The sequence below is a fragment of the Providencia sp. wls1922 genome (assembly GCF_009706505.1).
Taxonomy (GTDB): Bacteria; Pseudomonadota; Gammaproteobacteria; order Enterobacterales; family Enterobacteriaceae; genus Providencia; species Providencia lanzhouensis.
In genome coordinates this window covers 1-57,671 of record NZ_WLUG01000099.1, presented here as the reverse complement: position 1 = coordinate 57,671, position 57,671 = coordinate 1, and the positions used below count along the sequence as shown (strand labels likewise).

Annotated in this window: 50 protein-coding genes, 1 tRNA gene and 2 pseudogenes (1 of these 53 running past the window's edge); 16 read left to right on the top strand and 37 right to left on the bottom strand. The window is 39.2% G+C overall.

Translation table 11 applies throughout. The features are described from left to right. A protein-coding gene (locus GKR71_RS13450; RefSeq protein ID WP_154634432.1) for a hypothetical protein crosses the window boundary here: on the top strand, nucleotides 1–116 show its end. Its footprint begins 778 nt before the window's first position; the window shows 116 of its 894 coding nt (coding positions 779–894); the start codon falls outside the window, past its left edge; it ends in the stop codon at nucleotides 114–116. 402 nt (nucleotides 117–518) lie between these two features. Here the strand turns inward: GKR71_RS13450 and GKR71_RS13445 are convergent, their stop codons facing one another. The 8 genes from GKR71_RS13445 to GKR71_RS13405 form a co-directional block, all read right to left on the bottom strand. Continuing rightward, entirely contained in the window at nucleotides 519–1,085 is a 567-nt protein-coding gene (locus tag GKR71_RS13445; RefSeq protein WP_230085083.1) for a cytochrome b/b6 domain-containing protein, read from the bottom strand. 1,165 nt (nucleotides 1,086–2,250) lie between these two features. Continuing rightward, nucleotides 2,251–3,108, bottom strand: coding sequence for a hypothetical protein (locus tag GKR71_RS13435; protein ID WP_154634430.1), 858 nt, complete (start codon nucleotides 3,106–3,108; stop codon nucleotides 2,251–2,253). Between the two features lie 505 nt (nucleotides 3,109–3,613). Further along, the gene (locus tag GKR71_RS13430) at nucleotides 3,614–4,126 is read right to left on the bottom strand and encodes a F18 fimbrial protein FedE (RefSeq protein ID WP_154634429.1); all 513 of its coding nucleotides are present in this window, start codon (nucleotides 4,124–4,126) and stop codon (nucleotides 3,614–3,616) included. Next, nucleotides 4,113–4,802 carry a fimbrial chaperone gene (locus tag GKR71_RS13425; protein WP_196719724.1) on the bottom strand — a complete coding sequence of 230 codons (690 nt, stop codon included), beginning with the start codon at nucleotides 4,800–4,802 and terminating at the stop codon, nucleotides 4,113–4,115. The genes GKR71_RS13430 and GKR71_RS13425 overlap by 14 nt, the downstream gene beginning before the upstream one ends. After that, nucleotides 4,795–7,206, bottom strand: coding sequence for a PefC/AfrB family outer membrane usher protein (gene pefC / locus GKR71_RS13420; RefSeq protein WP_154634436.1), 2,412 nt, complete (start codon nucleotides 7,204–7,206; stop codon nucleotides 4,795–4,797). Before pefC ends, GKR71_RS13425 begins: the two co-directional genes overlap by 8 nt. Nucleotides 7,207–7,317: 111 nt before the next feature. Then, nucleotides 7,318–7,839 carry a fimbrial protein gene (locus tag GKR71_RS13415; protein ID WP_154634428.1) on the bottom strand — a complete coding sequence of 174 codons (522 nt, stop codon included), beginning with the start codon at nucleotides 7,837–7,839 and terminating at the stop codon, nucleotides 7,318–7,320. Between the two features lie 182 nt (nucleotides 7,840–8,021). After that, complete coding sequence (locus GKR71_RS13410) at nucleotides 8,022–8,369, bottom strand: helix-turn-helix domain-containing protein (protein ID WP_154634427.1); 348 nt, start codon at nucleotides 8,367–8,369, stop codon at nucleotides 8,022–8,024. A gap of 1,239 nt (nucleotides 8,370–9,608) precedes the next feature. After that, nucleotides 9,609–9,866: a hypothetical protein gene (locus GKR71_RS13405; RefSeq protein WP_154634426.1), complete on the bottom strand. Its 258-nt coding sequence runs from the start codon at nucleotides 9,864–9,866 to the stop codon at nucleotides 9,609–9,611. 429 nt (nucleotides 9,867–10,295) lie between these two features. On the opposite strand from GKR71_RS13405, the gene GKR71_RS20090 reads away from it, so the two are divergent. Next, the gene (locus GKR71_RS20090; protein WP_230085082.1) at nucleotides 10,296–10,454 is read left to right on the top strand and encodes a hypothetical protein; all 159 of its coding nucleotides are present in this window, start codon (nucleotides 10,296–10,298) and stop codon (nucleotides 10,452–10,454) included. A 35-nt stretch (nucleotides 10,455–10,489) separates the two neighbouring features. Continuing rightward, entirely contained in the window at nucleotides 10,490–10,594 is a 105-nt protein-coding gene (locus GKR71_RS20085; protein WP_230085081.1) for a hypothetical protein, read from the top strand. Between the two features lie 769 nt (nucleotides 10,595–11,363). Here the strand turns inward: GKR71_RS20085 and GKR71_RS20525 are convergent. The 10 genes and pseudogenes from GKR71_RS20525 to GKR71_RS13345 form a co-directional block, all read right to left on the bottom strand. Next, complete coding sequence (locus GKR71_RS20525; protein WP_414153962.1) at nucleotides 11,364–11,666, bottom strand: tetratricopeptide repeat protein; 303 nt, start codon at nucleotides 11,664–11,666, stop codon at nucleotides 11,364–11,366. A 3-nt stretch (nucleotides 11,667–11,669) separates the two neighbouring features. Next, a pseudogene (locus tag GKR71_RS20520) lies at nucleotides 11,670–11,720 on the bottom strand (hypothetical protein); the annotation flags it as partial. A gap of 678 nt (nucleotides 11,721–12,398) precedes the next feature. Further along, nucleotides 12,399–13,778 carry a sugar porter family MFS transporter gene (locus GKR71_RS13380; protein WP_154634424.1) on the bottom strand — a complete coding sequence of 460 codons (1,380 nt, stop codon included), beginning with the start codon at nucleotides 13,776–13,778 and terminating at the stop codon, nucleotides 12,399–12,401. 255 nt (nucleotides 13,779–14,033) lie between these two features. Continuing rightward, a complete protein-coding gene (gene zwf / locus GKR71_RS13375) occupies nucleotides 14,034–15,371 on the bottom strand; it encodes a glucose-6-phosphate dehydrogenase (protein ID WP_230085080.1) in 1,338 nt (445 codons plus the stop codon). Beyond that, nucleotides 15,368–16,408, bottom strand: a complete 1,041-nt coding sequence (gene gnd / locus GKR71_RS13370; RefSeq protein WP_154634423.1) for a phosphogluconate dehydrogenase (NAD(+)-dependent, decarboxylating) — start codon at nucleotides 16,406–16,408, stop codon at nucleotides 15,368–15,370. Before gnd ends, zwf begins: the two co-directional genes overlap by 4 nt. Before the next feature lies 1 nt (nucleotide 16,409). Then, nucleotides 16,410–17,099 carry an ROK family protein gene (locus GKR71_RS13365; RefSeq protein ID WP_154634422.1) on the bottom strand — a complete coding sequence of 230 codons (690 nt, stop codon included), beginning with the start codon at nucleotides 17,097–17,099 and terminating at the stop codon, nucleotides 16,410–16,412. Between the two features lie 1,131 nt (nucleotides 17,100–18,230). Further along, a complete protein-coding gene (locus tag GKR71_RS13360; RefSeq protein ID WP_154634421.1) occupies nucleotides 18,231–20,978 on the bottom strand; it encodes a DUF927 domain-containing protein in 2,748 nt (915 codons plus the stop codon). Beyond that, a complete protein-coding gene (locus GKR71_RS13355; RefSeq protein ID WP_108478884.1) occupies nucleotides 20,975–21,154 on the bottom strand; it encodes a hypothetical protein in 180 nt (59 codons plus the stop codon). The genes GKR71_RS13360 and GKR71_RS13355 overlap by 4 nt, the downstream gene beginning before the upstream one ends. Beyond that, nucleotides 21,147–21,416, bottom strand: a complete 270-nt coding sequence (locus GKR71_RS13350) for a hypothetical protein (RefSeq protein ID WP_154634420.1) — start codon at nucleotides 21,414–21,416, stop codon at nucleotides 21,147–21,149. Before GKR71_RS13350 ends, GKR71_RS13355 begins: the two co-directional genes overlap by 8 nt. Further along, nucleotides 21,413–21,580, bottom strand: a complete 168-nt coding sequence (locus tag GKR71_RS13345; RefSeq protein ID WP_230085084.1) for a host cell division inhibitor Icd-like protein — start codon at nucleotides 21,578–21,580, stop codon at nucleotides 21,413–21,415. Before GKR71_RS13345 ends, GKR71_RS13350 begins: the two co-directional genes overlap by 4 nt. A 142-nt stretch (nucleotides 21,581–21,722) precedes the next feature. Here GKR71_RS13345 and GKR71_RS13340 point away from each other — a divergent pair, with 142 nt between their 5' ends. Further along, complete coding sequence (locus tag GKR71_RS13340; RefSeq protein WP_154634419.1) at nucleotides 21,723–21,896, top strand: YlcI/YnfO family protein; 174 nt, start codon at nucleotides 21,723–21,725, stop codon at nucleotides 21,894–21,896. A gap of 282 nt (nucleotides 21,897–22,178) precedes the next feature. Here GKR71_RS13340 and GKR71_RS13335 read toward each other — a convergent pair whose 3' ends face one another. The 5 genes from GKR71_RS13335 to GKR71_RS13315 all read right to left on the bottom strand — a co-directional run bounded on the left by GKR71_RS13335 (nucleotide 22,179) and on the right by GKR71_RS13315 (nucleotide 26,080). Further along, nucleotides 22,179–22,874, bottom strand: coding sequence for a Rha family transcriptional regulator (locus tag GKR71_RS13335; RefSeq protein WP_108478886.1), 696 nt, complete (start codon nucleotides 22,872–22,874; stop codon nucleotides 22,179–22,181). Between the two features lie 12 nt (nucleotides 22,875–22,886). Next, nucleotides 22,887–23,222: a hypothetical protein gene (locus GKR71_RS13330; protein WP_195848977.1), complete on the bottom strand. Its 336-nt coding sequence runs from the start codon at nucleotides 23,220–23,222 to the stop codon at nucleotides 22,887–22,889. After that, nucleotides 23,222–23,419 carry a helix-turn-helix transcriptional regulator gene (locus GKR71_RS13325; RefSeq protein ID WP_108478887.1) on the bottom strand — a complete coding sequence of 66 codons (198 nt, stop codon included), beginning with the start codon at nucleotides 23,417–23,419 and terminating at the stop codon, nucleotides 23,222–23,224. The genes GKR71_RS13330 and GKR71_RS13325 overlap by 1 nt, the downstream gene beginning before the upstream one ends. Nucleotides 23,420–24,606: 1,187 nt before the next feature. Continuing rightward, nucleotides 24,607–25,818, bottom strand: a complete 1,212-nt coding sequence (locus tag GKR71_RS13320) for a tyrosine-type recombinase/integrase (RefSeq protein ID WP_154634418.1) — start codon at nucleotides 25,816–25,818, stop codon at nucleotides 24,607–24,609. A gap of 174 nt (nucleotides 25,819–25,992) precedes the next feature. Further along, nucleotides 25,993–26,080, bottom strand: a tRNA-Ser gene (locus GKR71_RS13315). Between the two features lie 194 nt (nucleotides 26,081–26,274). Between GKR71_RS13315 and GKR71_RS13310 the strand changes: the two genes are divergently transcribed. Beyond that, nucleotides 26,275–26,604, top strand: a complete 330-nt coding sequence (locus GKR71_RS13310) for a TusE/DsrC/DsvC family sulfur relay protein (RefSeq protein ID WP_036951672.1) — start codon at nucleotides 26,275–26,277, stop codon at nucleotides 26,602–26,604. Between the two features lie 26 nt (nucleotides 26,605–26,630). On the opposite strand, the gene GKR71_RS13305 is transcribed toward GKR71_RS13310, so the two are convergent. Further along, nucleotides 26,631–26,909, bottom strand: coding sequence for an acylphosphatase (locus GKR71_RS13305; RefSeq protein WP_036951674.1), 279 nt, complete (start codon nucleotides 26,907–26,909; stop codon nucleotides 26,631–26,633). Between the two features lie 217 nt (nucleotides 26,910–27,126). Here GKR71_RS13305 and hspQ point away from each other — a divergent pair, with 217 nt between their 5' ends. Next, nucleotides 27,127–27,447, top strand: a complete 321-nt coding sequence (gene hspQ, locus GKR71_RS13300) for a heat shock protein HspQ (RefSeq protein WP_006813539.1) — start codon at nucleotides 27,127–27,129, stop codon at nucleotides 27,445–27,447. Between the two features lie 75 nt (nucleotides 27,448–27,522). On the opposite strand, the gene GKR71_RS13295 is transcribed toward hspQ, so the two are convergent. Then, nucleotides 27,523–27,936, bottom strand: coding sequence for a CoA-binding protein (locus GKR71_RS13295; RefSeq protein ID WP_108478988.1), 414 nt, complete (start codon nucleotides 27,934–27,936; stop codon nucleotides 27,523–27,525). Between the two features lie 129 nt (nucleotides 27,937–28,065). Here GKR71_RS13295 and GKR71_RS13290 point away from each other — a divergent pair, with 129 nt between their 5' ends. Then, a complete protein-coding gene (locus GKR71_RS13290) occupies nucleotides 28,066–28,524 on the top strand; it encodes a methylglyoxal synthase (RefSeq protein WP_036951676.1) in 459 nt (152 codons plus the stop codon). A gap of 102 nt (nucleotides 28,525–28,626) precedes the next feature. Here the strand turns inward: GKR71_RS13290 and helD are convergent, their stop codons facing one another. After that, nucleotides 28,627–30,681 (bottom strand): DNA helicase IV, encoded by a 2,055-nt coding sequence (helD, locus tag GKR71_RS13285; protein ID WP_108478889.1) that lies wholly within the window; start codon nucleotides 30,679–30,681, stop codon nucleotides 28,627–28,629. A gap of 123 nt (nucleotides 30,682–30,804) precedes the next feature. Between helD and yccS the strand changes: the two genes are divergently transcribed. After that, entirely contained in the window at nucleotides 30,805–32,955 is a 2,151-nt protein-coding gene (gene yccS, locus GKR71_RS13280) for a YccS family putative transporter (protein WP_159075029.1), read from the top strand. A 66-nt stretch (nucleotides 32,956–33,021) separates the two neighbouring features. On the opposite strand, the gene GKR71_RS13275 is transcribed toward yccS, so the two are convergent. Continuing rightward, nucleotides 33,022–33,624, bottom strand: a complete 603-nt coding sequence (locus GKR71_RS13275) for a TfoX/Sxy family DNA transformation protein (protein ID WP_036951681.1) — start codon at nucleotides 33,622–33,624, stop codon at nucleotides 33,022–33,024. Nucleotides 33,625–33,892: 268 nt separating this feature from the next. Between GKR71_RS13275 and sulA the strand changes: the two genes are divergently transcribed. After that, nucleotides 33,893–34,459: an SOS-induced cell division inhibitor SulA gene (gene sulA, locus GKR71_RS13270; protein ID WP_036951683.1), complete on the top strand. Its 567-nt coding sequence runs from the start codon at nucleotides 33,893–33,895 to the stop codon at nucleotides 34,457–34,459. Between the two features lie 354 nt (nucleotides 34,460–34,813). Next, complete coding sequence (ompA, locus tag GKR71_RS13265) at nucleotides 34,814–35,887, top strand: porin OmpA (protein WP_036951685.1); 1,074 nt, start codon at nucleotides 34,814–34,816, stop codon at nucleotides 35,885–35,887. A gap of 117 nt (nucleotides 35,888–36,004) precedes the next feature. Here the strand turns inward: ompA and matP are convergent, their stop codons facing one another. Then, nucleotides 36,005–36,466: a macrodomain Ter protein MatP gene (gene matP / locus GKR71_RS13260; protein ID WP_108478890.1), complete on the bottom strand. Its 462-nt coding sequence runs from the start codon at nucleotides 36,464–36,466 to the stop codon at nucleotides 36,005–36,007. Between the two features lie 172 nt (nucleotides 36,467–36,638). Between matP and GKR71_RS13255 the strand changes: the two genes are divergently transcribed. From GKR71_RS13255 to fabA, 3 genes are all read left to right on the top strand, one after another. Next, complete coding sequence (locus GKR71_RS13255; RefSeq protein WP_071992149.1) at nucleotides 36,639–36,815, top strand: GhoT/OrtT family toxin; 177 nt, start codon at nucleotides 36,639–36,641, stop codon at nucleotides 36,813–36,815. A gap of 197 nt (nucleotides 36,816–37,012) precedes the next feature. Beyond that, nucleotides 37,013–38,749 (top strand): AAA family ATPase, encoded by a 1,737-nt coding sequence (locus tag GKR71_RS13250; protein WP_036951690.1) that lies wholly within the window; start codon nucleotides 37,013–37,015, stop codon nucleotides 38,747–38,749. Between the two features lie 96 nt (nucleotides 38,750–38,845). Next, on the top strand, nucleotides 38,846–39,364 hold the full coding sequence (gene fabA / locus GKR71_RS13245) for a bifunctional 3-hydroxydecanoyl-ACP dehydratase/trans-2-decenoyl-ACP isomerase (protein ID WP_036951692.1): 519 nt from the start codon (nucleotides 38,846–38,848) through the stop codon (nucleotides 39,362–39,364). A 125-nt stretch (nucleotides 39,365–39,489) separates the two neighbouring features. On the opposite strand, the gene rmf is transcribed toward fabA, so the two are convergent. The 6 genes and pseudogenes from rmf to rlmKL form a co-directional block, all read right to left on the bottom strand. Continuing rightward, the gene (gene rmf, locus GKR71_RS13240) at nucleotides 39,490–39,660 is read right to left on the bottom strand and encodes a ribosome modulation factor (RefSeq protein ID WP_036951696.1); all 171 of its coding nucleotides are present in this window, start codon (nucleotides 39,658–39,660) and stop codon (nucleotides 39,490–39,492) included. Between the two features lie 310 nt (nucleotides 39,661–39,970). After that, entirely contained in the window at nucleotides 39,971–40,525 is a 555-nt protein-coding gene (gene pqiC / locus GKR71_RS13235; RefSeq protein WP_154634417.1) for a membrane integrity-associated transporter subunit PqiC, read from the bottom strand. After that, on the bottom strand, nucleotides 40,525–42,174 hold the full coding sequence (pqiB, locus tag GKR71_RS13230; RefSeq protein ID WP_036951701.1) for an intermembrane transport protein PqiB: 1,650 nt from the start codon (nucleotides 42,172–42,174) through the stop codon (nucleotides 40,525–40,527). Before pqiB ends, pqiC begins: the two co-directional genes overlap by 1 nt. Further along, the gene (gene pqiA, locus GKR71_RS13225; protein WP_071992150.1) at nucleotides 42,171–43,445 is read right to left on the bottom strand and encodes a membrane integrity-associated transporter subunit PqiA; all 1,275 of its coding nucleotides are present in this window, start codon (nucleotides 43,443–43,445) and stop codon (nucleotides 42,171–42,173) included. Before pqiA ends, pqiB begins: the two co-directional genes overlap by 4 nt. Before the next feature lie 34 nt (nucleotides 43,446–43,479). Next, a pseudogene (locus GKR71_RS13220) lies at nucleotides 43,480–45,388 on the bottom strand (ABC transporter ATP-binding protein). A 12-nt stretch (nucleotides 45,389–45,400) separates the two neighbouring features. Next, complete coding sequence (gene rlmKL / locus GKR71_RS13215) at nucleotides 45,401–47,509, bottom strand: bifunctional 23S rRNA (guanine(2069)-N(7))-methyltransferase RlmK/23S rRNA (guanine(2445)-N(2))-methyltransferase RlmL (RefSeq protein WP_154600316.1); 2,109 nt, start codon at nucleotides 47,507–47,509, stop codon at nucleotides 45,401–45,403. Between the two features lie 98 nt (nucleotides 47,510–47,607). Between rlmKL and GKR71_RS13210 the strand changes: the two genes are divergently transcribed. After that, on the top strand, nucleotides 47,608–48,729 hold the full coding sequence (locus tag GKR71_RS13210) for a YcbX family protein (protein ID WP_036951710.1): 1,122 nt from the start codon (nucleotides 47,608–47,610) through the stop codon (nucleotides 48,727–48,729). A gap of 195 nt (nucleotides 48,730–48,924) precedes the next feature. Here the strand turns inward: GKR71_RS13210 and GKR71_RS13205 are convergent, their stop codons facing one another. From GKR71_RS13205 to pepN, 3 genes are all read right to left on the bottom strand, one after another. Further along, nucleotides 48,925–49,470: a cell division protein ZapC gene (locus GKR71_RS13205; protein ID WP_154600317.1), complete on the bottom strand. Its 546-nt coding sequence runs from the start codon at nucleotides 49,468–49,470 to the stop codon at nucleotides 48,925–48,927. A gap of 303 nt (nucleotides 49,471–49,773) precedes the next feature. Next, the gene (pyrD, locus tag GKR71_RS13200) at nucleotides 49,774–50,784 is read right to left on the bottom strand and encodes a quinone-dependent dihydroorotate dehydrogenase (RefSeq protein ID WP_154609501.1); all 1,011 of its coding nucleotides are present in this window, start codon (nucleotides 50,782–50,784) and stop codon (nucleotides 49,774–49,776) included. A gap of 305 nt (nucleotides 50,785–51,089) precedes the next feature. After that, entirely contained in the window at nucleotides 51,090–53,708 is a 2,619-nt protein-coding gene (gene pepN, locus GKR71_RS13195) for an aminopeptidase N (RefSeq protein ID WP_154600319.1), read from the bottom strand. Nucleotides 53,709–54,164: 456 nt separating this feature from the next. Between pepN and pncB the strand changes: the two genes are divergently transcribed. Continuing rightward, a complete protein-coding gene (gene pncB / locus GKR71_RS13190; RefSeq protein WP_036951721.1) occupies nucleotides 54,165–55,379 on the top strand; it encodes a nicotinate phosphoribosyltransferase in 1,215 nt (404 codons plus the stop codon). A gap of 234 nt (nucleotides 55,380–55,613) precedes the next feature. After that, the gene (asnS, locus tag GKR71_RS13185; protein WP_154634416.1) at nucleotides 55,614–57,014 is read left to right on the top strand and encodes an asparagine--tRNA ligase; all 1,401 of its coding nucleotides are present in this window, start codon (nucleotides 55,614–55,616) and stop codon (nucleotides 57,012–57,014) included. Nucleotides 57,015–57,671 lie beyond the last annotated feature (657 nt).

Sequence of the window (57,671 nt, the reverse complement as noted above, 5' to 3'; positions counted from 1 at the left end):
TAGCATTAGAAACCCCTATTAATATTTATGATAGTCAAGTAAAAGTACGAGCTGGAGTTGGCTATCTATCAAGCGATAATGCTCATGGTATAGCCTTAACACTAGGGATTAGATAAGCTCTAACGCAACAAAATTACTTAAATCAACAAACATTATACTCTTGATGTTAATTTATTTATAATGATACGAGGTAATCCCATCTGTAGGAATCTATATTGTGATTTCCACAATTTAGTTTCTATAACCTACTGATTATTCCTAACTCCAGTAAATCAACGGGATCAAAATACAACTGGTTGCATTCATTCCGATAGGTCACTATAACCACTTAAAACTAAAACCTTACCGTAACCTTGACATAGTTCCTATCTGTAATTTTGTAGCTTGCTAATTTCAAATCATTGATTTTATTTAAATAAAATTTAAATCAACAGTAATTTACTCATATTGATAGGTATCATGTAATACATATGGGCGACTAATCGCCCATATTGTTTCTCAAGTAGTATCAAGTAAACCTATTTACTTTTTTTCCAAATTACAAAATGAATAATTCCTAAGCCACCGTGACCATAAATATAAATCTCAATTAAAATCGTGAGTGACTTATGAATACTCCTAGCCTCTAATGCAAGTGGAGACTGCTGTAACCATAGAATAAACCATGCAATACCCGACAAAATAACAATTGATAAAGCGCCTAACCCTAATCCTTGAACTGTTGCGGCAAGCCCTTTAGGTGAGCTGTCTGGTAGTTTTTTAGCTAAAAGAGAGTTTATATCTTCTTTGATTTGCTTAAAGTCCCCCCAAAGATAAGGGTAAAAATATCTAAGACCGCGTTGACTAAAGCACGATACGACTAAAAAGAATGTTAAGAAAAAAAGCAACAAACCTGAAATAATATGAACCCAGGTGAATAAATAAGTTATATCAAAAAAAGGAGGAACAACTGACTTTGTTCCCGTCATCCAATTACTAACAATGATTTGCAATATCACTAAGAGTAAAATTAACACGTGTAAAACTCTGATTCTTTTAGTCTGATATAGACTAAAAAAATCCCAAATCGATTTAAATATGCTCACAATATTTCACCTTTTTTATAATCTTTCGCACGGACATAATTTAATAGCTTATAATACGCTTATTTTATTGCTTTAAGTCCTAGCCGTAGAATATTTTATATGAAATATAGCTCACATCTACCACTCAATTACGATAATCCTTTTAAGATAACTACATTCATAGTTATGGAATATGTATGTTTTCAGTATGGAATTAATGCGCAATGGACAAAACTGTCCTGTGGGTATCGCAATGCTTATTTGCACTGTGGCATTGCGAGCCAGTGATGAACCTCCAATTTCAGTGCCTCATGTTTCCTTGATTTCAAGGCAACCTATTATCGTTTCGGTGTAAGCTTCATCCATTGGTAAGTTGGTACTGTCATTCTCCGCCTGTGACACTCACTCTTTAGCCTGTATTGTCTGGGCTACACCTGTTCTAATCGCTAACCTATCGCGTCTGTTGAGTGATTACCCTTGCTAGTGGGCTAACTCCATCATAACGGCTTCTATTACTTCACGTTGTAATACCACTATACCTCAAAGGGGCGCTCCTTTCCGTCATACCTTAATTATGCTGAATTGGATCAATCGATCTACAAAATAATTGTAGGTAACTACGAAAGTTTTGTAGTTTAAATTTTACTCATCCCAAAGTAACGGTCTCGGGTAAATCAAATAGCCGATACGAATAATATCATTTCGCTGGCAACCAGAGTGGCAACCTCTCTTTTGGCAACCAAGTTTTCAGCCCTAGCCTTTGTCTTTAAATCTCGTTCCCATCCTTCTTTATTTGCGCGTTTACTTATCACTTGATGGGTTATCTCATATTGAGAGGCTATTTCTCTTATAGACATCACGCCAGCTCGATAAGCTGACTCAATGGCCTCCCTGTCTGGTTTTTTTAGACATATTCATATCCTCATAACAAATTAAGAAACTCACCGTCGTGAGCTTTGTTATTTGCAATCATAGGTAACGTACAATGCGTAGTTTTATCTTTAAATTGCTGTAACGAATTAAATTTATTAAAGACATAAAAAAAACCGACCCCATCAAGAGGTCGGTCTGTATTGAATTTGAACTCACTAGTCATGTCTTACCAGTGGTATGAATAGCTAAAGCCCATATTGGCAGCATCATGCTGGTAGTCAGTTTGTTGCCAACCGACGTTTGCACGTACCGTTTACCATCCTTCCGCAATTATTGTGAGATTCACTTGTTGTTGGGGTTCATTTTTATCTTGTTCAATGCCAACTGTAAATGTCGATCCCCCGTTCGGTAAGCTTAACTGTTCCCCTACCATTAGTGGCTGTCCATTAAGGCGTATTGGCTTGTCAGTCTGTATTGTTAGGTTATAGTATGCACTACTGTTACGTACAGTGTACTCAATCGCTGTTTCGCATACTGCACCTATCACACATTGTATATTCTTCTCTCTCGGGACTTCAATATACAGTTCAGTTGGAATTGGCTCCATTTCAAACATGTAGGTTATTTTGAACGCAGGCACACCTCTATATGGGGCTATTGTAAACGATTCTACTCCCCTAGTTGTACGGTATATATCTTTTGCCCCATATAGATATACCTTTGTCAGATGTAGATTCACTTCATCTGATTCCGTTTTCCGTTCTGGTATGTACCAAGGAATACTGTGGTATGAGCTAAAGCCATATCTATGCCACTCCATTCCACATTGGTTAGTTCCTGCATCTCCGCGGAGGTGTATATTCCATGTTATATTGGCAGAACGAACATTAAAAAGCTCCTCTGAACATTCGTGTCTATCACTTACTGGCATTTTGAAATCGTTTATTATAAAGTTTATGTCAGCACTATATTCGCCTTGGTCATAGTCACCACGCTCTTGATATATAAATTTTCCCGACCAGTTATATTCTCGGTATTCTCTAGGTCCTGCCAGTGACTCTATCTTTATCTGTAACTTACCAGGTACAGTTATGGTTCGGGCGAATGCTTGTATGGATGTCAGAGCAACACTTGAGAATAATATTGCGTAAAGTATTTGATTTTTTATCATCATGTTACCTTAATGATATGATTTTAATTAAGCAAAGCATCTTTAATCTGGCGTTCCATCTACATATTTCATTGAGCTTTATATTGTCGCAAGATAACGTTTAAGCCATTACCCAATGAGATATTAATCTTCAATAAGCGACCGATTCGCTTGATAGTGCCCTTTGCACTAGGTGTCTATATTAGTGGGAAACTTATTGCATCGAATTACAAATCTAACCAAACAAATTGGTGTTTTGTTGGAACACCCTGAATTTTTCTAGGATGTATTCAAACTCTGCATTATCAACATAGTTGAACAGCCGTCTGATTATGCGATGTCATAGACCACTAATGAGGCAACCATTTTAGAGTAGAAGAGTAGTAATTATTAACTGAGACTCCAGCCATCACACAATGCAACTTCCGACTCAAAACTAGATGTAAACCAGAAGAGTATTACTGCTTCATTTATTAGCTTAACCTGAATGAATAATATCTATTCAATACATTTTTCTCTGAGATGGTTACAGATAGCCCACTTCAAAACGAAGAGTCGCTGATGCCCGCCCAAAGGGACCTTCTGGAGAAACATTTGTGACAGGTGTCAACGTACAAGTACGCTTTTTATTTGATTCTTTTGCATCGCGACAAAAATATTTCTGAGCATTTATTCCCATCAGCTTTATTGGGGATGAGCTACCTTTTTCTTTCAAAGAAAGAGTCGTTCCACTGGACTTATTCCCCACTATCAAACGAATTTTATCATCACCTTGCGGAACCCCTGTTACAATACTTGCCATGAGTGCTGTTTTAAGCGGTATTTCAGAAGCACAATGCCAAGTGATTTTTAAATCCTCATGCTCCTTTGAGCCAAGGGTCAGAGTGCCTAAGTTATATGAATCCGGGACAGTAATATCGCAGCTTGGGTTGACAAAAGTGACATTAAGGGTCACGGTAGCTGTAGCTTTTTGAGCTTGAACGCCTCCTGTCATAGTCTCTAATATCAGTGCTAGCATAACAGCTTTACCGAATCTCATAGCTCTGAACGCCCCCCCAGTCGTTAACAGTATCCACACTCACCTTTCCTATTATTTTTTTGTTCAGATTAACCTCACTGAACGGTTTTAGTTGTGATATTTGATTCATTACGGCGTCATTAAGTATTATATCTTTGCCATTGTATTTCATTCCCACAACAGCCATGTAGTACGGAGTGGGGTTTTTTAACCAAGTATCATTACCTTGCTGTTCCAACTTGAGTTGTTTTTCTGCATCCTTGCGACCATCCCTAATTGAAAGCGGACGGTAAATCAACTTCACTCGAGTGTTCATGGCAATGGCTAACACACTACTTTCGTCCTCCTTAATTTCTGGCTTCGGTGGTACTTCTTGAACGTTCAACCAAAACAACGATTCACGGTCATGGGGCAAATTTGAGTTCGTGTTTATGATACGAATAACTTGTTTTCGTTTTGGCAATACTTTAAAGAACGGGGGTTGTGGTACCATATAAACACCATCTCCCTGATTAGTATTGTCAATCCAAATCTGCCCCCCATATTTTTTTTCCGCATTATTCGTAACTTCAAAGGAAATGTTTTTCTTCCCTTCATCATAAATAAAACGGGTACCATTAAGCACAAATGCTGCCATAGACTGACTGCAGAAAGAGAGAAAAAAAACAGCCAACACTGCTTTGCTTATTTTATTCACAATAAACCTCCTGAACGTTATTGGTATTGGCTTTCAGCCCCTCCATGGAGAAACGACACTGCTTATCGTCTCCCATATCTATGCTGACCATCTTCGGCTCAGCAAGCATGTTCATCAATAAAACACCATTGTTTGAAATAAATCCGGCATTCAATCCCTGTTCTGTTATGGCCTCACCACCAGTCAAGAATTCACCATGTGTATTTTTCACACGCAGGATATAACGCAGCACATTTTCGAAACCGAATTTCTGAAAAACCATTGCCCCAGCAGTCGGAACAACTTTGTAGGAAGTTGTTTCAAACTCCATGTTTTCGGGTACATTGCTCATATCAATGTTGATATTATTTTCTGAATATTCAGACAACCACACTACTGTGTTACCGTTACTATCCGTGGGCATTGAACCATTAAACTGAATTCCTTTAACCCCCGGAATACTGATAATCCCCACCGTATCCGATGATTCTTTAGTGAAGAGAGCCCCTGTTTCTGCAGTCCCCAGCACAGATCCGGAAGCCCCTCCAGAAAAACTAGTTCTGCTGTTACCTGGTTTGCTATACGAGTGTGATACACCTATATTTGTTTGAACCGCATCAAATGCGTAGCTGGTCGATACTGAAGCTCCACGTTCCCCTTTAGAACCCGCATTCGCACTTAAGCTGTAATTGAAACGCTCTGTCGGATTAGCGGACACACTAGTACTGAACGATGCCCCCCCATTACGTGTATATCCCATGCTGTTACCGCTGTAATGGCGTATCCCTTTAAAGTCAAATGGAACGCTCATATTCATCGAAACAGAGTAGTCAGACTTATCTACACCAGCATACCTTGAGTACGAACCGTTCAGAAAAACTGAGACTGAATCAAACAAAGAAGTACTCAGAGAGAGCGAACTACCAATATCATGACCATCACGCATCCAGTAATCCTGATGCCAGTAAGAACCGCTAAGATAAGTACTGTCAAAACGGTGTGACAAACGAGCTTCATAACGAGACTTCTGATTACTATAGCGCCATAAATCTTTGGAATTAAAATTAACAAACTCCACATACCCTTTACTTTGGTAACGGTAAGTAAGCAATTGCAAATCCGTTTTATCTGTAAAATTTTTGGTATATTTGGCGCTGAAGCTTTCCCCGCGTTTCTCTTCACCATTATCATAACGAGCCTTTGAAAAGTTCGTTCCGAATGATAATGCCCCAAATCCGTTCAGCATCTGAGTAACACCTAAACCACCGGACTGATAGTTATTATTCAGAATAAACGCAGAGTTCAGTGTAGTTCTGGCAAAACCGTAGTCCAAACTTCCCAGCCAGAATAGTCCGGAGTCAGAATGGAATACCTTATCCAACTCATTGCTGCTACTTTTCTTACCGACAGCTAAGTTGTATTGATATTCTCCAGGACGCAACAGCGTTGGCAACGTCGTTACTGGATAGATTCGCTCAGTTATGTTGCCGCTTTCATCTTCAACCGTTACAACTAAATCACCGTTTCCCATCGGACGCAGGTCATCCAAATGATAAGGACCTGCTGGTACCATTTTCGAATACACCGTATATCCGTTCTGTTTCACAGTGACGCGAGAAAGAGTGGAAGCAACACCGGATATATCCGGTGCATACCCACGATAATCCCACGGACGCATATTACTATTGGAGCGAAGAGCAATCCCATATAAATTAAAGTCTGAAAACAGTTCGGTACGAGTCTGTGATTTACCCAGCAACAGATCTCCCTGTACTTGGCTAATGGCAGTAGATAAGGTCAGGTCACTGGAGGTTACTTTGGTTTTTTCACGGTCATGAGATATGTTCATGTTACTTGCTAATATCCAGCGCCCCTTGTTTATGGCAGCATTGAGGTTACCAAAGGCACTTATATCATCATGTATTGTTTTATTAAAATTGCCATAATACTTCAGACGTACACCACTTACGCCATATTCCCAGCGGGCTGGATCCGTTTTACTCAATAAATAGGCTTGAGGAATATTAAAATTCAGTGTCTGGGAGCTGTAATCAAAATCCACTTGTGTATGAGGATCCCGAGTCAATACATAACATTCTTTTTCTTTGTCAAAGATATCATCGTAGGCATCTTTCTTAATCATTACTCCGGCGTTATCCAACCACCTGCCTGATAAACAGAGCCCGTTATTTTTTTCATCATCTTCAGTAATATTAAAATCAGTGCGCCCAGAGCGCTCTCCATTGACAAAAATATCAACAACATACTTACCGCTTGGATAAATTGAATTAGATTTAAAAATAGAGGGAGTGATACCGGTCCCCTTAATAAAATCAAGATTTAATTCTGTAAGCGTAGCGGTACAAAAAGAGGAATATATACTCGCAGCTAACACAGATAAATTAAAAAAATAATGTCGTATCATTTCTGAATACATTCCGTAATTAATAAGGAGCATATACTCTGAAATTAATAAGAAAGAAATGATAATCAAGGAGAAAACATCACCTTGATTATCTATTATAAATATAAAAAATTAACTATAAGTTACAATATAAGATGCGGTAGTTCTGAAATCACCAACAGTATTACCGCCTTTCAGCTTAGCTTCAAACTTAAGCCCTTCAGTGATGAGTTTGTTCTTTGCAAAAGAAACCGTGCTATTAGTACTTGTAATATTTTTGTTTTCGCTTGCGTTTATTGGAGCAAGAATAACCAACGCATCTTTAGCTACCCCACCTACATTTTTAATACCCGTCTGATTAAATGAGGCACTCCATGTAACAGTAGCTGCTTTATCCTTAAATACTGACTCGCAATTAGTTGTATCATTTGCAAGGCTTGGTTTTAGCACAAATGAGACAACTTGACCTTCTTTTTGTGGCGCAACAGTGCCAAGCGCGATTACGTCTGTCATATTCCCATCAACGTTTGGAGTTAAATTACAAGTATTTTGAGCGACTAACCCTGTAAATTTAATGTCACCAACTGAAGCCATAGTAGCCGCAGACATCATAGATGTTACAATAGCCGGAATAATCATTAATTTTTTCATCATAAAAAAATCTCCTTACTTTATTTAAACCCAAGAAGCTTAATATAAAACAAACACATAGCCTTTCTTACTTTATAAATAAGAAAGGATATGTATAACCCAAAGTTAAAGCCTAAAATATAAAACAGATCACTTAATTAATTGACATGAAATTTTTATTGAAAAATTAAACCTTTATTAAAAAATTATTTTTTATTAAATATAACAGTTGAGTCCAGAAACATCTCAGCAACATCACGATTAATAAAAAAAACTTTCAAATATACATCTTTAAAAAAATCATCAACAGGAGTGTTGAAGGTATACAATATCAACATCAGTACATCTATTGTTATATTACTTACCCCACGTTCATATCTAGATATTTGTTGTTGCGACTTATTCAATAAATCAGCTAATTCATTCCCACTAATACCTCTTTCTATTCTAAGGTGTTTTATTTGCTCTCCGATTGCGTACTTAAAAACCGTTCTAATTTGATTTATAGAGTGATTATTTCCAATGTTAGAATCACACAATATATTCTTACTCATTTAAATAAAATCTATAATTAATCTAATGATACATTACTGAGCCTTAAAAAATAAAAAGCTCAACCCAAAAAATTTGCGTTATTCTAAAAAAACATAAATCACACTTACACTCAAAAAGTGTAAAAAAATGTATCAATTAGTTTAAAACAATAATAAGCCAGCCTATTATAATTACCATAATAAAATATTCGCTAATAAAATCAAAATGTTGATTATTAAAAACAAGGTAATTATAACTCTTAATATGAGTAACAAGGCATGTACATCTAAAAATAACAGTAACAATAAATTATCATTTAATAATCAAGCGTATATTTGATTTTTCATTATATTTTTGACAAACAAGATAGATAATTTTTTCTCTAAGTAGTTTTGACCAGATTTAATAACCGGAAAGTCAAGCATGGCAGAATGAGGTCTACATTCTTAAGAAGTTAGAAAAAATTACTTGCTATCATTAACACAGATGTAATATTGATCATCAGCTCTACTTTTGCACCTACTTCTAGTCCCTTTTTTATTTTTTAGGAATGCTTTTATCTAACTCTTCTCAGAATTGAACCGATTTATAGAAGCCTTGTATTCCATGGTATTTTCCGAGGCTCATAATTGTAATATCTTCTTGAGATTACTACTTTTTTAATGTTGTGGTCATTCACGATTAACGTATAGTGATGTTACATTCATGAACTATTATTCTCTACTTTGCCCCGATATCTGGGGTGCTTTTATTTCTAATAGCTTCATTATCTCGTATGCCTGTATCGAAGGATAACTCTAGAGAAGCTTTAATTATTGTCATGCATTGATTGTACTGAATCGGAGTAATAAAAACCTATCAATCTACAAACACAAAATATACTGTTTTACTGGCAATCAAGTTTACAGATGAAAATATGCTATTTCACTACGTACCATTCTGCGTATTTTTCACAACATTATGATTTCATTTGATTATGATAAATTGTTAGAATTAACAATGAATCTACTGCGTATCTGTTTAGTTTTGGATGGGGCTTATAAACTTAATTTTATAATCCCCATTTTCACCCCAAAAATAAAATGGAATAAAAATCAAAAAACAACCTCCAATCTTTAAAACTCATCAGTGTAAAAAACACACAAAAACCCATCTTTTAGTATGAGCCATAGAGCTACATTATAAAAATCAATACTATAACATTCACAATTAAACATGCTATTTTATGATAATAGTAATATGAGATTATTATTGTTTAACTATTTATGACTAATTCTAAATTGACGACCATTAAATCGACGATCTAAGTTATTTTTAATTAACGAAATACTAGTTTCCTCTATATCCTCTCTCATTGATTCAATATCGCCATTATCTTTTATTTTGTTTTTTTTCATTAAATATTCGATTTTAGCACTCTGGTATTCCCTACTAATATCTAGTGTTTGAGCTAATACAGAGGCACTTGTAAATAATGCGATCACAATAAGTAATTTTGAAAGTAACTGTTTTTTCATCGTATTCTCCTTAGGTTTGAACTTAGTTTTAACTCATTAAACTGTCAAAAAGTAGTGATTTTGCGTAATTATTTGGTAAAGAATCGATTCAAAACACACTGCAATCACTTAATTTGCGATAAAATCAAAAAATAAACTTGCCATTTTCTATCGCTAGTACTTGGTATTGAATGATATATTTAAATCCAAAACCATCCTCTTCCTCAACCATTTCACGAAGAACCACCAGCGTTAATATTTATCCAGCATCACGTCTCAGACCTTTAGTCTTAAATCCAATCAATATTGATACTATGCAACCAGAGTTCATGCTTCGATACTCTATTTTTATAATTTGAAAAATTTAAAATTCTCCAATAACTTTATTGACTTTCCCAATGTATCTTATTAGTTATAGGCATTACCATTAGAAAATGAAGAGGAATATTTATGAATAAGTTTCTAATTTCTGCTTGTATGATTGCATCAAGTGCCCTGCCCTTTAATGCATTAGCCGCAGAAATAATGACCTCAACTCCCGAAAATATGACATGTAAAGAGTATGTGGACTTAACCCCTAAAGCAGGGTTCCAGTTGCCTTATGGGTAACATCGCAAGATACTCAGTTTAAAAGTGGAGACTGGGTGGCATTATCTGAACAGAGCGTTGCGGAAGCTCCTTTAATCCTTGAGTTTTGCAAGAAAAAACCTGAAGGAACTTTAAAAGATTACCTTGCTAGCAAAAAATAAAGCTTTTTAACTGGTAATAGCCGCGGTTTACATTCTGCGGCTAATTAGATGACTTACAGCAATTCTATTTTCTGTACCCTGATTCTTGATACCGATACAGTGATATTTTTTATTAACCTATAGCTTCAATGAGTTACATAGAATCACTCAATATTATTTGAGACTGTTCTATTTATTACTTTGATGAGTATCCCCTCTTCTTTAAATATTTCAGCTCACTTCGTCGTTGTAGTACTCGATACAACGACAGCATATCCACATAAAGATACAAATACTTATCCTCCACGCTCTGTGGCTGGAATAAAAATATCACTAGTTAACTAATAAGCTATATGCAGATAAATTATGAGGAATTATGTTTACAAGCGATAATTATCGCGGAATGAATTGAAGTGTAGATAATTAAATAGATGAAATGAATTATATATCTCTCCCAATTCCATACAGTTTATTGATGCAAAATAGTAGCTACCCGCAATCTTATTAATTGGTATATGTTTTCTCGAATTTAAATTGACACTTCTGTAAAACCTAATATGTGCTCAATCCAAGAAATAGATATTAGTCTTTTTGCCAACTAAAAAGATAAATACGTAAGTGTCTATTAAGACATGGTTGTTAGAGTAACTGATTTAGTTGAACCAGAATGCTTAGCACTACCAGAAAATGCAAGCACTCAATTATTCTTTCATGTAATAACTCTGTAGACTGCATAAATACTTATTATACTGTATTTAAGAATTATAAACTTTTTCAAGATCAGCCTGAGTTAAATAAAATTCCCACAAATAATTGAGCAGTTATAATCAGTCCTAGTTTTTTTATTCAGCTTTGTAAAATATTCATGTGCAGGTTGAAATCCATCAGAAAATGCTTCTCCATACAGTGCCCTTGTTTTTGATTGATGTTGTTCGATTCCTTGTCTAAAAAGATACATTTCTGCCAGCTTTATTAATGCATACGCATATTTTTGATTTGCTGCTTTCTCATGCCATTCTGCAGTGATATGGTAATTTTTCTCTATTCCTTTTCCATTATAATATATTTCCGCAAGCTGGTACTGAGAATATATATTTTCCTGTTTAGCTGCTTTCTTATACCACTCTACAGCTTTTAAAAAGTTCGGACACCATCACCATCTTCATAGATAGAGCCAAGGCGGAATTGAGTGCCTACATTCCCCTGCTTACCTGATTTATGAAACCACTCGATGGCTTACTGGTAATCCTGCATGAAAATACATCTCTCCGAGTGAGTATTGTGCGTGCTCATGATCTTGTACTTCAGCTTTTGTATACCACTCAGCCGCTGTTTTAAAATCTTTGGGAGCAGCATTACCAAAGTAATAATAAGACCCGAGTATAACTTAAACCCCCGTGTCACTACTACTTGTCGACTCGCATAATGCCAAGTCCTGAGTATCATGCTCACAATTTGCTGAATATGCCGTATTCGTGTGAATCAAAAAAAGACACCGTAATATTTTGTTCATAATAATTTCCTTTTTGTAATCAACAGAAATCATATAAAAAAACAAAAGCTATAAAGATAAAAACCCTTGTGATTGCGAAGTTTTATTTTTTGAACAATGTAATATCAGAGTGATTCATATAGCACAAGCAACTGATTAGAGTTGTAGGTGTAGGTGTAGGTGTAGGTGTAGGTGTAGGTGTAGGTGTAGGTGTAGGTGTAGGTGTAATGTACTTACTTATAGTAATTAAACAATAATAGGCGCTAGTAATAAAAAGTTGGATATTTTACACATCAATATCCAACTCATTTTAAGAAAATGGAAAATAAGATACTATGCTCTGCCTATATCTTTTAAACGATTTCCTTCCATTAGCTTTCTTTCTATTTGTTCAAGCGCCACATTTTTAGTCTCAGGCACATAATATAATGTAATAACAATAAATATAACATTAAGTATTGAATAAATCCAAAATGTATTTGTATCGCCTAACCATGATAACAATGTTAAGAATGTCGCACTCACTAACATATTAGCCAGCCAGTTCGCAGTCGTTGAACATGTAATTCCAAAATCCCTGCCTTTTAATGGCTGAATTTCAGAGCAAAGAACCCATATGATAGGACCCGCGCTAACCGCAAAACCAATGATAAATAACAATAATAAAGATACACTAATATATTGTAATAATAGAGTATGTGTTTGATAAGACAGTACATGCGCAAGTAATGCTATACTGATAGCCATAACAGAAAATCCAGCCAGTAATAGTTTTTTCCTACCAAAACGATCAACTATTGCTATAGCAAATAATGTCGCAATTACATTAACAATACCGACTAAAACGGTCCCATACATTTGCTGAGAAGTAGAAGCAAATCCAGCTAAAGAAAATATTTTAGGAGCATAATACATAATCACATTTATGCCGGTAAGTTGTTGCATAAATTGCAATGAGATACCTAAAAATACACTTCTTCGAAAATTTCTATTATCTCTAAATAAATTAAATCCCGATTGTTTCACTTTTAAACTATTGAGAATATCACTAAGTTCTTGTTCTACTTCTTCTTTAGACTCGCGCAACTTGAATAATATTTTTTTAGCTTCTTCAACTCTATTTTTACTTGCTAACCAGCGTGGGCTTTCAGGTAAAAATGTAACACCAAAAAATAATAACACGGCAGGAATAGCTGTAATCCCTAGCATCCAACGCCAAGCATGATCATAACTAAAACCAGTATCCGATATAAAAGCTAATAATATACCGATAGTAATCATTAGTTGATACATAGAAATCATGCCACCCCTGATTTTTTTAGGGGCAATCTCAGATAAATATGCAGGAGTTGTAAATGAAGATATACCAATAGCGAGACCTAATATAACTCTAGAAAATATAAGAAAATAAGCATTTGGTGATAGTGAAGAACCTAAAGCACCAATTATAAATAATAAAGAGCTAATAATTAGGCTTTTCCTTCTTCCATTACGAGATGAAAGCCATCCACTCATCAATGCACCTAATGCAGCACCTAACATCATAGAGCTAACAATAAATTCTTGTAATGTCGACGATATTTCAAAATCTCGACTAATAAATGGAAGTGCTCCTGAAATCACTCCGGTATCTAGCCCAAAGAATAGTCCAGCAAGCGCAGCTAATAATCCAACAAAAAACACCATGACATTTATCGAATGTTTTGTTTTCATTATAAAACCATCCTGTTATTAATATATTTCATTGTTGATTTTAATAATTAAATCAACAATTACTTACAATTCGAATAAACCTTAATTGTATAAAATACAGTAAAAATATTTTCCTGTTATGTACATGTGAAATTAAAAACGCACAAAAAATATATTTCATTGATTATCATAATTAATTGAACGCCAAGAATGATTTTTTTGCATTATTTTATTCTGAGAGATAGGTCCTTCTGTTCCTGCCTGATAAAGGTCAGGTTACCCATGACTCCACGATTTTATAATTGGCTCAATGACTCGCCATGCCCACTCAACCTCATCGAATCGTAAAAAGTTACTTTTCTCTCCTTTTAAAGCATCTAAAATTAATTGCTCATATGCAGATACTTCGTATTCTCCCGCATGAGTATAAGGTGCAGTGAGTTCTATATTATGTGTATTTAACTTCATCCCAGGTAACTTAGCTGTCACCTGCATATCTATTTGTAGATTAGGGAGTAATCTAAAAACCAGCCAATTATTGTCAACACTGATATCATCAGGTAGTGCTTCTGATGGGCCTTTGAATTGAATTGCTATTTCTGCATAATTGCGAGCTAATCTCTTTCCACTACGTAAATAAAAAGGAACACCTCTCCAGCGCCAATTATCAATATCTATCCGTAATGCAGCGAAAGTTTCTGTATTGCTATTGGGGGGAATTCCTATTTCATCGCGGTAAGAAATGGTATCTTTATCATTTATACTTCCGGCTGTATATTGTCCTCTGGCAGCCGAAGTGTCTACATCCGTATCGTTCACCAATCGAATTGATTTTAATATTTCAACTTTATGATCTCTAAGTATTTCACTATCCCAATGCCCTAATGGTTCAATTGCGGTCAATGTTAATAACTGCATTAAATGATTTTGCAGCATATCTCTCATGGCGCCTGCATGGTCATAGTAAACGGATCTATTTTCAACCCCCAGAGTTTCGGCATAGGTAATTTGTACTTGTTCAATATGTTCAGAACACCATATAGGCGCTAATACACGATTAGCGAAACGAAAAATCATCAGGTTGAGAGTAGCTTCTTTACCTAAAAAGTGGTCAATCCTATAAACTTGAGATTCATTCCAATAAGAATGAATTTGACTATGTAAAAACTGCGCCGAATCTAAATCGGTACCAAATGGCTTTTCAATTAAAATACGCCTCCAATAACTTGAGGATTCTTTTGATAGGCCAGCTTCACCAATTTTAACTGCGGCTTTAGCAAATAACGTAGGTGGTAGTGCTAAATAAAAAAGAGCAGAGCCATCAATTTTTTTACTTAATACAGCGAGATCTTTTACATCAAGTGAACCACTAATAAAGCTCAAACACTTGCTAAAACTAATCCATTTTTCATCATCAAAATCAAGAACAAACTCACTAAGCGAATCATGAACATGCTCAATAAAATCGTCATCATTCCATTGATCGTATGAGTATCCAATTATATTTAATTTAGAAATCAAACCTAACTGATGTAATCTAAATAACGAAGGCATTAAAAGTCTTTTGGTCAAGTCACCGCTAGCACCTAGAATAACTAAAGATAATGGTTTCATTTTTCACCACCATTTAGTGTGTTTTTTTCTTGGTGACCACCAAAAGCATGGCGCATTGCAGACTGTACTCTGTTTGAAAATGAATCGCTTTGCTGTGAAAAGAAACGAGAATATAACGCGGTCGTTAATACTGGTGTTGGTACGCCCAAGTCAATCGCAGCAATAGATGTCCAGCGCCCTTCTCCTGAGTCAGAAACTTTTCCGGTATAGTTATCTAAATCTTCTGAGAAAAACATTTCTTGTGCAATCAAATCTAACAACCAAGAACTAATCACACTTCCTCTTCGCCAAAGCTCACTAATATCTTTTAGCGGTAATTCATATTTATAATTCATCGGCGATTCAAGGGGGGCAGTTTCCGCATCCACATCTGTTTTATCTAAACCCTGGTTGGCATGTTTTAAAATACTGAACCCCTCTGCATATGCTGCCATTAATCCATATTCAATACCATTATGGACCATTTTCACAAAATGCCCTGCGCCGCTCTCTCCACAATATAAATAACCATTCTCTGCGGGTGATGGCTCATTTTCACGTCCCTGAGTCCTTTTAGCACCTGAAACTCCAGGTGCTAAAGCTTTGAATACAGGTTCAAGGAATTCATACTCGCTTTGGGATCCACCAATCATAAGACAATATCCTCGTTTTTCCCCCCAAACACCACCACTAACACCCACATCTAAATAATTTATACCGTCATTTTTTAATTCATTTGCTCTACGGATATCGTCAGTAAAATGAGAGTTCCCACCATCGATAATAGTGTCACCATTTTTTAAGTATGGTTTAAGTTCAGTAATAACAGCATCAACGATGCCTGCAGGAAGCATTAACCATATTTGTTTAGGTTCAGATAAACTTTCAATAAAATCATTTAAATTTGTTGTAAACTTTATTTCTTTGGGTACGTTAGCTTTAGCTTCAATATTTTTGTCATAAACTACACATGAAATACCAGAACAAGAAATACGTCTAACCATCGCGGCGCCCATTCTTCCCACACCGATAAAACCTATTTGTTTTTTCATATTCATCTTATTCACTCCACATTTTCATTCCACCAATAAATGCTTTATCATTACCACCTCTTCTAACATATTCAGGGAGATTATTAATTCTCACTACGTTTCCGCCACCAAGAACAATATAATCTGGCATGAATACCTGATAGAAATCATCGGTAATATTTAACACTTTGTTTTCCCAAACTTTATTCCCATTTTTTTTTCGGTAAGCATCACAAGTAAAATATTCATAATCATGATCTAAATAATTAAGGTGTCCTAATTCTAGAGAGATAACTTCATTATTCACGACCAAGCTACTACCTAATCCTGTCCCCAGTCCTAGAAAAAGCATTTTCCCTCCATCGTAGCTTCCTATCGCTTGCATTGCGGCATCATTTATTATCTTAACAGGACAGTTAAACGCAGACTCTAAATTAAAATTCACCCATCCATAACCTAAATTAGCAGGCTCTTTCATTATGCGATTTTCAATAATTGGTGATGGAAAACCAATGCTGATAGCCGAGTAATGAGAAAGAGAAAGATTTTCATTTAATTCATGGATAAACTTTTGTGGTGTCATTGATAGACCTGATTTTATTTTTATCGCATTATTTAAATCAGAAGAATAAATCTTAATGAAAGTTCCACCTATATCAATAACCAAAACATTTCTTTTTTTAAAGAAACATTGAACATTCTGATTGGATGATATCATCACCCCCCTCCATATTTCACTTTAAATCTCACATATAAAAAGAAATATTTAAATAGACATGACTAACTCAATAAATTTAAAATTTATTTACTAATGCATTCAAAAATCTAATTTTAAATTGCAGATCAATAAAAAATTAAGATTAAACCATCAAAAAACATTTGATTTAATAATACAAATTTATCTATCGATTGAAAGAAGAAATACAAACCTGTTGATGAATCATTTAATATGATACACGACCACCACATCATAATAAGACTATTATAATAGTATAATGAGATTGAAAATTAATAACATTAATAGTCTCGATTTATGAAGTTAACAACCTAAAGTAAGCATCAAAACAAAAAGTTATTTATGATATATTTCTCTATACAATGCGTGTTTTTAAATATAAAATTTTGATAAAGTGTTGTTAATAATATAATGACAATTAATAATTTTATTATCTTTTTGAAGTTATACATATATAAAGTATCTCTTTTAAAATACTAAAAAATGATTTTATTTTTTACATTTCATCACGAAAACAAAAGTTAGACCGCCAAAAAATTCATTATTTGAAACATAACGAATGAATTATGATTCACTTTCTCTGCTAAATCCATCTTTGAACGCTGATATTAATATCATATGCCTCTAATTTTCCTTAATGAGTACAGGCTACGTTTGTCGCTTTCATCCTTAATAGTCATTGTAGCTTTACCTGTGACTGATTTACCTATCTTAGAGACTTTTATTACTACTCTTAATGTTGAGATCTTGATTAATTTTGCTTTCTTTATTTCTCGTTTTTTATATTGATACCATCAAAAAACAAGTTATATACAAAAAACGATTTTTCTTTGGGATAACGGGATAAGTTACTTATTTCCATTTAATTTCATAAGGTTAACTTATCCCAAACACTCTATTTTCTTATCCCAAACTTTTTATTTTTGGGATAACTTTGCTTTTTTATTAACATTTATAACAATTTATCATTATTTCATTTGGGATAACTTGGGATAATATGGGATAAGTAGAAGTAATATAACCAATTAATTTTATTATTCTTTTTATTTCTTATCCCGTTATCCCACTTATCCCAACGTTTTTGATTCATCACGGAAACTTTGTTCTGGTAGGCTATTCCTCCTCGCTATCAATTAAGACAACAAATCGCTGTTGGCTGCCATTGATACTGATAGTTTTACCGTCTACACGCCCTGATTCTGGTCTGACTAAAATACCTACCTCGTCGAGTGCCTCCGCCCCCAGTTTCTTTTGAATGCCTGAGAGTATTTCATCTTCGAACACGGACGGGATTATGTGATATTCGTTCTTGCCATCCTCTCTGCGCCCCGAAACTAAATAGCCAGCAAGATTTGTCATCCTCCCAGCGTAAGTTCGGTCTAAATCTCCGTTACGTTTGCCGTAGGTGTAGGGTTGAAAACGGGTTAATCCATAGCGTTGAATAAAATCCCTTGCCCGTTTGACGACTTGGTATTTTTCGCGGTTACCCGTTCCGTAGTTCTCCAACCACTCATTGAAACTATTACGGATAAAACGACTACACTCCGCTACATCCCAGCCAGTGATTGACGTTGATAATTCAGCAGTGGCGTCCAGCATGGCAAAACGTGTGGCGACTCGCTTAACCTGTGACGACGAATCTTCAGGTAAACTTGATAACCATTCATGTTCTTTGAAGGTCACTTTCTGGTTGGCTGCGTCCTGATTATTGGCGAGATACTCAATCCATGCTCGACCAACTGCCCCACAATGCCGCGTTGATGCGCGTTTGATAGCTCGTGAATGCAAATCACCATCATCAAGACTGTGAAACTCGACAGTATCAGTAAATGGCACGCTGACAAGCCGCACTAACTGCCCCGCTTTTGGGGTGACACCATTACGAATGAGGTATGTTTCAAAATCTTCCTCACCCGTTGATAACGCCACAATAGCCCAACGTAAAATAGCTTTGTTTCCGCCATCTTTATTACCTTGGATGCGCCCCGTACCATTGAATAAGCTATAGGCACTTCCTGCTACATGCCGCACATCGTTACCCTGTCCAATTTCGTCAATCGGCATGAATCCATCATTTCGTGAAGCGGCTTCAATCGTTAGCCCGTACTTTGTCGCATCCCATGTTAATTTCAGTTCATCGGGTACACCGTAAATACTTGAGGCGGCTTCTACCGTAGTGGTTTTCCCTGCGGAGGATTGAGCAAATAAATGAATACCAAACGAGCTACCCCCTGATAGAGAGTTTAGTGGCGCAGCTAAGGCGACTAATCCACCTAAAATCATCGATTGGTTGCCTTTCATTAAGTTACCGACATTCTTCCGCCAGCTTTCAGTCGTTCCCCTGACAATATAGCCCGCAACAGCAGACGTTCCACCACAAAAGGCAACAGGACGGCTAGACGTACCAATAATGTGACCATCGGGCATCACGTATGCCCCATCATGCCAACCCGCGGTATGTGTGATTGTCCATTCGTCGCGCTTTCCTTTTCGTTGAAGATAGTTCGCCAACAAATCCAACTGACCACGCTTCGTGGTGATATTGACACCCCGTGAGCGCAGTCGCCCCCATCCTTGAGGTGAGCCTAGCTCACGCCGTGGAATAGCTTCATAGATAATACGATTGCTACCTTCTTGCCTCATCTGAATAACTAAATAACTGTCTTTCCCATCAGAGCCAATGCCTACCGTCTCCATTTCATCCGAAAACCATGTTTCTTTTTCGTCAATGTCACCTGTCGTATTGTTTTGCTTACGTTCGATGTAATACAAACCACCGTGTCGTTTATCAAAAAAGGGGCCTAAATCATCGTGAGTTTTGATTTTCTTTTTCGCATCGATGCGGATCACGTTGTCCTTTTTCACTACGTTACCTTCCTGTTGAGCCAACTCAGCACTAAACACCTGTTTTGCTGCCTCAATACCGTGGGATAGGCGGTAATCATCCCAATCGGCTTTATCATCAGTAGGCGGTAAAACCGCAATACCATTAACTGCCTTAGCCGCTTTCTCAGCCGCCAGCTTTCCCGTATTTGGTTGGTCGGGTTTAATATCGTTGTCACCTGCAATGATAATTTGGCTTTCGGGATACTTCGTCCACATTGCCTTAGCCACATGAATTAAATTACCCGCATCAATTGCCGCCACGGCATAGGCTTCAGGATTGAGTAAATGGCACGTCATAGCGGTAGCTAATCCCTCGGCAATAATCACCGTCGAAATGCTTACAGGCTCATTAATAGGGTAGTAACTGCCATTCTTCGCACTATCGAGTAATAGCCGTTTCTCACCATTAGGATTAATAGTTTGTGCGGCTGTGATTGTGCCGTCAGTGTCTACCAATGGAATAATCAGCGAACCATCAGCCAGTAATGTTACGGTGGCACTCTCAAAGCCTTTCGCTTTCAGATAATCAGACTCACCCTGTTTAGCATTGGCAATAGCGCGACTGTATCGCTCTGTAAAACGTTTATGCTTCTCTATCTGCTCATTGGCTTTGTTTTCTGCTTGCTGCGCTCTCAATACGTCCTGTTGCACTTTTACCTCATGAATACAGTAGGCTGGTGGACACTCTGAATGGGTATCAATTCCAATCATTCCAGCAACCTCTTTTGCCGCTTCGGTCACACTGACACCCAGAACACGCTGAACTAAATCTAACCCATCACCTGAGCCGCACTGGTTACAAATAAACGTACCGTTACCGTCTTTATCATCAAATCGAAAACGGTCTTTACCGCCGCAATGAGGACAAGCGGTATGCTTATTGAGGGGCACTTCTGCCCCAAGATTAGAGAGTATGGTTTGCCATTGCCCATTCGCTTTTAGTTTCACCTCGCGGATAACATCAATCGGTTTCATTTCGTCGCCTCCGCCAGTGATTGCCAAATTTCACCATTTAAATCACAAGCAATTGCAATAAGGTCTAAAAGTTCTTTAGAGCACTCGGTCGCCGCCTGCTCCAATATCACGGCAAATAACGAACTACATTGCTGAGCCTTGTAAGCAGCGGCATCTAATGGAAGAGGATTACACACGTTTCACCTCCGATTTTTCCTGAACCTCCAATACTTCTATGCCGATCAGCGTGGCAATGCGTTCCAGCCAGTAGTAAAGCTCTTGTTTTTTCGGATTATCAATTGGTGGCAATACTTCGCATAAAACATGGATTAAGCCCTTTCTCACTCTCAGCAAACGGCTACGGCTTCGTTCTTCTGGTGGGAGGTAATCGACATGCCCAAGCATTTCGTCAATTTCAGCTTGAATACGGAAATAATTGTCGGGGAGTAAACTGTTCATACGCTTTCTCCTTCTGCAAAACGAGCAGAGAACAAGCAAGGAGAATCAGGCAGCATTGAACGAGCCTCTTGTTCGCTGGAAGCAATAACGATGAAATACTTAAATTGCTGGCATGAGAAAAAGCGCCATAGGAATTTAGGACGAGTTTGGGTAGACTTATACATAGCCATAGTGTTACTCCCATTAACATTATGTGTTAGAAGCCCTGTTAGTGTTCGAGCACTAACGGGGCTTTGTTTTTTATATAAAACAGCCTTACAATGGTAGTTACCAAATGTAAATTCATTATAATTGTGGTAGTTACCAATGCAAGATAAAAAAGAAAAAAAATCTTTCGATCGTTCTAAAAGTACAATGAAGCATATTCGCTTTGAAGATGAACTACTGGAACAAATAAATACTGTAGCTGGAACAGGTAATTTTAGCTCATGGGTCAAAGAGGCATGTCGAGAAAAACTGAAACAAATTAATAGTAGATAGATAACCGGGCGCCCCTGAACAAACAGATTAAGAATACCTACGCCATCTTTTTTTTGGTTACCATTACTTGATAGGGAAGCATTTAAAGTGCTTCCCTTTTTTGTGAACTGACAAAACTCGATATCACCCTTTGTAGTGCTGCCAATAACAAAATGAGAAAATTCACCTTTAGCAAATGATGTATATTCTCCACGTTTTAGATTGGCAAAATGTTTTTCTGAATGATGACCTGTCAGTAGAGAATTACTCACTTGGTAGGCATTTGTAGTGATACTCATCATGTTAACCGCCAATCCGCGTCATAGGGCTCATCAAACTAGCGAACTGCTCAATGCGTTGACTGACTTCACGTAACGCTTGAGTCGCCGATAACCCCGAGTTAATGGCATCCTGAAATGCCGCCTGTTCAATCTTCTGCATGCAGACTAATAACCCTAACTGCTGTTCATCTGCTATTGCTCGCTCACCAGTAAGTAAGCCTGTTAATCGATTTTCAGTACGAGCTAGGTTGATGTAATGATATTTCTCTGCGCCTAAGTCTCGTAGTGCGTCGCGTGACTCATGATAATGTGGTAGATATTCACGTCGAATAGGTTCAGCTGCCCGTTTCTTGCTGAATGCTTTGGTAACGTCCAGCTTAAATTGCGTCATCTGCTCATGATTACGACCACGAACAATACGGCACATAAAATCAAATTGGTTCTCATTCAGCAGGTAATACCGATGATATTTAACCCCACGCGCCCCGACTTCTTTCACTGACTCCGTTTCAAACGAAGGCAGTGAGCCGAATTCTCGCAACTGTTTTATGTGTTTTTTAATTAATTCAAAAAGGTTCTTATGTTTAATTCCAATACGTTTAGCAAACAGGCGGCTATCTATTCTCGGCTCAGTTCTGTGTTGAATTAAAATAGGTTCTTGGCTGATTTCAGGGTGAGCGAATCCACCAGCATTTAAGCTGTTATTTTTTAGTTTCATTTTCTTATTCCGTTATTTTGTCGGGTAGAGGCTTAAAATATTATTTACGAGTGCTTTATCCAGTGTTTGGTAATTACCTTGTTCAGCGCATTTATTAATTAGATTGATAACCTTCTGCACATCCTGAGTAGTCTTAAAGCGGTAACGGTAGTGTGTACCGATACCGTCAGAATTAGGCTCATCAATGCGTTCTAAGGTGATATTTAATTTACGTTCTAACTCCGAAGCATAATTTCTTGCTGACGATAAGCCGCAATGAATTAATATTTCATTCTCGGTAAATCCATTAATGCCTGTACCTAACATATATAAACGGGCACGGTGTTTTTTCGGTGGGTTCTTTTCCATTAAGCCACCTCATTAGAACGAGATTCAGCAATTTTATTAGCAATCCACTCATCGACTTCCGATTCAACGAAAGCAATAGAGCGAGTGCCTATTTTTACTTGTTGTGGGAAACTATTTTCTTTGATCAACCTATAAATCCATGCCTTGCTATAACCTGTACGTCGCAAAACCTCTGAAAGCCTAATCAGATTATTCATAGAATTTTCCTTAATATGATATGAAAAAGACATGCGAAAAAACCCTATACATGAATGTATAGGGTTAATAACGCATTATTATGGTTTATATTTTGGGTATTCTTAAAGTGAGAACATGTTGTTTAAAATAAAGTAATTTCAACAATAAATTGGTTTGTGCTCACTGCTTGAACATAAAACGTTGAAAGAACATAGCTATAATTAATGAATATTTGATAATGTGATGTTTTCATCAATATAAATATGCAAATTGCTCCTGATGCAGGAGCGAAGTAAATTTTAAAGAACGGAACTAAAACTACACTCCACAAAGGCGGAGCCTTAAATTTAAAAGAACAATCTACTAATTTGAATAATCATAATTGTATTATTCAAATTAGCAAATCTGCTATTAACGACCTGATATACTTATATTTAGTAAATATAGTATAAGCATTAAACTACTTACTAAAACCCCCGTTTGCAAGGAGCGCAGGTCATTTTTTAAAGAACAAATAGTAATCAATGTAATTTTACTATAAATGCCATTTATGCTGATAAATCACCAACATACTAATAACATCATCATTACCCCTCAAGATCGCCTAAGGGAAAAACTTATATTTAAAAGAGCAAATAGCCTAATTTAAAGGCTATCAACAAAAATTAAATGCTCGGAGAAGTTGCTCTGAGCGCTTTTTATTCATTACAAACTAACTCTACCACTAATTAAACTAAAAAATAATATATCAAGCGTGTCATCGTGGCAGATTGTTCCTGAGAATTGACTCTGGACACACCTTATTTGTAAAAGAGCATTAGGCACTTTATCAGAGCCTCCATTCTGGAGCTTTATGTATCCACTTAGAAGTGGAGAACCCCAACGTTGTTAAAGAACATCTCATGCACTTTTTCAGCGCAAATATGTTAAAGAGCCTAGTCTACGGTGAACAAATGCAGTACTACTAGGTATAGTATACTGTAAAAATAAACAGTCAAGCTTAGAAAACGAACAAAATTTGTCCCCACAATTTTGCATGGTCTATTAACGTCTACCAAAGTGTACTTTCATTAAAAATTAAGATTTATCTTAATCAAGCCAGACCTATCTAAGCTCACTGGTTTAAAAATAAACCACTTACTGATGGCTATTTCAGGCACAAAAAAACCAGCCTTTCATTGGCTGGCTATTTGTTATTGCTGGTGGATTAAGCACGTTTAAAGTTACCATGAATCACATTATCGCCGTTCTCTAATGCGTCCATGTAATCTGCATACCATTGAAGCATTTCTCTACGACCATCAATATACTGAGCGTGGTTATACGTTCCACGTATAGAGTTTTTATCGACATGCGCTAACTGTGTTTCAATCCATGCTGAGTTATAGCCTTGCTCATGTAGGATGCTGCTCATTGTGTGCCTAAATCCGTGACCTGTGGCTCTCCCACTATAACCCATGCGCCTAATCATCGTATTAAGTGCCATATCTGATATGTGCTTTCTATAATCAGTACGGCTGGGGAATATATATTGATAACTTCCACTAATGGAGTGTATTTGCTTCAGCAAATCAATAACCTGATCCGATAGTGGTACAATATGAGGGCGGCGCATCTTCATTTTTTCAGCCGGTATTTCCCATACTCCAGTATCAAAGTTAATTTCTGACCATTCTGCTTTTCTCAATTCTCCTGGTCGAACTCCAGTTAAAATAAGTACTCTTAGTGCCACTCTAACAATCTGGCTTCCCATATACTTATCTATAGAAGAAAGAAACTCTGGTAATTCACTTACTGAAAGGTGGGCGTAGTGCTCACGTTTATGTGGAACAAAGGCGCTAGCTAAATCTGGTGCAGGGTTATACTCTGCCCTACCAGTAATAATGGCGTACCTCCACACCTCACCACAACGTTGGCGCACTTTCTTTAGCTTCTCCGTTGCTCCGCGCTTTTCCATAATAGAAAGCACGTCGAGTAGTTCCATTGGTTTGATCTCGGCAATCGGGCGATTACCTATATAGGGGAAGACGTCTTTTTCGAAAGCATCCATCATGTCATCACGATAACCAACAGACCAGCGATCCTTTCTGCCCTCATACCATTCAAGAGCAATATTTTTAAAGGTGTTTACAGTTTTGTTAATTATTGCCGCTTTTTCTGCTTTTCTGACTTCACTTGGATTAATGCCATTGGCAACCTGTTTTCGCGCTTCATCTCTTTTCGCTCTTGCTTCATTGAGAGTGACAACAGGATAGATACCTAACGATATCATTTTAGTTTTGCCTGCGAACTGATAGCGATAACGCCAACCTTTCGAACCATTAGTTTCAACTAATAAAGATAGTCCGTTACCATCCGCCAGCGTGTATGCCTTTTCTTTTGGTTTGGCGCGTTTAATTGCCATGTCAGTTAGCTTCATAAATCACCAATATTGTATAGGAAAATCGTAGAGGAAATTTCTATACAAAAAACTATACAATAAATTGTAGAGATTTAGAAAGACGTTAGTAGACTTAGGTAGAGTGAGATTTCGTTAGAATGCTTGATTTTACTGGGATTAGTAGACTTTGAGAGACTTGATTGGAAGTGAAGATGGCGGAGGAGGAGAGATTCGAACTCTCGGATGGTTTCCCATCGGCGGTTTTCAAGACCGCTGCCTTCAGCCGCTCGGCCACCCCTCCGCAATGACGAGCACTATAATCATCTGCGCTTTCAATGTAAACCCCTAATTTGTTCGTTCGCTTTAAAAATAGACGCACATTGATTCAATGGATGAAATTATCAACATTTTTTCCTATTCCAACAGGGTTTACTTGGGTTATTGCTGGTTTTTTGCTAAATTTGCGGTCTACTTTTGTTTGGATAGAAATTAAGTATGTTGGTTTTTAATAATCAAGAAATTGAAACAGACTCGCAAGGCTACCTACTTGATAGCCAACAATGGAGCGAAGATCTTATTCCATTACTCGCTGCGCAAGAAGAAATTGAACTCACTGACGAGCATCTCGAAATTATCCGTTTCGTTCGTGCATTCTATTTAGAATTTAATACATCACCAGCGATCAGAATGTTAGTTAAAGCGGTTTCTCAACAGTTTGGAGAAGAAAAAGGCAACAGCCGTTATTTATATCGACTGTTTCCTCAAGGTCCTGCGAAGCAAGCGACAAAACTTGCAGGTCTTCCTAAACCCGTAAAATGCATTTAAGAACCTGCTAATCATTTAAGAATACATTAATAGCGGACGGAAAAATCCGCTATTGGTTCTGTATGCCAATTTTCACTAAAGTAGTGATCGATTTTAGCACCCGGAGGCCCGCCCGCTTTCAGCCAGTCATCGACAAACTCAATATCCTGCTCGGAACCATAAATAGCTAGTTTCACACTGCCATCATCCCGGTTATAAACAAAACCTTTGACCCCATTTTGATTCGCCCAATGATAGGTTTGGTAACGAAACCCAACACCTTGGACTCGTCCATAAATATAGAAATAACGACCTGTTGCTGTCATATAAGCCTCCGATGTCATTACTTAATCAATTAAAACCCTTTGGCGCAGTTGTTTTTTATTCATTCAGCAGATAATCTGATTATTGAGGCACTGCTTTTCGTTATTACTTAAAGACAGTGTATTGCGTTATGAGTAATTGTCCACACATTGGCTTGAAAACGCACAGCACTGCCCACATGTAGTTTACAGCACAAGCAAGGCTTTTAAGGAGGTCGCTATGATGATCACCAGTAAATATGGAATCGGGCAACAAGTCAGGCACAAACTTCTCGGCTACCTTGGGGTAGTTGTTGATGTTGATCCTGAATACTCGCTCGACCAACCACATGATGATGACATTGCATCCAACAGTACATTACGCGATCTGCCTTGGTATCATGTCGTCATGGAAGATGATAATGGGGAAGCGGTTCATACTTATTTAGCAGAAGCACAGATTACTTATGAGATGACTGATGACCATCCGGAACAACCTTCTATGGATGAGTTAGCAGAATCGATAAGATCCCAATTACAAGCTCCGCGTCTACGTAACTGACCATGAACGCAATCCAGTAAAGCAGCCCACCAGCTGCTTTATTTTTTTACATTACCGTCGATAAACTCGCGATACTTATTTTTCCAAACCTAACGCTGGAATTTCTTGTTTAGGACATTTATCCATCACACACTGTAATCCCGCATTTACAGCAATCTTTTGTGCCTCTTCGCTAATAACCCCTTTTTGCAACCATAGAACTTTAGCTTTAATGGCGACGGCTTCATGAGCAACGCCGACTGCAGCATCTGCATTTCTAAAAACATCAACCATATCAATAGGGTTAGGGATTTCACTCAGTTGTGCATAAACTCTCTGCCCTAATAACGTTTGCCCCGCGAGCTTCGGACTCACCGGAATAACCTGATACCCTTGATGTAAGAGGTATTCCATGACTTCATAGCTTGGGCGGTCTGTACGGTCACTCGCGCCAACTAATGCAATTGTCTTAACGCTTGTTAGAATTTCAGCAATTTCTTGATCTCTCATCAAAATATCTCCCAAAATCAGTAAACTATTCATATGCATTATGATATATGTTGTACATCTTTGTTCACTCAATTTTTAAGATGCGTGACAACTATTTATTGTGATGCAAATCTTGTTTAAGGGAACCTCATGGAATCTACCACCCGAAAAATCGCAGCTTCAAAAAATATTGCCTTAGTTGCCCATGACCACTGTAAATCATCCTTACTCGGTTGGGTAACCCAAAATAAAACGAAATTAAGCTCACACAAACTGTTTGCAACAGGTACCACTGGGAGCTTAGTCAATAAAGAAACCGGTTTACCCGTTACTGGCATGTTGAGCGGCCCAATGGGCGGTGACCAACAAATTGGTGCCATGATTGCAGAGCAGAAAATCGACCTACTCATTTTCTTTTGGGATCCGTTAAATGCCGTTCCTCACGATCCAGATGTCAAAGCGCTTCTGCGATTAGCCACTGTATGGAACATTCCTGTTGCCACTAACCCTGCTACTGCTGATTTTCTGATTACCTCTCCTTTCTTTGATGGGAAAATTGATATTGTGATCCCTGATTATCAAAGCTATTTAAATAAACGCACTAATTAATAGTACGCCTGAAAATAGTCGTAAATAAATAAAAAACTGCGCCATCAGTATACTCAATGGCGCAGTTTTCATTTTTAAGCTCTGAACTTTAATAAGCGATTTTTAAGGTTTTTTCTGTCTAGGTACGCCCATTTGCCTTAGCTCTTCAACAAACTCGGATGGATTATCAGGGTTATACAATAACCATGCTTGTTGCTTCGCTCTCGTCAATGCCACATAAAATAGTCGTCGCTCTTCCGCATGTTCAAAATGTTCAGGTTGCGGCAGCAAAGCGTCTTCAATAATCGACTCCCGCGCAGGCGCTGGGAACCCCTCTTTGCCACCATTTAAACCACAAATAATGACATGATCCGCTTGTTGACCTTTCGATGCATGCATGGTCATAAATTGAATTTTCAATTTCGGCCAGCGTGTTTCCGCTTTATTAAGAATTTCCGGTTTTAAATAATGGTAACGAGCCAAAATTAAGATATTTTCATCATCTAAAACATAACCACTCATTTTATCCAGCAAACGCTCTAGCGCATCTTCATACAATAAAACAACTGATTTCTTATTACCTTTTGTTAGGCTATTTAATGGCTTATCTAACTGGCTTGGGTTCTGTAACACAAAACGATTCGCAACATCACCAATGCGCTCATTAAACCGGTATGTTGTATCTAATGCGCATAAATCCCCTTCACCAAAATGCGTTTTAAATGACGTCGTCAAATCCAATTCAGCGCCACTAAAGCGATAGATTGCCTGCCAATCATCACCAACCGCAAATAAACAGGTTTGCTTATTTTGTTGGCGTAATGCATGTAATAATTTGGCTCTCAGTGGCGAAATATCTTGGAATTCATCAACTAAAATATGTTTCCACGGGCTAATAAAACGCCCTTTTTCAATAATATTGACCGCTTGATGGATAAGACCGGAGAAATCAATCGCACCTTCATCTTTGAGAGCACTCTTCCAAGCTTTCAATAACGGAGCCATTAAACGAATTCGTTTTTGGAATAGCGCACGAATTTCTTCCCGCGTATTGTCGACCATCTCTTTTTGGCTACCGCCATGAGAGCGGATCAAACTCAACCAGCGCTCTAGTCGAACGACCACTTTGCGACTAATTTTTTCATCATTCCAAAATTCACCGTCAGGAATATTCCACTGTAATTCTTCTGACAGCCACTCTCGCCAACCTTTCGCTTGGGCTTTTTTACTGGAGCACTGCTCTCGCCATTCATTCAACAAAAGAGATTGGCGCTTTTCGGTATCCGACTCTAACGCACTAATTATCGGTGACTTATTGCTACCTTCGCGGATAATCTGCAATGCAAGTGCGTGAAATGTCTTCGCCTCAATCTCTTTTTGTTGTAAACGAGATTGAATCCGCTCATTCATCTCTTCCGCAGCTTTACGTCCAAACGCCAATAATAAGATTTGCTCAGGTTTAGCCAGTTCTCTTAATAGAAGCCACCCAGCCCTTGCAACCAGCACCGACGTTTTTCCGCTGCCCGCTCCCGCTAAAACTAAAACATTATCTTCGCCATTAATAACTGATAATGATTGAGAATAATTTAATGGAGAGGATTCAATATGTTGGAAAAAATCATCATAGCGTGTTAGAACTGACTGGCACCAATTCTGATTATTTTGCTTGCGGCATTGTTCACTATTCGTTAGCCACTGCTTGCAAAATTGGTAATGTGCGGCACAGTTTTCAAATAAAGGCATTCGAACGAGGGGTAAAGGAAGTGATGAAAACTGCTGAGTGATCCTTTCTTTTATCGACTGCAAGCTACGTAAACTTAACCACGCATCTTGCTGAGTTTGTTGTAAAATCGACTGGGTTAAAGACGTCAATACTTGAGCACTGACCTCGCTCATTTCAACGCTCCATTGCTGCCATTTTTCATTCAAAAAATGGTAGAAACGCTGAGTTTGTTTCCACTCTGTACCGTGCAAACGAACGACTTGTTCATCTAAAACTTCAAATTCCAGTTCCCCCCAGACGATCCCACGCTTACAGCGAATATCGACTAGTTCATTGAAGGGAATAAGATATTGATGGTTTTCACCACTAACTTCGATGCCTGCATTAAGTAAGCGAACCCGATTATAGGGATGCTGAGCCAGGCGCTGTCCAATCTGTGTTGATTTCAGTTCCATACGTTCTGCACCTGTGTGAATCATTCGTGAAAATAATCAAAGCATAATTGCTAATAGTTTTTTATTCTACGTAAACACGTTATTCTATATAGATAAGGATTTGTCTTACCACTGAGGTACTTTGTGCTAACGCTGCTAACCAGTTATCGTCGTGTGCTCTATAACAGCCATATTTTATATTATACCCGAATCTTAATTGCGCTGACAGGCACAACCTTGGTTCCATGGCTTTTAGGCCTAGAGCCTAAAGTCACGATCCCTTTAACTCTAGGCGTTGTCGCTGCCGCACTCACTGACTTAGATGATAGATTGACTGGCAGAATAAAAAATTTAATTATTACTTTATTCTGTTTTTTAATTGCCTCAGTCTCTATTGAATTACTTTTTCCTTACCCTGTTTTATTCTTTTTTGGGTTAGCATTCTCAACCTGCGGTTTTATCTTACTTGGCGCATTAGGGCAACGTTATGCCACTATCGCTTTCGGTGCCCTGCTAATTGCAATATACACCATGCTTGGCGTACCTATTTTTGATACTTGGTACATCCAGCCAGCGCTCTTATTAACTGGCGCCATTTGGTACAACATTCTCACCCTTATCGGGCATATCCTGTTCCCTGTTCGCCCACTACAAGATGCCATTACGCAATGTTATCAGCAGCTTTCGGCTTATCTTGATGCAAAGGCAAACTTATTTGATCCTGATCTTGAAGATGACTATCAGCAATCAGTCTATGATTTAGCCTTAGTTAACAGTACGTTAGTCAGTACAATGAATCAGGCAAAAATATCGCTACTCAGTCGATTAAAAGGCGATAGAGGTCAGCGAGGCACGCGTAATACATTGCAATATTACTTTGTCGCCCAAGATATTCATGAACGAGCTAGTTCATCACATATTCAATATCAACAGCTTAGCCGCCGTTTGCGCCATTGTGATATTTTATTTCGCTTTCAACGCTTATTAACCATGCAAGCAAGAGCCTGCCAGCAGGTCGCTCAATCCGTTTTATGGCGCAAACAATATCAACATAATCCGCGCTTTGAGCGTACATTTACGTATATTGAAAACTCCTTGCAGCTACTCCAGCAACAATCTCCTGAATTACATGAAATCAAAGCATTACGAAACTTGCTAAAAAATCTCAAAGGTATTGATGTCCAACTAAAAGGCTTAAGCTTAGGCCAAGCTTCTTGGCAGCAAAATAATAAGCAAATTGAACAGTTATCTGATGAATCAGTCTCGGGTATTCGTGATGTATTTGCCCGCTTCAAACATCATTTAACCCCCAAATCCTCGCTGTTTCGTCATGCAATCAGAATGTCAGTCTTGCTTTGTACTGGATACTTGATTATTCAATTATTTGATTTAGAACGCGGTTATTGGATCTTACTCACTAGCTTATTTGTATGCCAACCCAACTATAATGCGACTAAGCGCCGTCTAGCATTACGTATTACAGGCACGTTATTAGGGATCGCCATTGGCTTACCTTTACTCAATATCGTGCCATCCATTGAGGGGCAACTCACCCTAATCGTTATCACCGGGTTACTGTTCTTCATGTTCCGTAGCAGCCAATATGCTCAAGCAACACTATTTATTACATTACTGGTGCTATTTTGCTTCAATTTACTCGGTGAAGGTTTCGAAGTCGCATTACCTCGAATAATCGACACTCTAATTGGCTGTTTTATCGCATTACTTGCCGTCAGTTTTATTTGGCCTGACTGGAAATTTCGACAGTTACCACAAGTAGTTCAGAAAACGATGGATAGCAACTGCCGTTATTTAGACGCTATTTTGCAGCAATATTATCAAGGTAAAGATAATAGCTTGGAGTACCGTGTTGCAAGGCGTGACGCCCATAATAATGATGCAGAATTTGCTTCAATTGTTTCAAATATGGCATCGGATCCTAAGTCATACCAAATTACGCAAGAGCAAGCATTCCGCTTACTGTGTTTAAACCATACATTACTAGGCTATATTTCAGCACTCGGTGCCCATCGAGAGCAAATGCAAAACGAAGCGAATCTCGCCTTATTAAATGATGCAATCTGCTATATCGAATCGTCTATTCAAGTCACATCCTTAGATCCCGCAATTATTGACGAAAAATCAGAGCGTCTAAGAGTGAGCTTACTGAATCGCATTGACCGTGCATCCAGCGATGACGATGAGAAAACTGTCTTGATCATGGAACAAACTAAATTACTGGTTGAATTAATTCCTGAAATAAAATCAATGATTAAACAGATTAGCTTGTCATAAAATAAACTGATGAGCGGGCATTAAAACCTATTAATGGTCATGCCCGCTGATTTGAAAGAATCAAAATTAGTTCATGCTGTTAAACCAGTTAATGAGCTCCTGCCGAGTTCGAGAAGGTAATACTTCACTATGGCAACCCTCAATAGCCGCAGCCAATCCAATCAACTGTTTTACACTTGGTATCAGCTTCCCATGCTGTTTTAGTTTCAAGAAACACGCTTTAGCACCAATCATAATGAGGTCTTCAGCATGGAAAATCCCAATTTTCCCAAGCGCCCTCTCCATTGCCATATTCATATTTGGCAAGTCCTTGATGCGTACCGCCGCCGACTCTCTTTGTTGGGTTTCTTCCATGGCTGAACGGTAAGCTAATTCAATGATATGACTCAATATTGATGGGTTACACCAAGCCTCTTCCGGAAGTTGGTAATAGCGCATCTCTAGAGGTATACCTCTTTTACTGTATACCAACCGTTCAAACCCAACTGATTCAAAATAGCTACGAGAAAACAGGCACCCACGAACATAGAAATGTCCATCCAATACTAACCCCACCAGTGCATTATCAATACACAAACAGTATCCACCGAAATGGTTTTTCTTTTTTAGTACACCAAACTGACCCAAAATTTGTTGTAAAAGGGAACTTCTTTCATTTTGTAATGACACTTTTCCATCTCCTTATGAATAAAAAAAACACAATCGTCCTTGAGCTTCAAGCAATAAAAAAACAACTGTTTTTACATATAATTATGTTTAATCAATTTTAAAGTTTCAGTTAAAAATGCCAAGTATAACTCGCATAAAAACCACAAAGTTGCGAAGCGCTTTGTAAAAATAGCCTTGATATTGTATAAATATACAGGTACTGTATGTTCATACAGCACTTGTCTCCATGAAACATTGTTCTACATGTAAAATTGTAGCGAGGTGAATTATGAGTATTTCTACTTGGAATAGCGCAACAACACATTCTCTTAATCATTTTACTAATGATAGCTTCACGCATGACCAGCTTACGCATAGCAATTTAAGCAATGCAACCCCAGCAATGAGTTTTGCAAATGGCTCAATGCAACAAGGCATGGTGAGTGAGCTAGTCTATAACGAACAACATCCAATTATGGATTACATCTTGCTACCCATGTTGCGCCAGTTCGGTATTCAATCACGTTGGCTATTGTGGCTGAGCCCAGATAAAAAACTGAGTAAACACTGGTTAGAGCAAGCGGGTTTACCCACCAACAAAATCATGCAATTTAACCAAGTTAATTCAATTACGACCATTGATGCCATGGAAAAAGCATTAAGAAGCGGTAATTACAGTGTCGTATTAGGATGGTTGCCAGAAATAAATGAGCAAGATTTTATTCTTTTACAAAATGCGGCAGAAGCAGGTCATTCGATGGGATTTATTATGAGACCAGAAAAAACATATAATACAAGCTCAGCGGATATTAGACATCAAAACCTTTTAAAGATTCACGCCAATAACATTCACTAAACAATAATAAGATTTTTCTTACGAAATTTTACATTCATCAAGATAATTATAAAGAAATATATTTAAATTCTTTAAAAACAATAAGATGCGTTTATTAACAACAAAATGGGTAATATATTTATCTCTCTGATTTCAACGGTAAAAAAAGACTTTTTTTAACCTTTATTGCTTACCATACTTGTATCTTTTGGAGTTCGTTGTAGACTTTAGCCTGTTAAGCTCATGACATTATTTTTTTACTTTTCGTAAATTTTTGTGGATAATGTCAGCTGAACCTAGCAATTAAATTGAACCAATGGCAAATAATAAGGCTCACGAAGCCAAGCCAATATTGGATGATAACGAGGCGTAAAAATGAAAAAGACAGCTATCGCGGTAGCAGTAGCAGTGGCAGCATTTGCAACTGTTGCACAAGCAGCTCCAAAAGATAACACTTGGTACACTGGTGGTAAATTAGGTTGGTCTCACTACGAGCACGCTAAATTTACTTTTGAAGATGCTGCTGGAGATGAAACTTCAGTTGGTACTGGCAAAAAAACTCGTGACCAATTAGGTGCGGGTCTGTACGCAGGTTACCAATACAACCAGTACATGGGCTTCGAAATGGGCTATGACTGGTTTGGTAAAATGAAGTACAAAGGTGACAACGCAGGTAGCGTTTCTTCAATGGGCGTTTCTCTGACTACCAAACTGAGCTATCCAATCATGGATGACTTAGACGTTTATACTCGTCTGGGTGGTATGGTTTACCGTACAGAAGCTAAAGTTAACGGCGTTGGTAAAGAAACTGACACTGGCGTTTCTCCAGTTTACGCACTGGGTCTTGAGTATGCTATCACTCCAGAATTAGCGACTCGTTTAGACTACCAGTGGGTTAGCCGCATGGGCGACAAAGACAACATCGGTGTTAGCCCAGATAACGGCATGCTGAGCGTTGGTCTTGCATACCGTTTCGGTCAAGAAGCAGCTCCAGTTGTTGCTCCAGCAGTAGTTGCTGAGCCAGCAGCTCCAGTTGTTGAAAACAAACGCTTCACTCTGCGTTCAGACGTTCTGTTTAACTTCAACAAAGCGACTCTGAAACCAGAAGGTCAGCAAGCACTGAACGAACTGTACAACGAACTGAGCAACATCGACCCAACTCAAGGTCGCGTGCTGGTAGTTGGTTTCACAGACCGTATCGGTTCACAAAACTACAACCTGCCACTGTCACAAAAACGTGCTCAGTCAGTAGTAGACTACTTAGTATCTAAAGGCGTTCCAGCAAGCGCAATCGCTGCTGAAGGTCGTGGTAAAGAAGATCCAGTAACTGGTAACAAATGTGACGCAGTTAAAGGCCGTGCAGCTCTGATCGAGTGCTTAGCGCCAGACCGTCGCGTTGAAATCGAAATCCAAGGTACAACTGAAGTTGTAACTCAACCAGGCGCTTAATTTATAGCCCTAGTTTGAATTTCGAACTGAATATAAAAAGCCCCAATTTATTGGGGCTTTTTTTCATCCTTAGAAAGAAAGATCATCACAATAATCCATTTGTTCAACTATAGATCGTTACTCTTTCTCCGACTTACCTAAGATCGCTTGAAGATCATGCTTCAATAAGCTCATTTGGCTCTCATACTTATCTTTATGTTCCGCATCTTCAATTAACTGAATAATCGTCTCTGATAAGGTTTTATTCCGTTTTACTGCCAAATTAGATAGTCGTTGCCAAACCGAATAATTTAAATCAATCGACTTTTTTCGAGTATGTGGATGCTCAGCATTAAAGTGACGTTTACGACGCGCACGAATACTCTGTTTCATTCGGTTATCTAATTGAGGGGACATATGATCTGCAATCCATTTCAATACATCCACAGGCGTATTTTCCAGCTTTAACAACAGCTCAATTGCCTCTTGCTCCGCACTTCTTTCTATATATCGGGTAATAGGCTCCCCACTTCTCGCTTTATTGACTAGATATTCCCATTTCCAGCCACATTCAAGATTTTCAAGCTGCTGATATTTCATATTTTTTCCCGAAGAAAATCGTACCTATCATTATATTAGCAATAATATAAGAAAAATGCTCAAAGTGGATTTCATTTAATCGACTATCCATTGATTAACACAAAGAAAATAACAGTAAATAAAAAAATAGTGTACAATTCGCATCCACACGTTAACAAACCACTAAAATCGCATGTCCACTTTTGAACACATACTTCTTATCTATGGGATTGGAGGAGTATGTTCAGCGTTATTCGCCCTGCTAGTAACCAAAGATCCTAGTTTTTGCATGAGATTATTGAGCGCACTTCTTATTGGCTTTACATGGCCACTGAGTTTACCCGTCGCACTCATGTTTTCTTTATTCTAACTCGATATTTCGACAAATATTGCTGCAAGATTAGCGTTCAAAGGCTAATATAACAATCTTAAGCCGAAAATATTTTAAGGTAATAAATTAGCCTGAAATTGTATATAAAACAGACGGTACATAAATAAACTCAGGCATATGCGCCCTGCTGATTGGCAGGCATTTATTGATAACCATACTAATAGCAGATAATTATAGTGATCAGTCAAGAATTAACATGGCAAGGCCTAACTCCTAACTTATCGTCTTTTCAGACAAAATTTGTCTCTTCAGCGACGTTGACTCCGGCAACATTGGCTGATATTCAACCAAGATTATTCGATGGGATGCAGCATTTCATTCGTGAATATGCTCAAACGCGCTTTATGTTCATCAAGTCTGACGAAAGTGAAGAATATCTCAAACTATTTACTGACGCTATCACCCCACTATTGACTAAAACCCAATTTATTAATGGTGACTATCAATTATCTGAAGATAAGCAACGATATCAGTGGCAAAACGATGTTACTGGTCGTTTTTCCTCACATGAAAAAATCGCTTACCGCCACTGGATTGAACCAGAACAACTGTTCGGCTATATCACGCCAAATCAAAATCTAGTCCCAGGTTTGCTACACCAAATTAACGGTGGAGTCCTCGTTATTTCTGCAACCGCGTTGGTCACTCAGCCATTAATGTGGACTCGGCTAAAAAATATGGTGACTCGCCGCCAATTAGAGTGGCTGCCACATAGTGAAAATCAAACCTTACCGATTGAAATTGAGCCTCAGCCGCTTGAACTTAAAGTAATTGTTGTCGGTGATAGACTCATATTAGAAGAGTTTGAGTTTGCAGCTCCTGAGCTGTTTGATTGTTCAATATATGCAGAATATGAACCTCTCATGTTTTTCGAAGACGAAGAACAATTAAGCTTATGGATGAATTTCATTAAATTCATTGTCAACAGTAATCAGCTACCAGAAATTGCTGCTGACGGCTGGTCTGAATTTATTTTGCAAGCGACGCGTTGTTGTGAAGACAAATACAATTTGCCACTTGATATTAATTGGCTAACTCGCAATTTAACCAATGCAGCTCAATACGTTCATGAAGGCTATTTAACGGCTGAATCATTCTCTCAAGCCGAAGAAAATCGTTTATGGCGTCATTCTTTCCTTGTTGAGCGCAATCAAGACGACATCCTACAAGAGCAAGTTTTGATTAAAACTGAAGGGGAAGTTGTTGGTCAAATTAACGGGCTATCTGTCTTACAGTATCCGGGATACCCTGATGCAATTGGTGAACCATCACGGATCACTTGCGTGGCGCATCTAGGCGATGGTGAATTTACCGACGTCGAGCGCAAAGCAGAATTAGGTGGCAATATTCATGCAAAAGGCATGATGATTATGCAGGCCTACCTAAACTACGAATTAAAATTAGAGCAACCTCAGCCTTTCTCTGCCTCTATTGTATTTGAACAGTCTTATGGTGAAGTTGACGGTGATAGCGCATCATTAGCTGAACTGTGTGCCTTAATTAGCGCATTATCATTGCAGCCTATCGACCAACAAATTGCCGTCACTGGTGCGGTTGACCAATTTGGCTATGTTCAACCGATTGGCGGTGTTAACGAAAAGATTGAAGGATTTTTTGATATCTGCGATAAGCGTGAGCTAACAGGTAATCAAGGTGTCATCATCCCAATGTCTAATGTACGCCATCTATGTTTGAAACAAGAAGTTATCGAGGCAGTCAAAGAAGAGAAATTCCATATTTGGCCCGTCGAACATGTTGCTCAAGCAATTTCTCTCTTAACGAAACAACCTTACTTTGAACAACAAGTAGAAGGTGATAACGTACACTTGTTAGCTTTAATTCAAGAACGCATAAACCAAGCAAATTCACCGGATAAGTCTAGATTACCTTGGTTTTTAAAGTGGATGGGCTAAGTAAAGATTGAGTAAATATTAGCTGATCGGAGTTGTTCAGCGTACAAGTGTAAGCTATTCTGTTGACCTACACATAATAAAGGCTATCTGAAGATCATGGTTGATAAACGCGAATCCTATACAAAAGAAGATTTAGAGGCTTCTGGAAGAGGCGAATTATTTGGGGAAAATGGTCCTCCATTGCCATCAGGTAATATGTTGATGATGGATCGCATCATCAAAATGACCGAAGATGGTGGTACATTTGATAAAGGCTACGTTGAAGCTGAACTGGATATCAATCCAGATTTATGGTTCTTTGGTTGCCACTTCACGAATGACCCTGTTATGCCTGGTTGCTTAGGTCTTGATGCTATGTGGCAACTGGTTGGTTTTTACCTCGGCTGGTTAGGCGGCGAAGGTAAAGGTCGTGCGTTAGGTGTCGGTGAAGTGAAATTCACTGGACAAGTATTACCGACCGCAAAAAAAGTCACTTACCGTATTAACTTTAAACGTGTGATTAACCGTAAGTTAATTATGGGATTAGCAGATGGTGAAGTTCTGGTAGACGGCAAACTGATTTATGCTGCAACAGACCTGAAAGTCGGCTTATTTAAGGATACAAGCGCGTTCTAATCGTAGCTTGCCTTAAATGCAAACCTCCGCAAATGCGGAGGTTTATAATTTCAAGGGGATGGTATTAAATTATGCGTCTAATTAATTTCCGCAAAATAATTTAATGATCCTCGTTAAATGACCAATTAAACGGCTACTGCCGCTCTATCCTCCATCGCTTTTCGCCAACCACCTAGCCAATGCGAACGGGCATCTACTGCCTGATAAGGACATAATTCTTTGGAACGTCCGGTTAAACCTGCTTGATAACCTCTTGATAACGCTCTTTCTAAACGGTCTCGCTTCTGTCTTTTCATGCCTTACTTCCCTCATCATTTAAATGGAAAAGAAAACAGCATCTATTTTTTGTTAATAGATACACTATACAAATAGCGCCCGTCCATAAGAAATGCAAGTAAAGAATTTCATATTATTGTCATAATTATGATAAATGTGACCTACATTTCGAGATAATCACAACCTACTGATATTCAAATGATTAAAAATAAATTCATTATTTATCAGTTAATTAAGATTCATAATATCCACTTTCAAAATGAAAAATAATAAAAAAATGCACTACGTTTTACCGTAGCGCATTCATTTCACAACAAAATCATTATCAAATTATGGCTTGCTTATCTCTTGAGCAATATCTGCCGCCACTTTTTGCCAACCATTCGCTAATGTTCTGACTAATTCAGGATAACCATCTTCTTGCTGTTCTAATTGGATATCAAAGTTGCGGCGTACAACTTTGTCGCCACGCATCAATGTCCAAAATCCCTGCACTAACACTTTCCCATCATAACGACCATTAAATGCCGTTAGAGTGATATCTAACGTCTCAGGTGAGTTCTGCAAAGGTTGTAATGAGATAAATCTATCCGGTAGAGCAGAAGATAGCTCACGCACCATTGATTGCCCTAATTGTTGCTCTAACGGACTTGCCCATAAATGCGCACTCGCATTTGAATAAGCAACATCGGACGTTTGGTAAGTTATCCCATTTGATGTCAGCACATCCGCCAGCGTAATACGCTGTAACCAGATTTGTCCTTTATCCATCACGGCCACAGATTGAACTTCAGGGGCCTTCATCGGTAATTGATAATACATTTTGTCTGGGGTGCTACTACAAGCCGCCAGGAGAAAAACGCCTATCGCTAATAGATATCTCATTATTTTTTCACTCCTTTAGGCACAACGTCCTTGCTTGGTTCTGCTTCAAACACGAGCGCATTGCTCTTATTATTCAGCGTGCGCAGTAGTGGTTGTACTTCACGCAGTACTTGATCTAAACGCTGCATATCATCAACCATCTTATTATAAGCTGGTGAGCCTGGTTGGAAGCCTTGCATCGTTTTGTTTATCTCTTTCAGTGATTTTTGCATGTCAGCAGGTAAACTCTGGAACTCTTTGCTAGACATCAATTTATTCAACTGTGTAAACATCACATTTGCTTCTTGAACCAGTTTTTGACCTTCAGCTAATGTTTGCGTTGTTTGTTTCAACATAGGCTCAATTGGCATATTGTTGATTTTATCCAGTACGGCAATCACTTTCTGTTGGATCTGCGCTAAACCACCACTGTGTGTTGGAATAATTTTATAGCCAGCAATAACATAAGGACCTTTGTACTCTGGCACATCTGGAATAAAGTCGAGGTCGATATACAGTGCACCCGTTAATAAATTACCGGACTTTAACGAGGCTCTTAAGCCATTTTTCATCGCCAGATTCAGTTCATTTTTCAGGTTAAAATCTTTACCAACATCCTTAGAAAAACGCTCTGGTTCGATATGAATAAGAACAGGAATGCGGAAGTTATTATCCAGTGATTGATCCAGACCCGCCGTATAGAATGGCACTTGTGCCACTGTACCTAAGCGAATACCGCGGAATTCTACTGGTGCCCCCGGCTGTAGACCGCGTACAGAATCAGAGAAGAACAGCACAAAATCTTGGTATGTGGTGTATAACGAATCTTGAATACTTGATTGAGTATCAAACAGTTCGAACTGTGCATTCTCTTTAACTGTTTCTCCTGGTACCCACCCTTCAGGCACATCAAAACTCACGCCACCAGTTAATAATGTCGCCACCGACCCCATAGAAACATGTACCCCTTGGGAAGACATATCAAAGGCAATACCGCTATCTTTCCAGAAACGCACGTTGCTGCTAATTAACTTGTCATACGGTGCATTGATAAACAGCTGATAACGCATATCGCGTTTATCCATATCAAAATTACTGGTTTCAACGGATCCAACACGATAACCACGGAATAATACAGGATCGCCAGCATTTAACTGCCCTGCTTTGTCGCTGGTTAAAATAATCCGTTTACCTTTAGCATCAGGGGACGCCAAAGGTGGCGTATCTAATAACGTAAACTCAAAATGTTCTTTTGCCGCTAATCCCGGCTGCAGTTCAATATATGCCCCTGATAACAGAGTACCTAGCCCTGTTACCCCATCACGACCTATCGTAGGTTTCACTATCCAAAAGGCAGAATCAGAGCGCAGCAAACCTTCCATTTCAGGATTCAAGCGGGCTTTAATAATCACGCGGCTAAAATTAGCATCGAGGGTGACGCTTTCAACCACCCCAATATCCACGCTACGGCTTTTAATTTTGGTTTTACCTGCTTCAACCCCTTCCGCACTGTAAGTGATTAACGTCACTTCTGGGCCTTGATGGCTGAAATGGTAAAACATGATCCAAGCACCGATGAGTAGAGTCACAATCGGGATCACCCAAACCGGTGACCAGCTCTTTAACTTACTCACTTTAGCATTGGCCTGTGGTGTTTCTTGATCTGTCACCCTGCGGCTCCTTCTTGTTCAACAGTCTTAACTGCATCTCTCTTTTCACAACGATCCCATGTTAAGCGAGGATCAAATGTCATTGCAGCAAACATCGTTAAAATCACCACTACACCGAAGAAAATAACTCCCAGTGCCGGTACGATGTTCATTAGCTGCCCCATTTGAACCAATGCAGTCAAAATGGTAATCACAAACACATCGATCATTGACCAGCGACCAACATACTCCACCAGCTCATAAATAAAATGCATTCGATGAGGATCACGGTTACCAAACCCTTTAGAGTCGAGGCATAGCCACGCTATACCAATCATTTTCAAGGAAGGCACCATAATACTGGCAATAAAAATAATCATGGCGACGGGGAATGAACCATCTTCCCAAAGAAGGATCACACCATCCATGATAGTAGAAGGCAACCCACTACCTAAGGCGTTTGTTGTCATCACCGGCAGAACGTTTGCGGGAATATAAAGCAAAATAGAAGTTAACAATAATGCCAAAGTCCACTGCAAACTTTGCTTTTTACGTACGCTACCATGAGCATGGCAACGCGGACATTCATGTTGGTCTGCAGGCAAAATTGCCGTACAAACTAAACATAAACGCACATCTTGGCTAATTCCTGTTTTCCCAACAATCAGCGGCTTATTGAGTTTGGGCGCCTCTTCAATTCGGTTCCATAACCAATGTCGATCTAGGCACTGGAACGCTCGCACTTGCATCATACAAAATGCGCAATAAGGGAGAAAACTCATCCCAATGCCAATATCACCATAAGCAATTAACTTAACAAAACTAACTAATACCCCCGCCAAAAAAATCTCCGCCATACACCATGATTTCATCTGAAAGAGAATTCGGGTTATAAGCACTTTGATTGATTTGGGAAGGTGAACCTGCAGCCCTAACAAGATGATAGTCACCATGCAAAATGCAGGAATAATCAAAGAAAATAGGAGAAAAAACAGCGCTAAACCGCTGTAACGCGTCCCCATAATAATCTCGATGATTTGAAACATGGAGATTTCATTCTCAATGCCTGCTGCACTCATTTTTACAAATGGGAAAAGACAGGCAATTACCAACATAATTAATGCACTAAATGCATATGCTGCGGGTTGCCTGTATGGATAACGCCACTTGGATATGAGTGTTGTTTCACAACGCGGACATGTGGCTTTATTTCCTTGTTCCAATTCAGGAACAGCAACCATCATGTCGCACTGTGGACAGAGCACATGTTCATGGGACTCATGAGAACACAAGGTGTTTTCTCTCCTTTTGATTCAAGCCGTCATATCAACCGTTTTTCAACAGCTCTAGCTCCTGCCAACGATCAAACGCCTGTTCTAACTCTTGTTCTTTAGCGGCAAGTTCAGTTAACGCTTGCTCAGTCACATCATGTGGCTGATTAAAGAAATCTGCATCGCCAATTTGTGCTTGAAGAGTTTCAATTTCCCCTTCAAGTTGCTCTAATTTCGCCGGTAATTGCTCTAATTCACGCAATAAATTATAGCTAAGCTTATTTGCACGTTTAGGAGCTTCTTTTGGCTTAGCTTCTTTTTCTGGCGCAGCTACTTTACTGGTTTGCTCCGATTTCAGACGTACGGTTTGTGCTCTTTGCTGTTGAGCATCATTATAGCCCCCCCACAAAGCGGTTAATTTCGCCGTTACCTTCGAAAATCCAGCACTCTGTTACGCTGTTATCCACGAATTCTCTATCATGGCTAACTAATAAAACGGTACCTTGATACCCATCCACCAGCTCTTCCAGTAACTCTAATGTTTCAACATCAAGGTCGTTGGTTGGTTCATCCAGGATCAGCAAGTTACTTGGTTTTAAGAATAAACGCGCTAATAATAAGCGGTTACGCTCACCACCGGATAACGCTCTTACAGGCGTCATCGCGCGTTTTGGCGGGAACATAAAGTCTTGCAGGTAACCCAATACATGACGAGGTTTACCATTAACCATGACCTCTTGCTTACCTTCCGCAAGGTTATCCATAACAGTTTTATCTGGGTCGAGTGCTGCGCGGTGCTGGTCGAAATATGCAACTTCAAGTTTAGTCCCACAGTGAACGCGTCCACTATCTGCTTGTAAATCGCCGAGCATTAAACGTAACAGTGTGGTTTTACCACAACCGTTAGGTCCCACCAATGCAATTTTATCGCCACGCATCACTTGCGCAGAGAAATCTTTCACTAAAACTTTATTATCAACTTGATAATTAACGTTTTCTAACTCAAATACAATTTTACCGGAACGCGCTGCTTCACCCACTTGCATACGCGCAGTGCCCATCACTTCACGACGTTCCGAGCGTTCTACTCGCAATGCTTTCAGCGCGCGAACACGGCCTTCATTACGGGTACGACGCGCTTTGATCCCTTGGCGGATCCAGGCTTCTTCCTGTGCTAATTTGCGATCAAACTCCGCATTTTGCATCTCTTCAACACGCAGCGCTTCTTCTTTATTGATCAGATAATCATCATAGTTACCCGGCCAAGAAGAGAGCTGACCACGGTCTAAATCAATAATACGGGTTGCCATATTACGAATGAAAGAACGGTCATGGGAAATAAAGACGATGCTACCTTGGAAATCTTTCAAAAAGGTTTCTAACCATAAAATGGTTTCAATATCTAAGTGGTTAGTCGGCTCATCTAAGAAAAGCACGCGAGGATTGCTGACCAAGGCACGTCCTAATGCCGCTTTACGCAACCAACCACCAGATAATGAAGATAACTCCGCATCCGCCGGTAAACCCAGTTTTTTGAGCACATCATTAATACGCGAGTCTAATAACCAGAGATTTAAGTTATCCAGAACCTCTTGTAAATCCGCCAGTTTATTTAAATTTTTCTCACTTGGATCAGACTCCACCAGCTTAGCAACATGGTGATAATCTTTTAAATATTGTGCTTGTTCAGCAACACCTTCGGCCACAAAGTCAAAAATAGTGCCTTCCACGTTACGCGGTGGATCCTGCTGTAAGCGAGCAACAATTAAATCTTGTTCATAAGTTAATGAACCATCATCCAGTGGCTGCTCTTTCGTCAAGACACGCATCAGGGTCGATTTTCCTGCCCCGTTGCGACCCACTAAACAGACACGTTCATTATCTTCAATATGAATTTCAGTATTGTCTAACAGAGGCGCATCACTAAACGCGAGGTATGCACCCGATAAATTAATCAAAGCCATTAATTCTGTTCCTTACTCTGCGTGGCTAATTAACCAGCAGTTGTGAATTTGACGGTTACGTGCGAAGTCTTCTGACAGTGTCTTAGCGGTGATTTCTTGTGCTTTTAGGCCAAGTTCAGTCAGTGCTTCGAGATCCATTTTGAATCCGCGCTTGTTGTTGGAGAACATCACGGTACCACCGCGACGCAGCATACGTTTCAAATGGGTGATTAATTGCACATGGTCACGTTGAACGTCAAAGGTTCCATCCATACGTTTCGAGTTTGAGAACGTCGGTGGATCGATGAAAATCAAGTCAAATTGCTCATCAGTATTGGCTAACCAATTCAAACAATCCGCTTGCATTAAACGGTGCTGGCGACCTGTAAGCTGGTTGGCTTGCAAGTTTTTCTCTGCCCACTCTAAATAGGTACGAGACATATCCACAGAGGTTGTGCTCTTCGCACCACCTAGCCCCGCATGAACGGTGGCAGTACCGGTGTAGCAAAAGAGGTTTAAGAAGTCCTTACCACGGCTCATTTCACCTAACATACGACGAGCAATACGGTGGTCGAGGAATAACCCAGTATCCAGATAGTCAGTTAAGTTAACTAACAATTTAGCGTTATATTCATTCACTAAAAAGAAATCATCTTTCTGTGCTAATTTTTCGTACTGTTGTTTACCTTTTTGGCGCTGACGCGTTTTCAATACTAATTGATTCGAGGTTAACTCAAGGACATTCATTGTCGCGGTGATCACATCGAACAGGCGCTGACGCGCTTTACGCTCATCAACGGTTTTTGGCGGTGCGTATTCTTGGATAACGACTTTGTCGCCATAAATATCCACAGCCACATTGTATTCAGGTAAATCTGCATCATATAGACGGTAGCAATCAACACCTTGCTGCTTCGCCCACTTCGTCAGTTTTTTCTGGTTTTTACGTAAACGGTTAGCAAAATCTGGTGAAATTTCCGCAATAGTTTCTGATGGCGTTTCCGCTAATTGATAGTTTTTCTGTACACAATCCAGTGGACCATTTTTCGCTTTAAATTCACGTTCAGAACGTAATTGTAAGCAGCTTAATAATTCAGGGGATGCACTGAAAATCGATAAACGCCAGCCTGGGAAACGCGCTTTCACAATACGACCAAATTGGCTATGTAATGCGATTAATGCCGGTTCACTTTCCAGACGCTCACCGTATGGTGGGTTACTGATAATGGTTCCCTTGATATCCGTTTTAACTGGATTTTCCAACGCCGCTGCATCACCATGATTGAAAGTGATTAAATCTTGCAATCCTGCACGACGAGCATTGGCACGCGCCATATCCAGCACACGCTTATCAATATCAAAGCCATAGAAACGGGAAGTGGTATCTTTCAAGCCTTGGCGGAAACGTACCTGAGCTTCCGTGACAACTTCACGCCATAATTCAGGGTTATGTTTCAACCATGCATTGAATCCCCAATGCTGGCGATATAATCCCGGCGCTCTATCTGCGGCAATCATTGCCGCTTCAATTAATAGTGTTCCAGAACCACACATTGGGTCGACCATTGGAGTATTTTTCTGCCAACCTGAACGACTAATAATTGCTGCTGCTAATGTCTCTTTTAATGGTGCTTGTCCGGCAAGGTCACGATAACCACGAATGTGCAGTGAATCTCCGCTCAAGTCGAGTGCCACACTTGCGCGTTCTTTATTTAAGTAGACGTTAATACGAATATCTGCTTCTTGGCGAGCAACATTCGGGCGCTGGTCTAATTTACGCACAAAGCTGTCGACGATGGCATCTTTCACTTTCAATGCCCCGTATTGGCTATTGCGGATCTCTTCGTTGGTTCCAGTGAAATGCACCACAAATGTGTCATTCACATCGAAGATTTCAGACCAATCAATCGCTTGAACACCCAGATATAAATCAAGGTCGCTATAGACATCGAAATCATTCAGCGGTAATAAAATACGGGATGCCAGTCGACTCCACAGCAGACTTTGATACATCACACGGTCATCAGCCTGAAAATAGACGCCCCCTTGTGCCACTTTGCACTGGCTAGCACCTAGCGCTTCCAATTCAGTTTTCAGTAGTTCTTCCAGGCCTCGAGCTGTGCTGGCAAACAGAAAATTCATAGTATTTATTACCGATTTCGATGAAAAATTGTTGCGCATTATAGCTAATCTCATGCACTTGTCATAAAGTTGCTGCACAACAATTATAGGATTAAAAAATGATTACGCTTTCGCGCCTGTATACACACCCAGTCAAGTCAATGAGGGGCATTCGTCTATCTCATGGTTACGCTGATATCAGCGGATTGACGTTTGATCGTAACTTTATGGTCACCACATTAGAAGGTAAGTTTATCACTGCGCGTAAATATCCGCAGATGTTATTATTTACCCCGGCTATGCTCAATAATGGGCTTTATCTAAAAGCACCTAATGGTGAAAGCGCCACCGTATTGTATCAGGACTTTAATGAGAAGCAGAGTCCTACAGAAGTTTGGGGCAATCATTTTCATGCACTTATTGCACCTGATGAGATAAATAGTTGGTTAAGCAGCTTTTTTGACGAGCCAGTCCAACTAAGATGGTTAAGTCCTGAACTATCTCGTCGAGTCAAAAAGCACCAAGACGTTCCCTTATCTTTCGCCGATGGCTACCCATTTTTACTTATCAATGAAGCCTCAGTACAAGAGCTACAACGCCGCTGCCCTGCCAGCGTAAAACTCGAACAATTTCGCGGTAACTTAATTATTACCGGTGCTAAGCCGTTCGAAGAAGATAGCTGGAAACGCATTCAAATTGGTGATGTGATCTTTACCTTAGATAAGCCTTGTAGCCGCTGTATTTTGACCACGGTCAGCCCAGAAAAAGGGATCAAACACCCCCATGCAGAACCGCTTGCTACACTGCAAACCTTCCGTATGGATGACACCGGTGATGTGGATTTTGGACAAAATGCATTAATCGAAAATACGGGGATTATCCGCGTAGGAGATACCCTCACTGTATTAGAAACTAAGCAGCCAAAACAGTATCCATTACGCGATAGAGAAGCGCCTATTACTCAGGCTACAAAGCCAACTCCAACCACCGTAAACCTAGTTTTTGAAGAGATAGAATATAGTGGAAACACAGAGCATGTGATCCTTGAACAGCTTGAATCTCACGGGCTTTCAATCCCTTATTCATGCCGCGCGGGAATTTGTGGACGTTGCCGAATTTCACTGCTTGAAGGAGAAGTCACCCCACTAAAACAAAGCGCTATCAAAGATAATGGGGATATTTTAGCTTGTAGCTGTATTCCCAAAACTGCCATCAAGCTTGCTTTTAATCAAGCTGATTAAATAAAAATAAAGCCTCAACTAAGAAAATAATTTTTTAGTTGAGGCTCTTAATTAAAGATAAATTCTTCCCATATTCTTCAGCTTCATTTATCGTAAAAATTTTATCATGCCTATTTTTCATTTTATTTATTTTACATGGAAAACTTTATTCCGCACATAAGTAATCGAAATACGAATATGATCATCAGTGATCAATTACATAGCATTTCCATATAATAGACGCTTGGTTCTCGATTGATAATGCATCATTCGATCGTTCATGATCTTAATTGGATCACAGAATCGTAAAGTACGATCCGGTAATTCTAATGATGGCTCAGCTAATAAACATAAGCTTGCTGAGTGACCCGCTTCTGCAATAATAAATGTTGAATAAACATTGGTATTTTCTAAGCACACTTGAATTAACTGACCACGTTCTGGCGTACTCATAAAATGGAAACTGGAAAAATACCAACTTTTTGGCATTTGGGGCTTTAAGAAGCGGTAAGCAACTAGGCTATTTAAGACTAATTCCGCTCTCTCTTCATAACTAATATTTAATCTCTTGGCTTGCTCATCAAATAAATAAAACTCTGCTGCATCTTCAATACTAAAAGGCATTTCATTTTGCGCAGAAACAGTCAACATTTTAGCTGGAAAACAAGACCGAAATATCATGCCGTTGGCGAGATCTAACATCACTCTGTCATGGTCACGATCAAAATACCAACGCCAATGATCATCAGGTTTAATATTCATAAACGATCCTTTAGCGATGTTATAAGCAAATAAGCTTTGTTTGGATCCTTTATTAAGATCCCTTTAAACATATCTCTGTTATATCCTAAAGCTTAAAAGAAAAAGATACACGACAGACTGATCAATATTAAGCAAACGTCAATGTCGGCTTTTTTAAAAACGAATTAATCAGATGAGCGAAAACTATATAGTGCACAACTACACGTATAACTTGTCATTTAATGGATATAATTTATGTTCAATCTTAATATAGGATAAAAGGGGGAATAAATAAACCCCCCTTGTATAATTAATCACCATTTTTTAGATGTGATTAACAATATCCTTTATTAATTTTGGTCCGTGGTAAATAAAACCAGAATAAATTTGGATTAATGATGCCCCTGCTTCCATTTTTTCTCTGGCTGCAGTTAATGAATCAATACCACCAACACCAATAATTGGTAACTTTCCATTTAATTCACGGGAAATAAGTTTAATGACCTGGGTACTTTTTAATTGCACCGGACGACCACTTAAACCACCCGCTTCATTACAGTAATTTAAACCTTGAACTAAAGAACGATCCAATGTGGTGTTCGTCGCAATAACGCCATCAATATTATGTCTCACTAAACTGTCAGCCACTTGCACAATTTCTTCTTCAGTTAAATCCGGTGCAATTTTGACCGCAACAGGAACATATTTCTGATGGAGTGATTGCAATGCTAATTGCTTCTCTTTGATGCCACTTAATAAATCATCCAGCGCTTCCCCATATTGTAATGTGCGTAATCCAGGGGTATTTGGTGATGAAATATTAATCGCGATATACCCTGCGTGGGCATACACTTTATCCATACAAATTAAATAATCGTCTTTACCATGCTCAACGGGCGTATCTTTATTCTTACCAATATTAATCCCGATAATCCCGCCGTAGGTTGATTTTTTAACGTTCTCAACAAGGTTATCAACCCCTTTATTGTTGAAACCCATGCGGTTAATAATCCCTTCCGCTTCAACAACTCTGAATAATCTTGGTTTGTCATTTCCATCTTGAGGACGTGGTGTAACGGTTCCAATTTCTACAAAACCAAATCCCATAGCACCAAACGCATCAATGCACTCGCCATTTTTGTCGAGTCCTGCGGCTAGGCCTAATGGATTTTTAAAGGAGAGTCCCATACAGGTAACGGGTTTGGTTGCAATGGATTGACGAAGGAGGAATTGGAGAGGAGAGTGGTTTAAACGCTGAAGCTGACGAAACGTTAATTCATGGGCCTTTTCAGGGTCGAGCTGAAACAGTGCCTTTCGGGCAAGGTGATATAACATAGCTATTAACCTACTTTCTGTCTAAGTACGATTGAATATGCATTTCTCTACACGACACACTCAAACTCAGCGCGTGCAAAAATACCCCCAAACCTGTTTTACCAAATAGGGTTTGTGAGTATACAAGTGAGATTGGCTTGATAAAACGGCACATATGCTACCCCAACTGTGGGGTAATAATCCATGAAAATATCACTAAAAGTGCTAATTGTTTTGATCTTCTACCATAAAAAAGCCCTTAGACTCGAAAATCTAAGGGCTTACATGCATTTATTCTCAGAATTAACTGCCTACTATCCTAAGAATTAACTTTCTAGCGCTTTAGTTATCTTCTCAAACAGATCCCCAGAAAGGTTTTCTAACCCTTTGAGTTTTTCCAGAACCTCACGCATTAAACCTTGGCGCTTCGCATCATAACGTTTAAAACGGATTAATGGCTCAATTAATCGCGATGCCACTTGTGGATTGCGAGTATTCAGATCCACTAAGATCTCATACAGGAATTGATAACCGCTGCTATCTTCTGCGTGGAAGTTCACCGGGTTGCCTGCTGTAAATGAACCCACTAATGCACGAACACGGTTCGGGTTAGTCATGCTAAATGAGCGATGATTTAATAATTCACGTACTTTTTCCAGAGTGTTTTTAGCTGGATTGGTGCCTTGCAGCGTAAACCATTTATCCATCACCAAGCCATCATGGTGCCAACGATCGTCAAAATCTGACATCAGCTCAGCGTGACATGGCAAGCCCGCTTCGTTTGCAGCGATTAATGCCGCGAGTGAATCGGTCATATTATCCGCACTACGATATTGAGCTTCCACCAGCTTATTCGCTAACTCACGATCGTCCGCTGCCGCCAAATATTGCAAGCATGTATTACGCAGTGAACGCAGTGCAATATCACCGTGATCTACACGATATCCATCAATTTTAATCGAACGATAAACAGTTAAGAATTCATCGTGCATTTCATTTGCTAGTGTAGAGTGGATAAAATCAATCGCGTTATGGATTGCCACAGGATCAATAACGGTAAACAGCTCGGCAATTTCATTTTCTGAAGGCAGAGTCAAAATTAAAGCAGCTAATGCAGGGTCAATATTGTCACTGAGCAATACAGCGCGGAATGCATCCACAACATGCTCAGGCAGGACCAGCGCTTCCCCTTTATGCAGTTTTTCCACGTTAATTTTGGCATAGTTATTAATCAGTTGCTGCGCCGCATCCCAGCGAGAAAATTCATTACTCGCATGCTGCATTAAAAATGCCAATTGTGCATCTGTATATGGATAATCCAATTTTACTGGCGCAGAAAATTCACGTAATAAAGAAGGCACTGGGCGAGAAGTCACATGGTCAAATACAAAATTTTGTGACGCTTGAGTGACATTTAAGACTGAGTTCACCAAGCTTCCATCACGCTTAAGTGGGATCACTGCACCATCTTCACCGTACAATTCGATATCCAATGGAATATGCAGAGGCTGTTTTTCTGCTTGGTCGGCAGTTGGTGGCGTCATTTGGCTGACATGCAGCGTATATTGTTGCTTCTCTGGCGAGTATTCATCACGAACGGTCAAAACTGGCGTTCCTGATTGGCTATACCAGCGACGGAACAGGGACAAATCCACGTTCGATGCATCTTCCATCGCCTGCACGAAATCATCACAGGTTGCAGCGCTACCATCATGGCGATGAACATACAGCTGGATCCCTGCTTGGAACATCTCTTCTCCAAGCAAAGTGTGGATCATGCGGATAACTTCAGACCCTTTTTCATACACTGTCAGTGTATAAAAGTTGTTCATCTCGATCACTTTTTCAGGGCGGATCGGGTGAGCCATTGGACTTGCATCTTCCGCAAACTGCGCCGCCCGCATGACTTTGACATTATTAATACGGTTAACTGAACGTGAACCTAAATCAGAGCTAAATTCTTGATCTCGGAATACGGTCAACCCTTCTTTTAAACTTAATTGGAACCAGTCACGACAAGTAATACGGTTGCCTGTCCAGTTATGGAAATATTCGTGACCAATCACAGATTCAATATTCAGATAATCTTTATCTGTGGCAGTTTCGCTTTTCGCTAAAACGTACTTCGAGTTAAATACATTCAGACCTTTATTTTCCATTGCACCCATGTTGAAGAAATCAACGGCAACAATCATATAAATATCAAGGTCATATTCTAAACCGAAACGCTCTTCGTCCCATTTCATTGCATTTTGCAGGGATTTCATAGCCCATGGCGCACGGTCTAAGTTGCCTTTATCAACAAACAGCTCTAATGCGACTTTGCGACCAGTGCGAGTCACAAACTCATCGCGTAGCACATCAAAGTCCCCTGCGACCAGTGCAAATAAGTAACTTGGTTTCGGGAATGGGTCTTCCCATTTTACCCAATGGCGACCATCGTCCAATTCACCTTCCGCGATGCGGTTACCGTTAGAAAGTAAATAAGGATAGCGAGATTTGTCTGCTGTAATTTTGGTGGTGTAACGCGCTAAAACATCGGGGCGATCTTGGTAATAAGTAATGTGGCGGAAACCTTCTGCCTCGCACTGAGTACACAAAGCTTCACCAGAAACATATAAACCTTCTAACGCACTGTTTTTCTCAGGGCTAATCTCATTAACAATACTCAGTGTAAACGCCTCTGGTAGCGATTCAATGATAAGCTTGCCTGATTCTTCTTTATAGTTTGTCCACGCTTTACCATCGACTTCAAGGCTAATAAGAGTTAAATCTTCACCAAATAATTCTAAGGTGGAAGATTGCGGATTAAGGCGTTTCACCTTACTGATAGCGGTCACTTTGGTTTTGGCGGGATCAAGGTCAAAATCAAGGAATATTTCTGTAATTGTATAATCAGGTGCTTGATAATCTTGACGATATTTCGCTTGTCTTAACTGAGTCATAGGTAACCTTTTTATTCGTTATATCCGTGTCATAGTCTCTTTCTACTGTATACAATACTATAAGATGAACTAATGTGAATGGACTTGAGAAACATTTTCATCACAAATTGCGATATTTTTCTATTATTTCCCATCAAATTTATGAGAGTAGTATCCAACTTTGTGGGCATGCGGTTTGCCTGTTGGTGCTATAGATCTATTAAATCTAAATTTACATGTTAGTATCATTCAGTGATTATTGTTCTGAGTATGTTATCGAACAGTAAATGAAGATTCGTTTAGAATAATGACCACGTTGAACGCGTTTAACTCAACAGTTAATTGGGTGGATTAAAGTTGAATTATCTTCCAACAACATACAGATAGAATAAAACTTCTATCTTTTGTTAAAGCGGGTATACTTTTTCAACTTTAACGATTTAGCAATTAGTCAGCTCCGCGAGGAACTCTGCGCGCATGAATTTAGACGTAACACCGATTATTACATCACTGCTGGATACCGATGCTTATAAGCTTCATATGCAGCAAGCCGTTTTTCACCGCTACAACCAAGTTCCCGTTGTCGCTGAATTTCGTTGCCGTAGCAGTGATATTTTAGGTGCCTATGCCAATGAGATTGAACAACAGATTCAATTGATGGCACAGCTTTCTCTTTCGGATGATGAATATCAGTACCTGCGTACTCTGCCCTTTTTCACCGAAGACTACCTCTCATGGCTAAAAACATTCCGCTTTAATCCTGAGCAAGTTGTCATCAGCGTCGCTGATAATGGTCAACTGGCCATACGCATCAGTGGTCCATGGCGCGAAGTGATTATGTGGGAAGTGCCACTGTTAGCGTTAGTGAGTGAAATTGTTCAACGTGACAGACACCCTACCATTACCGCTGATGATGCCGTTAACCAACTGCACAAATTACTGGAGCTATTTTATCAAGAAGCCAGCGAACGCCAATTGAATCTATCGGGTTTTAAGTTGATGGATTTCGGTACTCGCCGCCGTTTTTCCTATAAAGTGCAAGCGGCTATCGTGGGTATGCTCAAGCAAGAATTCCCTTATTTAGTGGGTACCAGTAACTACAAATTGGCTCGTGAATTGGGCTTAATGCCTGTAGGCACTCAAGCGCATGAATGGTTCCAAGCTCATCAACAGATAAGCCCTGAACTCGCCAATAGCCAACGTGAAGCCCTACAAAGCTGGCTGGATGAGTACCCAAATCATCTAGGTATCGCCCTCACCGACTGTATTACGATGGATGCTTTCTTGCGTGATTTTGACCGCGAATTTGCTAATCGTTACCAAGGATTACGCCACGATTCTGGGGATCCTATTGAATGGGGTGAAAAAGCCATCGCCCATTATCAAAAATTGGGCATTGACCCACTGAGTAAAACGTTGGTGTTCTCCGATAATTTAGACCTGCAAAAAGCCTTAGAGCTATACCACTATTTCCATAAACGGATCAATTTAGTGTTTGGTATTGGCACAAGACTCACTTGCAACATTCCGAACGTGGTACCGATGAATATCGTGATCAAGCTGGTGGAATGTAATGGCAAGCCCGTTGCTAAATTATCCGATAGCCCAGGAAAAACCATCTGTGAAGATGATGAATTTGTGAATCAGCTACGCAAAGCCTTTGACCTTCCTAAAATGGAAAAAGCCTGCTAAAAACAAATTAATAACCCGATAGCGATTTTTTACTTGTTTCCTGCCAAATGGCAAGTAACATAGCAGATTACCCCTGAAATATGGGATTTCGGAAAAGATGTCGGGTTATCGCTTTTTCTTATCGTGAGTTTTCTTCTTATATAGTGTTTCTTTGTAAACCCTTAAGCAGTCAACCCCAATAACGCATACTCGTCATCTCATATCGTTAATATTATTTAAAAGAGAGTAATTTTTATGATCGTTGCGCCTGTAGTCGATGTACTGCAAGGCCGTGTGGCGGTGGGCTCTGAAGTCACCGTTCAAGGCTGGGTACGTACAAGGAGAGATTCAAAAGCTGGTTTTTCTTTCCTCACCGTTTATGACGGTTCATGCTTTAACCCATTACAGGCTATCATCAATAATAATTTATCTAATTATAATGACGAAGTCCTGCATTTAACCACAGGCTGCTCTGTGGAAGTCACCGGTGTCGTGACCGAATCTCAAGGTCAAGGCCAATCTTTTGAATTGCAAGCAACGTCCGTGAAAGTCGTTGGTTGGGTTGAAGATCCTGACACTTACCCAATGGCAGCCAAACGCCACAGCGTCGAGTTTTTACGTGAAGCCGCTCACTTGCGCCCACGCACTAACTTAATCGGTGCTGTTGCACGTGTTCGCCACACATTAGCGCAAGCTCTGCATCGTTTCTTTGATGAACAGGGTTTCTTCTGGGTTTCTACCCCACTTATCACTGCATCAGATACTGAAGGTGCGGGTGAAATGTTCCGTGTTTCTACACTGGACTACAACAACTTGCCACGTAATGACAAAGGCGAAGTGGATTTCAGCGAAGATTTCTTCGGTCGCGAAGCCTTCTTAACGGTTTCTGGTCAGCTGAACGGCGAAGCTTATGCGACTGCATTAAGCAAAATCTACACCTTTGGTCCAACTTTCCGTGCTGAAAACTCCAACACCAGCCGCCACTTGGCTGAATTCTGGATGTTAGAGCCTGAAGTTGCATTTGCTAACTTAGATGACATCGCGGGTCTGGCTGAAAAAATGCTGAAATATGCATTCAAAGCAGCATTAACTGAACGTCGTGATGACCTTGAATTCTTTGCTGAGCGTGTCGATAAAGATGTGATTAACCGTCTGGAACGTTTTGTGAATTCTGATTTTGCGCAAGTTGACTATACCGATGCGATCAAAATCCTCGAAACCTGCGGTCAGAAATTCGAAAACCCAGTTTATTGGGGTGTCGATATGTCTTCAGAACATGAGCGTTACTTAGCAGAGCAGCACTTTAAAGCGCCAGTTGTGGTTAAAAACTACCCGAAAGATATTAAAGCTTTCTATATGCGCCTTAATGAAGACGGTAAAACCGTTGCTGCGATGGATGTCTTAGCCCCTGGCATTGGTGAAATCATCGGTGGCTCTCAGCGCGAAGAACGTTTAGATAGACTGGATGCACGTTTAGAAGAAATGGGCATGAATAAAGAAGATTACTGGTGGTATCGTGATCTGCGCCGTTACGGCACCGTGCCACACTCCGGTTTCGGTCTTGGTTTTGAGCGTTTAATTGCTTACGTCACTGGCGTCAGCAACGTACGTGAAGTGATCCCATTCCCACGTACCCCAAGAAACGCGGCATTCTAATGACTATTGCCCGTTATACGGCTTAAATGGTTATTCATATCGGGTCACTAAGTGGCCCGATATTGTTATCTCTACTGTTTATTATTAACTATTGGCCCTGATTGAATATTTTGAGAGCACTGTCACAGTTTTCCTTTTACTACCCTATTTTTTGCTTTTTTATTAACGATTCCTATTCCGACTAAGAATAATCTGCTTTAAGCGTGTTCCCATTCTTATTTGTCAGTACACTTTTCCCTCATCAATGAATGATATCGTTCGAAAAAAGTTCAATTTGTCTTTCAAAAAAGTTCCCTCTTTTTTGTAAAATTTTTTCAACTGGTAGGATGAGTGGTCATTTTTCACTCTATTTTTTACATTTAGAAACACCCTGTTACCATTTGTTTCAGAATCTTCGTTTTTGTAGCATTTTGGGGGTAGATAAATTTATCTACCAATGGAACACTGGACGCCGACTAAAGACGACACTAATCTCTCATAAATAGTTCAAAAGAAATTTATGGATTATTTTTGGCAGTGGCAGGTGTCCGAATAACACCAATGAGGGTAATAATAATGATGAAACGCAATATTCTTGCAATGGTTATCCCAGCTCTGTTAGCTGCTGGTGCAGCAAACGCAGCTGAAATCTACAACAAAGACGGCAACAAATTAGAC

Coding starts and splice junctions, on each gene's coding strand:
- GKR71_RS13435 (WP_154634430.1), bottom strand. CDS start 3,108: ATGATAAAAAATCAAATACTTTACGCAATATTATTCTCAAGTGTTGCT.
- GKR71_RS13430 (WP_154634429.1), bottom strand. CDS start 4,126: ATGAGATTCGGTAAAGCTGTTATGCTAGCACTGATATTAGAGACTATG.
- pefC (WP_154634436.1), bottom strand. CDS start 7,206: ATGATACGACATTATTTTTTTAATTTATCTGTGTTAGCTGCGAGTATA.
- GKR71_RS13415 (WP_154634428.1), bottom strand. CDS start 7,839: ATGATGAAAAAATTAATGATTATTCCGGCTATTGTAACATCTATGATG.
- GKR71_RS13410 (WP_154634427.1), bottom strand. CDS start 8,369: ATGAGTAAGAATATATTGTGTGATTCTAACATTGGAAATAATCACTCT.
- GKR71_RS13405 (WP_154634426.1), bottom strand. CDS start 9,866: ATGAAAAAACAGTTACTTTCAAAATTACTTATTGTGATCGCATTATTT.
- GKR71_RS20090 (WP_230085082.1), top strand. CDS start 10,296: ATGAATAAGTTTCTAATTTCTGCTTGTATGATTGCATCAAGTGCCCTG.
- GKR71_RS13380 (WP_154634424.1), bottom strand. CDS start 13,778: ATGAAAACAAAACATTCGATAAATGTCATGGTGTTTTTTGTTGGATTA.
- zwf (WP_230085080.1), bottom strand. CDS start 15,371: ATGAAACCATTATCTTTAGTTATTCTAGGTGCTAGCGGTGACTTGACC.
- gnd (WP_154634423.1), bottom strand. CDS start 16,408: ATGAATATGAAAAAACAAATAGGTTTTATCGGTGTGGGAAGAATGGGC.
- GKR71_RS13365 (WP_154634422.1), bottom strand. CDS start 17,099: ATGATATCATCCAATCAGAATGTTCAATGTTTCTTTAAAAAAAGAAAT.
- GKR71_RS13360 (WP_154634421.1), bottom strand. CDS start 20,978: ATGAAACCGATTGATGTTATCCGCGAGGTGAAACTAAAAGCGAATGGG.
- GKR71_RS13350 (WP_154634420.1), bottom strand. CDS start 21,416: ATGAACAGTTTACTCCCCGACAATTATTTCCGTATTCAAGCTGAAATT.
- GKR71_RS13345 (WP_230085084.1), bottom strand. CDS start 21,580: ATGTATAAGTCTACCCAAACTCGTCCTAAATTCCTATGGCGCTTTTTC.
- GKR71_RS13340 (WP_154634419.1), top strand. CDS start 21,723: ATGCAAGATAAAAAAGAAAAAAAATCTTTCGATCGTTCTAAAAGTACA.
- GKR71_RS13335 (WP_108478886.1), bottom strand. CDS start 22,874: ATGAAACTAAAAAATAACAGCTTAAATGCTGGTGGATTCGCTCACCCT.
- GKR71_RS13330 (WP_195848977.1), bottom strand. CDS start 23,222: ATGGAAAAGAACCCACCGAAAAAACACCGTGCCCGTTTATATATGTTA.
- GKR71_RS13325 (WP_108478887.1), bottom strand. CDS start 23,419: ATGAATAATCTGATTAGGCTTTCAGAGGTTTTGCGACGTACAGGTTAT.
- GKR71_RS13320 (WP_154634418.1), bottom strand. CDS start 25,818: ATGAAGCTAACTGACATGGCAATTAAACGCGCCAAACCAAAAGAAAAG.
- GKR71_RS13310 (WP_036951672.1), top strand. CDS start 26,275: ATGTTGGTTTTTAATAATCAAGAAATTGAAACAGACTCGCAAGGCTAC.
- GKR71_RS13305 (WP_036951674.1), bottom strand. CDS start 26,909: ATGACAGCAACAGGTCGTTATTTCTATATTTATGGACGAGTCCAAGGT.
- hspQ (WP_006813539.1), top strand. CDS start 27,127: ATGATGATCACCAGTAAATATGGAATCGGGCAACAAGTCAGGCACAAA.
- GKR71_RS13295 (WP_108478988.1), bottom strand. CDS start 27,936: ATGAGAGATCAAGAAATTGCTGAAATTCTAACAAGCGTTAAGACAATT.
- GKR71_RS13290 (WP_036951676.1), top strand. CDS start 28,066: ATGGAATCTACCACCCGAAAAATCGCAGCTTCAAAAAATATTGCCTTA.
- helD (WP_108478889.1), bottom strand. CDS start 30,681: ATGGAACTGAAATCAACACAGATTGGACAGCGCCTGGCTCAGCATCCC.
- sulA (WP_036951683.1), top strand. CDS start 33,893: ATGAGTATTTCTACTTGGAATAGCGCAACAACACATTCTCTTAATCAT.
- ompA (WP_036951685.1), top strand. CDS start 34,814: ATGAAAAAGACAGCTATCGCGGTAGCAGTAGCAGTGGCAGCATTTGCA.
- matP (WP_108478890.1), bottom strand. CDS start 36,466: ATGAAATATCAGCAGCTTGAAAATCTTGAATGTGGCTGGAAATGGGAA.
- GKR71_RS13255 (WP_071992149.1), top strand. CDS start 36,639: ATGTCCACTTTTGAACACATACTTCTTATCTATGGGATTGGAGGAGTA.
- fabA (WP_036951692.1), top strand. CDS start 38,846: ATGGTTGATAAACGCGAATCCTATACAAAAGAAGATTTAGAGGCTTCT.
- rmf (WP_036951696.1), bottom strand. CDS start 39,660: ATGAAAAGACAGAAGCGAGACCGTTTAGAAAGAGCGTTATCAAGAGGT.
- pqiC (WP_154634417.1), bottom strand. CDS start 40,525: ATGAGATATCTATTAGCGATAGGCGTTTTTCTCCTGGCGGCTTGTAGT.
- rlmKL (WP_154600316.1), bottom strand. CDS start 47,509: ATGAATTTTCTGTTTGCCAGCACAGCTCGAGGCCTGGAAGAACTACTG.
- GKR71_RS13210 (WP_036951710.1), top strand. CDS start 47,608: ATGATTACGCTTTCGCGCCTGTATACACACCCAGTCAAGTCAATGAGG.
- GKR71_RS13205 (WP_154600317.1), bottom strand. CDS start 49,470: ATGAATATTAAACCTGATGATCATTGGCGTTGGTATTTTGATCGTGAC.
- pyrD (WP_154609501.1), bottom strand. CDS start 50,784: ATGTTATATCACCTTGCCCGAAAGGCACTGTTTCAGCTCGACCCTGAA.
- pepN (WP_154600319.1), bottom strand. CDS start 53,708: ATGACTCAGTTAAGACAAGCGAAATATCGTCAAGATTATCAAGCACCT.
- pncB (WP_036951721.1), top strand. CDS start 54,165: ATGAATTTAGACGTAACACCGATTATTACATCACTGCTGGATACCGAT.
- asnS (WP_154634416.1), top strand. CDS start 55,614: ATGATCGTTGCGCCTGTAGTCGATGTACTGCAAGGCCGTGTGGCGGTG.